The sequence below is a fragment of the Escherichia sp. SCLE84 genome, from assembly GCF_012584495.1.
In the GTDB taxonomy this organism is placed as follows: Bacteria; Pseudomonadota; Gammaproteobacteria; order Enterobacterales; family Enterobacteriaceae; genus ECMA0423.
This window is the reverse complement of record NZ_CP051430.1, coordinates 3,974,074-4,030,408: the sequence shown is the minus strand read 5'-3', so window position 1 is coordinate 4,030,408 and position 56,335 is coordinate 3,974,074. Positions and strand designations below refer to the sequence as shown.

The following is a 56,335-nucleotide window of genomic DNA, read 5'->3' as shown; positions in this document are numbered from 1 at the left end:
AGGATTTGGCAAAGCGTACTGAAACGATGAACTGGCTGTTCTGGTTACAGGGCGCGGCACCGTTCCTCGGCGGTGGTTTTGGTCACTTTTACCATTACGCGCCGATGAAAATTGAGTACGCCATCAACCGCTTTACCATGGAAGCCAAACGTCTGCTCGACGTGCTGGATAAGCAACTGGCGCAGCATAAGTTTATTGCGGGCGATGAGTACACCATTGCGGATATGGCGATTTGGCCGTGGTTTGGCAATGTGGTGTTAGGCGGCGTGTATGATGCCGCAGAGTTTCTTGATGCGGGCAGTTATAAGCATGTACAACGCTGGGCGAAAGAAGTAGGCGAACGTCCGGCGGTGAAACGTGGGCGTATTGTTAACCGCACCAACGGACCGCTGAATGAGCAGTTGCATGAGCGCCATGACGCCAGTGATTTCGAGACGAATACGGAAGATAAGCGTCAGGGGTAAGGGTTGGTGTTCGTCGCAGCAAGCCATCCAGGCCGGATAAGGCGTTCACGCCGCATCCGGCAATCGTGCACAATGCCTGATGCGACGCTGCCGCGTCTTATCAGGCCTTGTATTATCCCTCCAGTGCAGAGAAAATCGGCCAGTTTTCTCTGCCTGCAGTCCGCATGCCGTATCGGGCCTTGGGTTCTAACCTGTTGCGTAGATTTATGCAGCGGACTGCCTTTCTCCCAAAGTGATAAACCGGACAGTATCATGGACCGGTTTTCCCGGTAATCCGTATTTGCAAGGTTGGTTTCACTATGGAACATGAACTTCATTATATCGGTATCGACACCGCTAAAGAGAAACTGGATGTCGATGTGTTGCGTCCTGATGGTCGTCATCGCACCAAAAAATTCGCTAACACCACTAAAGGGCACGATGAGCTGGTGAGCTGGCTGAAAGGTCACAAGATTGACCATGCGCATATCTGCATCGAAGCGACCGGCACCTATATGGAACCTGTCGCTGAGTGCCTTTACGATGCTGGCTACATAGTGTCAGTCATTAATCCTGCGCTGGGTAAAGCTTTCGCTCAGAGTGAAGGACTGCGTAACAAGACTGATACCGTGGATGCGCGCATGCTGGCAGAGTTCTGTCGTCAGAAGCGCCCTGCAGCCTGGGAAGCGCCTCACCCGCTTGAACGCGCGTTGCGTGCCCTGGTAGTCCGCCACCAGGCGCTGACAGATATGCACACGCAGGAACTGAATCGCACTGAAACGGCGCGGGAAGTCCAGAGACCGAGCATTGATGCTCACCTTCTGTGGCTTGAAGCAGAGCTGAAGCGTCTTGAGAAGCAGATAAAAGACCTGACAGACGATGATCCGGATATGAAACACCGCAGGAAACTGCTGGAAAGCATCCCGGGTATCGGAGAGAAAACATCTGCGGTATTGCTGGCTTATATCGGTCTGAAGGACCGCTTCGCCCATGCCAGACAGTTCGCCGCTTTTGCGGGTCTGACACCACGGCGTTATGAATCAGGTAGCAGTGTGAGAGGGGCGAGCCGGATGAGTAAGGCCGGACATGTGTCGCTTCGCAGGGCGTTGTATATGCCCGCAATGGTAGCCACCAGTAAGACTGAGTGGGGACGGGCGTTCCGCGACCGTCTGGCGGCTAATGGCAAGAAAGGAAAGGTGATTCTCGGCGCGATGATGCGCAAGCTGGCACAGGTGGCGTATGGAGTGCTGAAGTCAGGCGTGCCGTTCGATGCGTCACGGCATAATCCGGTAGCGGCGTAAAAATCGCGGAAGGGATGAAAAAAACAGCGCCTGACGGCGCTGTGTCTGGCATGCCTGCAATCCGGGAAACCGGACCAGGAAAAAACTTGCAGGCCATAACAGTATCTACGAAAGCTAATCATCACGCGCTGGTAATGTCGTAATCCATTTGGCGCAGTGCGTCTAATGTGGCTTTGGCTTCATCTTCGTCGATGATGCTCATGGCAAATCCGACGTGTACCAGCACCCACTGGCCCAGTAGATCGGCAGGGTTACCTTCACAAATCAGGGCGATATTCACGTCGCGCTTGATACCACATACTTCAACCTGCGCAAGCTGGTGAATATCTTCACCGACAGCCAGCACCTGGCCTGGAACGCCAATACACATTATTAACTCCGGTTATTCAACTTCAATACTTTTGACGATCAGCGAATCGCCGGTATCGACACGCAACCGCTCGCCATGACAGATCGGACACTGCGCATCGTGCTGATGAATCTCCACCACCTGGCTGCAATCCCAGCACCAGGCCTGGGCGGGTTTATAGACGATATGTAAATCGCACCCTTGCGCCACCGTTCCGTGGCAGACAATTTCAAAACTAAAACGGACGGCGCTCTCCTCAACGCAGGAGAGCGCGCCAATTTCCAGCCACACGGCGGTGACGCGCTTAACATCGTGCTGCTCCGCCTGCCGTTGGATAATTTCAACGGCGCTCTGGCAAAGAGACAACTCATGCATTTTCGCTACTCCTGCGACCAAACAGCAGGGCGCGACGCCCTGCGTGTGGTACATCCGGATTCGTGACTGGCAGCGAAAGGATCATTCGTGCGCAGTCATCCGTCAGGCGTTGGCCCTCTTCAATCGACATGCTGTGCGAAAGCGGCGACATCAGCGAACAGGAGAGATATTGAGAAACACCGTCCAGTTCGCCAACGGTAAAGGTCATAGTGCCATACGGCAGTTGCAGACCGATTTTTTCACTCACTTTGCGCAGCGGCCAGAGTTGATCCGGGCCGGGGAAGATAACTGCACTCAGCATCCACGGGGTGATCACACACCCCGTCCACTGACCTTCGAACAGCGTAAAGTCAGAAACATACACCGGCATTGAAGGATGCAGAAAAGAGAGATCGTGCATCGAACGCCGGGCAATTTCTTCAAAAGCTGCCTGTACTTGCGCCTTCGGGGAGGTCTGGAAACCTGCTATCTCTTCAGTCATGAGTCGCCTCCCGTGGGATGGCTTCCACGCCAGATTCACGCAGCGCAGCCAGAACCTGCTCAAGCGCAGGTTCAATCATCGCTTCGACCGTCGGCGTCAAGCCGATGTGCGGCTCCAGTGATTCCGGAATTACGCCGACCAGGGTCAGCTTTTTCGGAAACTCGCCGGTGAAGCGCAGGGCCGACAAGACGTCGGCCAGGCCAAGCTGATGCGGAGAGATTTTGTTGGTAAACAACGCCGGAACTTCTTCATCCCGCAGGATCATCATCGTTCCCGGCGCGCTCTTCTTCGACACAATGGCATCCGCAATAATCAGATGATCGCGATTTGCCATGTCGCCAAGCAGCTCCATTCCCGCCGTGCCGCCATCGAGGATCTCAACATAATCCGGCAGAATGTATCGTTGCTCTAACGCTTCGACAATCCGCACACCGATGGCTTCATCGGTCAGCAAAATATTGCCGACCCCTAAGACTAAAATACGCATTACAGAACCTTCACTGAAACCACTTCGTTGCCGTCGGCATCCACTACGTGTACCGCACAGGCCATGCACGGGTCGAAGGAGTGAATGGTACGCACCACTTCCAGCGGTTTATTCGGATCGGCAACCGGTGTACCCACCAGCGACTGCTCGTAAGGACCGACGTCATCATTGAAGTTACGCGGGCCAGAGTTCCAGGTTGATGGAACAACTGCCTGGTAGTTGCTGATGATACCGTCTTTGATCACCATCCAGTGAGAGAGCATACCGCGCGGCGCTTCGAGGAAGCCAACACCTTTGAACTCACCCGTTGCCGGAATGTTCGGTTTCACAAAGGTGGTGTGATCGCCTTTGCCGATATTGGTGATCAGTGCACTGTATTGGTTTTGCAGGATATCCTGCAATTCACAGCAGTGAACGGTACGACCAATAATACGGCCCAGCGTGGAGTGCAGCTGTGCCACTTCCAGCGTGTTGCCAGTCAGTTTCTGATAAATCGCAACGATTTCATTCAGTTTGTTCTGGGTAGATTCTCTACCTGCCGCCAGTTTCACCAGCATATTAGCCAGCGGACCCACTTCTACCGTTTTGCCGTAGAAAGTCGGTGATTTCACCCAGGAATATTTCCCGTCGTCAGACCAACCATCATAAGCCGGAATGGTGGTACCTTCCCACGGCGCCTGTGGCGCTTCGTCTTTATACCAGGAGTGCTTCGCGCTTTCCTGAATGCCTTTGATCAGGTATTCATCGGAATGAGAAGTGATCGGACGATACGAGGACAGATCCGCATTCTCAATGTAGCCGCCCGGGAACAGGAAGCTGCCGTTTTTGCTGTCGGTCGGGAATTCCGGCACGCTCAGGTAGTTCACCGCACCTTTACCGCGCGTCAGCCATTCCGGGTAGAACGCGGCGATAACCGCGGTATCAACCTTATAAACCTGCTCAACAAAGTCGCTCAGTTTGTCGATGAAAGACTTGATGTACATCAGGCGCTCAAGGTTCAACACGCCCAACCCGTCGAGGTTGATTGGGTTCGCGACACCACCCACTGCCAGGTTCTGAATGTGCGGCGTTTTACCGCCCAGCAGCGCCACGACGCGGTTAGCGTCACGCTGGCACTCCAGCGCCTGCAGGTAGTGCGCTACCGCAATCAGGTTCACTTCCGGCGGCAGTTTCATCGCTGGGTGACCCCAGTAGCCATTAGCGAAAATACCCAACTGACCGCTGGCAACCAGATCTTTGATCTTGTTCTGAACTTTGGTGAACTCTTCCGGGCTGTTCAGATGCCAGGTCGAAACGCCTTTCAGCATTTCGGAGGCTTTGGTTGGGTCAGCTTGCAGTGCAGAAGTGATGTCCACCCAGTCCAGCGCCGAAAGCTGATAGAAATGAACGATATGGTCATGCGTGGTGTGCGCAGCCAGAATGATGTTACGGATGTATTGCGCGTTAACCGGAACGTCGATATTCAGCGCACTTTCTGCCGCACGAACGGAAGACAGCGCGTGAGTGGTAGTACATACGCCACAGATACGTTGCACAATCATCCATGCATCGCGCGGATCGCGGTTTTTCACGATCTCTTCCATGCCGCGCCACATGGTACCGGAAGCCCATGCTTTCGAAACGACGCCATTTTCGATTTCGCAATCGATGCGTAAATGCCCCTCAATACGGGTTACCGGATCAATAGTAATTCTCTGGCTCATGCTTTGCTCGCCTCATGACGATTATGATCGTTTTGTTTTAAAGGAGGAAGTATCGGCAGTAGACGAATGAGTACGATGTAAGCGCAAATCTCAATAGCCACAAAACCAATAGAAATCAACAGTTCTTCCCAGGTCGGGAAGTAGGCGTAACCGCCGCCCGGGTTGAATGCCACCAGCGAATAGGTCAGACGCCAGGTTGCACAACCTAACAGTGCGCTCAGTGCTGACAGGAACAGCATGCGGGAATCATTACGCAGCTTCGCCACACGCAGAACGACCAGCGGGAAGAGCATCAGCAGGACTTCAATCCAGAACATCACGGAGTAGAAGTCACCGGCAAACGCTAACGACAGCTTGTCGCGATAGATAAGCTCGCCAAAGCGCAGCACGATGAAAATCGCCAGCAACACACTGATGGTGTTGGTCAGCTTGACGAACAGACTCTTTTCATCCGGACCGTTGCCACGCAGACCCGCCTGCACCAGCGAACCTTCAAAGATGACAATCGAGAAGCCCATGATGAACGCCGTCAGCAGCGAGAACAGCGGCAACATTTCATAGCTCTGCCACAACGGATGCACCTTGTAGCCCGCCGAGATCATCAGTGACCCCATTGAAGACTGGTGCATGGTCGGCAACAGCGCGCCAAGTGCAATGATGAAGAACATCACCTTGTTCAGACGCTTGAGAGAAACCTTCCAGCCCAGACGTTCAAACAGTGCCGGAGCAAACTCCAGTGCCATCACGCCGATATAGATGGTCATACAGACCGCCGTCTCGAACAGTACCGAGTTCACGTTGAAGTGACCCGGAATGTAGAAGTACGGCAGGTTCCAGTAGCGACCCACGTCGATAGTGATCGACAAGCCCCCCAGTGAGTAACCAAACAGACTCGCCAACAGCGCCGGACGCACCAGCGGATGGTATTGCCCACGGTTAAAGACGTATACCGCCCACGCCAGCGCCCAGCCGCCACAGGCAAAGCCGGTGCCAATCAGCAGGTCAAACGCGATCCACACGCCCCACGGGAAGCCGCCGTTCAGGTCAGAGACAGAGCCCAGACCGAACACCAGACGCTTCACAATCAGGAGCATACAGATGACGATTAACGGTCCAAAAATCATGACCGGTTTACTGATGATTTTGCCGCCCAGCGGTTGTGGATCATGACTCATGATCGTCTCCTCCGTCGTGATGGTCGTTTTTGGTGTTGCGACGAACCAGCACGGTTAAGCCCGCCAGCACAGCCAGTGGTAGCATCATGCCTTTATACAGGGTGTGTTGAATATTTTCGGAACGCGCACCGGTAGAAAGATCGTCCAGTTTCGGCAGGTCGAGATTTTCATAAGGCACACCCGTCAGTACCAGAACCTGAGTACCGCCGCCCTCTTTCTCGCCGTACAGATGCGGATAATATTTCGGCACCGTATGCAGGTAAGTGTCGCCAGATTTCAGCGTCTGACGCGGATAGTGGTATTCGCTGCCAGGCTTCAGCGCCAGACGTTTTTTCGCCTCCGCCATCAGCTCTTCACGCGTACCAAAAATTACCGCGCCCGCCGGGCACACTTCTACGCAGCCAGGCAAACCGCCTTTATCGAGACGTTCCACACCTTTCTGGTTGCACAACTCGCACTTATGCAGCGCACCAAACGGGTTGTTGTAGTCGTACTTCGGCACGTTGTATGGGCAGGCGACCATGCAGTAACGGCAACCGGTGCACACATCTTTGTCGTAATGGACAATGCCGGTTTTCGGATCTTTTTTCAGCGCAGAGACCGGGCACACAGAGACACAGTTCGGATCGACGCAGTGCATACACTGTTTCTTAATGTACGCGTAGCCGTTCTCCTCCTGGTCTTTGTTGACCCCTGTGCCGCTGGTCCACACCTGAATGATGTTATTGGTATACGGCGACAGTTTGTCGTTGTTCGACCAGGTCTGTTCCCCTTGCGGGTTACGTTCAGGGAAGTTGATATCCTGACACTTGGTGACGCAAGCCTGGCAGCCTACGCACAAGGTCGAGTCGTACAACATCCCCAGCGATCCCGGAATTGGCGGGCGGTTTTCAGCAGCCGCATGACTGACAGACGGCAGCGCGCCCGTCAGCAATGCCCCGCAGGAGGCTGCTTTAATAAAATTACGTCTGTTCACGGTTATTCTCCCCGTGAGTCAGCGTTATCTTTCTTTTGCTGACGACCCAGTTCACGCACCGCCATCACGCTGACACCGGCAACCAGCCCAACCACACCGCCGAGCAAACCAATAGCGCCTGCAGAGACGTTGCCGCCCTCTTTAGCGTTAACATCCGGTTTCTGTGAACGCGGAGTCTGATTTTCGACGTTGGCAAGCTGATGGATGCCTTTATGGAAGCCGATACCTTCTTCGTTACAGCCATAGCACGGGTGACCAATCGCTACCGGCCACACGCCGCCAACATCGCAGAATTGCAGCGTTGAGCAGTTGCCGTAAGTTTCTGGCCCTTTACAGCCGAGGTGGTACAGGCACCAGCCTTCACGGTGGCCTTCATCACCGAACTCTTTGGCAAAACGACCAGCATCGAAGTGCGGGCGACGTTCGCAGTGTTCGTGAATCAGACGGCCATAGGCGAAGGTCGGACGATTTTTGTCATCCAGTTTCGGCGGTTTGCCGTAAGTGATGATGTGCGCAACGGTCGCGAGGAAGTTGTGCGGGTTCGGCGGGCAGCCCGGAATATTGATAACGGTTTTGCCTGGCAGAACTTCTTGCAGGCTGACTGCGCCAGTTGGGTTAACTCCAGCTGCGGCAACACCGCCCCACGCAGAGCAGGAACCGATAGCGATAATCGCTGCTGCGCCTTCTGCCGCTTTGCGGATGTGATCCACAATCGGCTCACCAGCAACCATGCAATAAATACCGTTATCTTTTAATGGGATGGAACCATCCACAACCAACACATACTGCCCTTTGTACTTCTCAAGTGCGTTATGTTTGTTCTCTTCGACCTGATGACCGAAGGCGGCGGAAAGCACTTCGTGATACTCCAGAGAGATAGTCTCCAGCACGAGGTTTTCTACCGTTGGATGCGTTGCACGAAGCAGAGATTCCGTACAACCGGTGCACTCCTGCGCGCCAATCCAGATAACTGGCGGACGCTGCGGGTTAGTAACCGATTCGGCCATCTCTGCAGCGGCTTTGCTACTTAACCCCATGGTGGCGGCTAATGCTGCACAAAGCTTCATGAAATCACGACGGTTAATGCCGTGAGAATGGATGAGGGTGTTATCTCCAGTCATTTATAGTTATTCCGTTGCGAAGACCTGGCATATATTTTGCCTCAATCGCAAAATCAATAATGCGATCGATGCGCCATTTACCACACATTTATTATGGTTATCGATATCATGATACTGCGGCGGGGCGCTAAAACGAAGGGAAGAAGCATTAGTGTAATTAATTAAAGCAAGATAATACGTATGTTTGATCAATTTTCGAGGCGATAACCGGCCATAAAAAAGCGCAACGTAGAACAGGAATTATTCTCACGAAAGAAATCCATTACCATCTCTTTATCCAGTCCATAGCGGCGCGTCAGAATACCCGCTTCCCAGGCGCTAAGCTGGCGATCTCCGGTCTTTTCGTACATCCGGTGTGAGTAGCCTAATACAAAACCGCGTTTATAATCGGCACAGAATTTTGTCACATTAACCGCACTGTCGGCATGCGTTGCTTTTAATCCCGCCATTAAGCCTTTACCAAAATGGTTATTCATCGTTCACCTCATTCGCTATATATATCCATATATAGCGATATTTTAGGCAAAGAACGACTTTTGCGCACGCTATTTTTTCATGCTTGTTTAAGACGTAATCCAGTAAGAGATAAACCTATCAGGAGAGATATTTATCGAACCATTTCAGTGTCCTTTGCCAGGCAAGATCGGCGGCAGATTTGTCATAACGGGGCGTGGAATCATTATGGAATCCGTGATTAACCCCCGGATAGATATACGCCTCATAAACCTTATTATTGGCTTTCAACGCCGCCTCGTAAGCAGGCCAGCCCTCGTTGATTCGGGTGTCCAGTTCCGCGAAGTGGAGTAGTAAAGGCGCTTCAATCTTCGCCACATCGGCAGTGGGTGCCTGACGACCATAAAACGGCACCGCGCAGGCCAGTTCCGGATACGCGACAGCCGCCGCGTTCGATACGCCACCGCCATAGCAAAATCCGGTAATACCCACTTTGCCTGCCGCTTGCGGATAGCGTTGCATAAACTCAATTGCGGCAAAGAAATCATTCATCAGTTTGGTTGGATCAACCTGCTGTTGCAGCTCACGACCTTTATCATCATTTCCCGGATAACCTCCAACGGAACTTAAGCCGTCAGGTGCCAGGGCGATATACCCCGCCTTCGCCACTCGCCGTGCCACATCTTCGATATACGGATTCAGTCCACGATTCTCATGCACCACCACCACGGCTGGCGTTTTGCCGCTCATTTTTGCGGGTTTCACCAGATAACCCCGTACCTCGCCGTGACCATTTGGCGAAGGATACGTGATGTACTCAGCAACAATCTCCGGGTCGGTAAACTCTACCTGAGTCGCCAGCGCATAATTTGGCTTGAGCAAATCAAACAACGCTAATGCCGTCATCCCGCCCACCGCATACTTCGCCGCAAGGTTGAGGAACTCACGTTTCGAAATTTTCCCGTGAGCGTAATAGTCGTAGTAATCCAACAACTCTTGTGGGAAATCTTTGGCGGTTAAACGCGGCATCGTTGCACTCCTCAGTTGGTGTTTTTTTTAAGCAAAACATAAGCACGTGTTTTTGCCCAGTTTTTCGTCACTCTGTGAGCCAGACTACGGGATACGCGCTGGCGAATCGCTAAACTAGAAACATTGTTTCGAAATTGAACGGTGGAAAGGAGAGGTCATGGTCTGGTTAGCGAATCCCGAACGTTACGGGCAGATGCAATACCGCTATTGCGGAAAAAGCGGTTTACGCCTGCCCGCGTTATCGCTCGGTTTATGGCACAATTTCGGTCACGTTAACGCGCTGGAATCACAGCGTGCGATCCTGCGTAAAGCGTTTGATTTGGGCATTACGCACTTTGATTTAGCCAACAATTACGGGCCGCCTCCAGGAAGCGCAGAAGAGAACTTTGGTCGCCTGCTGCGGGAGGATTTTGCCGCTTATCGCGATGAACTGATTATCTCTACCAAGGCTGGCTACGATATGTGGCCCGGCCCTTACGGCTCTGGCGGTTCACGTAAATATCTGCTCGCCAGCCTCGACCAAAGCCTGAAGCGTATGGGGCTTGAGTATGTCGATATCTTTTACTCTCATCGCGTCGATGAAAATACGCCGATGGAAGAAACCGCCTCTGCGCTGGCTCATGCGGTACAAAGCGGTAAGGCGCTATATGTCGGGATCTCCTCTTACTCGCCAGAGCGGACGCAAAAAATGGTCGAGTTGCTGCACGAGTGGAAAATTCCGCTTTTAATTCATCAACCTTCGTACAATTTACTGAACCGCTGGGTGGATAAAAGCGGCCTGCTGGATACCCTGCAAAATAACGGCGTGGGCTGTATTGCCTTTACTCCTCTGGCTCAGGGATTGCTGACCGGAAAATATCTCAACGGCATTCCGCAAGATTCACGGATGCATCGTGAAGGGAATAAAGTTCGTGGTCTGACGCCGAAAATGCTTACCGAAGCCAACCTCAACAGCCTGCGCTTATTGAATGAAATGGCACAGCAGCGTGGACAATCAATGGCGCAAATGGCGTTAAGCTGGTTGCTGAAAGATGATCGCGTGACGTCGGTATTGATTGGTGCCAGCCGCGCGGAGCAACTAGAGGAGAACGTGCAGGCGCTGAATAATCTGACATTTAGCACCGAGGAGCTGGCGCAGATTGATCAGCATATCGCCGATGGCGAGCTGAATCTGTGGCAGGCGTCGTCCGATAAATGACCTATTAATAACGGGCGCGCGAACCGCGCCCGAATCAGATCAGTGATTATGACGAGTCAGTCGGTCAAGATAGCCCATCACAAATGCAGAGAGCACAAACGTCAGATGGATAATGACGTACCACATCAGTTTGTTATCAGGGACATTTTTCGCATCCATAAAGACGCGCAGTAAGTGAATGGAAGAAATTGCCACAATCGACGCTGCTACTTTGTTTTTCAGCGACGTTGCGTCCATTTTCCCCAGCCAGTTCAGCTTCTCTTTGTTCTCAGAGATATCCAGCTGTGAGACGAAATTCTCATAACCGGAAAACATCACCATCACCAGCAAACCGCCAACCAGCGTCATATCCACCAGCGACAGCAACACGAGGATCAAATCTGATTCCGCCATCGAGAAGATATTCGGCAGTACGTGAATAATCTCCTGGAAGAACTTCAGCGCCAGGGCAACTAACGCCAGCGAAAGGCCAAAGTACACGGGGGCAAGCAGCCAGCGAGAAGCATACATTGCATTTTCAAGAAAACGTTCCATACATTCCTGTCGTGTAGTTAAAACGGGCAACAGTATATCGCAATTGAGTAAACAGCGTGCAACAGCAAATCAACATATCCGTTAAACCTTTGTCGCATAAATCCGAGGTTTAGGGATCTTCCTGGTTCCCTTATCAACGCATCGAGAGCGTCTACCCTTAAAGGACGTTGAACCTGAAGGGAGAAAAACGATGTCTCATTTAAAAGACCCGACCACGCAGTATTACACTGGTGAATATCCCAAACAGAAACAACCGACGCCAGGCATCCAGGCGAAGATGACACCGGTTCCGGATTGCGGCGAGAAAACCTATGTTGGTAGCGGTCGCCTGAAAGATCGTAAAGCACTGGTGACAGGGGGCGATTCCGGAATCGGTCGCGCTGCCGCCATCGCTTACGCGCGTGAAGGGGCTGACGTGGCGATCAGTTATCTTCCCGTGGAAGAAGAAGACGCCCAGGATGTGAAAAAGATCATTGAAGAATGCGGTCGCAAAGCCGTTCTGCTGCCAGGCGATTTAAGCGATGAGAAATTCGCCCGTTCGCTGGTTCACGAAGCGCATAAGGCGTTAGGCGGGCTGGATATTATGGCGCTGGTCGCCGGGAAACAGGTTGCCATTCCTGATATTGCAGACCTCACCAGCGAACAGTTTCAAAAGACCTTTGCCATTAACGTTTTCGCGCTGTTCTGGCTAACCCAGGAAGCGATCCCCCTGCTACCGAAAGGTGCAAGTATCATCACCACTTCGTCAATCCAGGCATACCAGCCAAGTCCGCATTTACTGGACTATGCGGCTACGAAGGCGGCGATTCTGAACTACAGTCGTGGCCTGGCAAAACAGGTCGCGGAGAAAGGTATTCGGGTGAATATTGTCGCGCCAGGCCCTATCTGGACGGCACTACAAATTTCCGGCGGACAAACGCAGGATAAGATCCCGCAGTTTGGTCAGAAAACGCCGATGAAGCGTGCGGGGCAACCGGCGGAACTGGCCCCAGTATATGTTTATCTGGCAAGTCAGGAGTCGAGCTACGTCACCGCAGAAGTGCACGGTGTGTGCGGCGGCGAGCATTTAGGTTAAAAAAATGCCCGGTTGTGAAAAGCAACCGGGCATCATTGTGAATTCACTCTTACCTGATGTGGCGAAAACGCCTTATCCGCCTACAAACGCATGAAGATTCAACATGTTGCAATAGATTTTGTAGGCCTGATAAGCGTAGCGCATCAGGCATTGAGCACCTAATGCCGGATGCGTCGTGAACGCCTTATCCGGCCTACAAACGCACGAAGATTCAACCTGTTGCAATAGATTTTGTAGGCCTGATGAGCGTAGCGCATCAGGCAATTCTACTTTACTTCGCTTTGGCGGTTTCTTCGCCGACCAGACCTATCTTCAGGTAACCCGCCTGATGCAGCGTATCCATTACCTTCATCAACGTCTCGTAATCGACGGTTTTGTCCGCTCGGAAGAAGATGGTGGTGTCTTTCTTGCCTTCGGTTAACGCATTCAACGCCGTAATCATTGTTTCATCGGTGACCGGATCGTTACCGATAAACATCGAGTTGTCTGCCTTCACCGACAGATAAACCGGTTTTTCCGGGCGCGGCTGCGGCGTGCTGGTAGAAGCAGGCAAGTTCACCTTCACATCTACCGTCGCTAACGGTGCCGCCACCATAAAGATAATCAGCAGAACCAACATCACGTCGATAAACGGCGTCACGTTGATATCATGCATTTCGCCGTTATCGTCGAGGTTTTCGTTAAGATGCATTGCCATCGGATATTATCCTGCGCGTAATTTTTGTGCGACACGAACCGGATGCGCAGCGGCGCTGGCTTCCAGATCCAGGTCACGGCTTTGCAGCAACAATACCTGCGCTGCAACATCACCCAGCATCGCTTTAAAGCCGCCAATCTGGCGTGCAAATACGTTATAGATAACGACCGCAGGAATCGCTGCCACGAGGCCGATTGCCGTTGCTAACAGAGCTTCTGCGATACCCGGCGCAACGACTGCCAGGTTAGTGGTCTGCGTTTGCGCGATACCAATAAAGCTGTTCATGATGCCCCAGACCGTACCAAACAGACCAACGAACGGAGAAATCGCGCCGATGGTTGCCAGATAGCCGTTACCGCGGCCCATTTGACGACCCACTGCGGCGACCCGACGCTCCAGACGGAAGCTGGTACGTTCTTTAATACCTTCGTTATCGTCGCTGCCTTCTGACAGTTCCAGCTCATTCTGCGCTTCATTGAGCAAATGCAGGCTTAAGCTTTTGCTACCAAAATCAGCGGCGATATCGTTGGCCTGGTTTAAGGAACGCGCTTCAGCCAGCAGTTGCTGCTCGCGCTTAAGGCGACGCTTCTGATTGAAGAACTCTACGCTCTTACTGAAGAAGATTGCCCAGGTGACTACGGAGGCCAAAATAAGCCCAATCATCACGCACTTAACGACAATATCGGCGTGCTGATACATACCCCAGACGGAAAGGTCCGTCTGCATTAAATTATTACCCACTGTGTATCTCCAGGACGCAAGTCACAAAATCTGCGCATAATAATATCAAAATGACGTCGAATTGATAGTCGTTCTCATTACTATTTGCATACTGCCGTACCTTTGCTTTCTTTTCCTTGCGTTTACGCAGTAAAAAAGTCACCAGCACGCCATTTGCGAAAATTTTCTGCTTTATGCCAATTCTTCAGGATGCGCCCGCGAATATTCATGCTAGTTTAGACATCCAGACGTATAAAAACAGGAATCCCGACATGGCGGACAAAAAGCTTGATACTCAACTGGTGAATGCAGGACGCAGCAAAAAATACACTCTCGGCGCGGTAAATAGCGTGATTCAGCGCGCTTCTTCGCTGGTCTTTGACAGTGTGGAAGCCAAAAAGCACGCGACGCGCAATCGCGCCAATGGCGAGTTGTTCTATGGACGGCGCGGAACGTTAACCCATTTCTCCTTACAACAAGCGATGTGTGAACTGGAAGGTGGCGCAGGCTGCGCGCTATTTCCCTGCGGGGCGGCAGCGGTTGCTAATTCCATTCTTGCTTTTGTCGAACAGGGCGATCATGTGTTGATGACCAACACCGCCTATGAACCGAGTCAGGATTTCTGTAGCAAAATCCTCAGCAAACTGGGCGTAACGACATCGTGGTTTGATCCGCTGATTGGTGCCGATATCGTTAAGCATCTGCAGCCAAACACTAAAATCGTGTTTCTGGAATCGCCAGGCTCCATCACCATGGAAGTCCACGACGTTCCGGCGATTGTTGCCGCCGTGCGCAGTGTGGTCCCGGATGCCATCATTATGATCGACAACACCTGGGCAGCCGGTGTGCTGTTTAAGGCGCTGGATTTTGGCATCGATGTTTCCATTCAGGCCGCTACCAAATATCTGGTTGGGCATTCAGATGCGATGATTGGCACTGCCGTGTGCAATGCCCGTTGCTGGGAGCAGCTGCGGGAGAATGCCTATCTGATGGGCCAGATGGTCGATGCCGATACCGCCTATATAACCAGCCGTGGCCTGCGCACATTAGGTGTGCGTTTGCGTCAACATCATGAAAGCAGTCTGAAAGTGGCTGAATGGCTGGCAGAACATCCGCAAGTTGCGCGAGTTAACCACCCTGCTCTGCCTGGCAGTAAAGGCCACGAATTCTGGAAACGAGACTTTACAGGCAGCAGCGGGCTATTTTCCTTTGTGCTTAAGAAAAAACTCAGTAATGAAGAGCTGGCGAACTATCTGGATAACTTCAGTTTATTCAGCATGGCCTACTCGTGGGGCGGGTATGAATCGTTGATCCTGGCGAATCAACCAGAACATATCGCCGCCATTCGCCCCCAAGGCGAGATCGATTTTAGCGGGACCTTGATTCGCCTGCATATTGGTCTGGAAGATGTCGACGATCTGATTGCCGATCTGGACGCCGGTTTTGCGCGAATTGTATAACATTGCCACTTTTGGACAATTTTGCAGACATTTAATTGTGAAAAGTCTTAAATTGTTGCGTCCGGGATCAAGGCGTCCCGGACGAATCAGGAGTACAATAGGCAGATAAAGGCTTAAACGCTGTTCCACAGGAAAGTCCATGGCTGTTATTCAAGATATCATCGCTGCGCTCTGGCAACACGACTTTGCCGCGCTGGCGGATCCTCATATTGTTAGCGTTGTTTACTTTGTCATGTTTGCCACGCTGTTTTTAGAAAACGGCCTGCTGCCCGCCTCATTTTTGCCAGGCGACAGCTTGTTGATACTGGCAGGCGCATTGATTGCCCAAGGGGTTATGGATTTTCTGCCTACGATTGCGATTCTGACCGCCGCAGCAAGTCTGGGCTGCTGGCTAAGTTATATTCAGGGGCGCTGGTTAGGGAATACCAAAACGGTGAAAGGCTGGCTGGCACAGCTTCCTGCTAAATATCACCAGCGCGCCACCTGCATGTTTGACCGCCACGGTCTGCTGGCGCTGCTGGCTGGACGTTTTCTTGCATTTGTCCGTACGCTGCTGCCAACCATGGCGGGAATTTCCGGTCTGCCAAACCGCCGCTTCCAGTTTTTCAACTGGTTAAGTGGATTGCTGTGGGTCAGCGTGGTAACCAGTTTTGGCTATGCCTTAAGTATGATTCCGTTCGTTAAACGCCATGAAGATCAGGTAATGACGTTCCTGATGATCCTGCCAATTGCCTTGTTAACCGCTGGCTTGTTAGGCACGCTGTTTGTGGTGATTAAAAAAAAATACTGTAACGCCTGACGATTTTCCCCGTTCCCGGCTGCTGTACCGGGAACGTATTTAATTCCCCTGCATCGCCCGCATTCTTGCCGCATCTTCCCCCGGCGTCACACCGAAGTAACGTTTAAACTCACGGCTAAATTGCGATGCGCTTTCATAGCCGACGCGCATCGCTGCTGCGCTAGCCTTCATGCCGTCATGGATGATCATCATCCGCGCCTTATGCAGACGGTAATTCTTCAAATACTGCAACGGCGAGGTGCTGGTGACAGACTTAAAATTATGGTGGAACGCCGATACGCTCATGTTGGCTTCTGCCGCCAGTTGCTCGACGCTCAGGTTTTCGGTGTATTTATTCTCAATCCGTTTCAGCACGCGGCTAATCAGACTGAAGTGAGTCTGGCGACTGACCAGCGCCAGTAACGCGCCGCCGCAAGGTCCGGTCAGCACGTAGTACAGAATTTCGCGGATGATCTGTTTGCCGAGAATACGCGCATCCAGTGGTCGCTCCATCACGTCGAGTAACCGCTCCGCCGCGCATAAAATCTCTTCTGATAACGTGGCGGAGTTAATCCCGCTGGCTGCCATCGACGGCTGGAAATGCTCATCTTCGCCAATGTCCATCAACAGTTCCTGTAACTGCAAAATATCGACATTGAGACGCAACCCTGCCAGCGGCACCTCTGACGTGGCATAGGTTTCGCACTCAAACGGCAACGGCACCGTCAGCAGCAGGTATTCATTGGCATCATAACGAAACACGCGTTCATTGATATAACCGATTTTATGCCCGGAAAAGAGAATTATGATGCCAGGCTCGTACATCACCGGTGTACGTGCGAAAGGCGTCTCGCCATACAACAAACGCACATCGGGCAACAGTTCTGACAAACTATTTTCTTTATTTTTCAGTTTATTAACTTTATCCGCCAGCAAGCGGCAAATCTCTTCACGTTTCATATCGCGTAATTTCTTAGGAATAATGCGGCAATTTGATTGTGCGCAATTTTGTAGCATTTCTCCAGCACTCTGGAGAAATAGGCAAGACATTGGCAGAAATGAGCATTGAGAGCCAGGGCGCTGGCGATCACAATGAAAAACATCAGGCAGATCGTTCTCTGCCCTCATATTGGCCCAGCAAAGGGAGCAAGTAATGAACAACTTTAATCTGCACACCCCAACCCGCATTCTGTTTGGTAAAGGCGCAATCGCTGGTTTACGCGAACAAATTCCTCACGATGCTCGCGTATTGATTACCTACGGTGGCGGCAGCGTGAAAAAAACCGGCGTTCTCGATCAAGTTCTGGATGCCCTGAAAGGCATGGACGTGCTGGAATTTGGCGGTATTGAGCCAAACCCGGCTTATGAAACGCTGATGAACGCCGTGAAACTGGTTCGCGAACAGAAAGTGACTTTCCTGCTGGCGGTTGGCGGCGGTTCTGTACTGGACGGCACCAAATTTATCGCCGCAGCGGCTAACTATCCGGAAAATATCGATCCGTGGCACATTCTGCAAACGGGCGGTAAAGAGATTAAAAGCGCCATCCCGATGGGCTGTGTGCTGACGCTGCCAGCAACCGGTTCAGAATCCAACGCAGGCGCGGTGATCTCCCGTAAAACCACAGGCGACAAGCAGGCGTTCCATTCTGCCCATGTTCAGCCGGTATTTGCCGTGCTCGATCCGGTTTATACCTACACCCTGCCGCCGCGTCAGGTGGCTAACGGCGTAGTGGACGCCTTTGTACACACCGTGGAACAGTATGTTACCAAACCGGTTGATGCCAAAATTCAGGACCGTTTCGCAGAAGGCATTTTGCTGACGCTAATCGAAGATGGTCCGAAAGCCCTGAAAGAGCCAGAAAACTACGATGTGCGCGCCAACGTCATGTGGGCGGCGACTCAGGCGCTGAACGGTTTGATTGGCGCTGGCGTACCGCAGGACTGGGCAACGCATATGCTGGGCCACGAACTGACTGCGATGCACGGTCTGGATCACGCGCAAACACTGGCTATCGTCCTGCCTGCACTGTGGAATGAAAAACGCGAGACCAAGCGCGCTAAGCTGCTGCAATATGCTGAACGCGTCTGGAACATCACTGAAGGTTCCGATGATGAGCGTATTGACGCCGCGATTGCCGCAACCCGCAATTTCTTTGAGCAATTAGGCGTGCCGACCCACCTCTCCGACTACGGTCTGGACGGCAGCTCCATCCCGGCTTTGCTGAAAAAACTGGAAGAGCACGGCATGACCCAACTGGGCGAAAATCATGACATTACGTTGGATGTCAGCCGCCGTATATACGAAGCCGCCCGCTAAGCTTTTTACGCCTCAAACTTTCGTTTTCGGGCATTTCGTCCAGACTTAAGTTCACAACACCTCACCGGAGCCTGCTCCGGTGAGTTCATATAAAGGAGGAACGTATGGCTAATCCAACCGTTATTAAGCTACAGGATGGCAATGTCATGCCCCAGCTGGGACTGGGCGTCTGGCAAGCAAGTAATGAGGAAGTAATCACCGCTATTCAAAAAGCGTTAGAAGTGGGTTATCGCTCGATTGATACCGCCGCGGCCTACAAGAACGAAGAAGGTGTCGGCAAAGCCCTGAAAAATGCCTCAGTCAACAGAGAAGAACTGTTCATCACCACTAAGCTGTGGAACGACGACCACAAGCGCCCCCGCGAAGCCCTGCTCGACAGCCTGAAAAAACTCCAGCTTGATTATATCGACCTCTACTTAATGCACTGGCCCGTTCCCGCTATCGACCATTATGTCGAAGCATGGAAAGGCATGATCGAATTGCAAAAAGAGGGATTAATCAAAAGCATCGGCGTGTGCAACTTCCAGATCCATCACCTGCAACGCCTGATTGATGAAACTGGCGTGACGCCTGTGATAAACCAGATCGAACTTCACCCGCTGATGCAACAACGCCAGCTACATGCCTGGAACGCGACACACAAAATCCAGACCGAATCCTGGAGCCCATTAGCGCAAGGAGGGAAAGGCGTTTTCGATCAGAAAGTCATTCGCGATCTGGCAGATAAATACGGCAAAACTCCGGCGCAGATTGTTATCCGCTGGCATCTGGATAGCGGCCTGGTGGTGATCCCGAAATCGGTCACACCTTCACGCATTGTCGAAAACTTTGATGTCTGGGATTTCCGTCTCGACAAAGACGAACTCGGCGAAATTGCAAAACTCGATCAGGGCAAGCGTCTCGGTCCCGATCCTGACCAGTTCGGCGGCTAACATGCAAATTCTCCCGGTGGCGGTAATGTTCCGCTACCGGACTTTTCAGAAATCATTTATTCCCCTCGCGTCCCGCCCGTTGTTACTCTTCCTTGTTCAGGAATGCCAAATATAAGGACATCATCATGCAGAGCCGGAAGCTCTTAAAAGAACAACTCATCTATATCCGGGATAAACGCAACGGAGAGGTGAAAAACAGATGAAAATAATACTTCTGTTTTTAGCAGCCCTGGCAAGTTTTACCGTACACGCACAGCCCCCCTCACTGACCGTAGAACAAACAGTCCGGCATATTTATCAGAACTATAAATCAGATGCCACTGCCCCTTATTTTGGTGAAACCGGAGAGCGGGCGATAACTTCTGCGCGTATTCAACAGGCGCTTACCCTGAACGACAATCTTACGCTGCCGGGCAATATTGGCTGGCTGGATTATGATCCGGTTTGTGATTGTCAGGATTTTGGCGATCTGGTGCTAGAAAGCGTTGCGATAACCCAAACTGACGCCGATCATGCCGATGCCGTTGTGCGCTTTCGTATCTTTAAAGATGATAAAGAAAAGACCACGCAGACACTGAAAATGGTGGCGGAAAATGGTCGTTGGGTCATTGACGATATTGTCAGCAATCATGGCAGCGTCTTACAAGCAGTTAATAGCGAGAATGAAAAAACGCTGGCCGCTTTAGCTTCGTTGCAAAAAGAACAGCCGGAAGCCTTTGTTGCCGAACTCTTTGAACATATTGCTGATTATAGCTGGCCGTGGACGTGGGTGGTTTCCGACTCTTACCGCCAGGCGGTTAATGCCTTCTATAAAACCACCTTCAAGACGGCCAATAATCCCGATGAAGATATGCAAATAGAACGGCAATTTATTTACGACAATCCGATCTGTTTTGGCGAAGAGTCGCTATTTTCACGCGTTGATGAAATTCGAGTCCTGGAGAAAACCGCCGATTCCGCCCGCATTCATGTTCGTTTTACGCTGACCAATGGCAACAACGAAGAGCAAGAACTGGTTTTACAGCGGCGCGAAGGCAAGTGGGAAATCGCTGATTTTATCCGCCCGAACAGCGGCAGCCTACTTAAGCAGATTGAGGCAAAAACCGCCGCCAGATTAAAGCAATGAGCTGAATTAAATAACAATTAGCCGGAACAATAAATAAAAGGGAACACTATATGAAAACGATTTTCACCGTGGGAGCTGTTGTTCTGGCAACCTGCTTGCTCAGTGGCTGCGTCAATGAGCAAAAGGTCAATCAGCTGGCGAGCAATGTGCAAACATTAAATGCCAAAATCGCCCGGCTTGAGCAGGATATGAAAGCACTACGCCCACAAATCTATGCTGCCAAATCCGAAGCTAACAGAGCCAATACGCGTCTTGATGCTCAGGACTATTTTGATTGCCTGCGCTGCTTGCGTATGTACGCAGAATGATAAAAAAATCCCCGGCAGCATGTCAGTTGCCGGGGATTTTTTTTAACGTCCAACCGCCGCTTTAGGGCGTTTCTTCGCACCAGCATTCACCGGACGAGATTGCGTAGACGACGCTTTTTTTGCCGTAGCAGGCGTCTGACGCTGGGTCGCCATCGGCGTATGTTTCGTCAACGCCGGACGGGTATTGCGGTTCTGGCGACGAGCTTCACGCATCTCTTCAATGGTTGGCGCAGGCACTAAGCAATCGCGACGGCTGCCAATCAGATGCTTTTTGCCCATCGCTTCCAGCGCCTGGCGGATTAACGGCCAGTTTGCCGGATCGTGGTAACGCAACAACGCTTTATGCAAACGACGCTGCTTGTCGCCCTTCGGTACGAAGACGTCTTCACTCTTATAACCAATCTTCGCCAGCGGGTTTTTCCCGGTGTAATACATGGTGGTTGAGTTCGCCAGCGGCGATGGGTAGAAGTTCTGTACCTGGTCGAGACGGAAACGATGCTTTTTCAGCCACAGCGCCAGATTCACCATATCTTCATCACGCGTACCGGGGTGCGCGGAGATGAAATAGGGGATCAGATACTGCTCTTTACCTGCCTGTTTTGAGTAAGTATCGAACAGCTCTTTAAAGCGGTCATAGCTGCCCATGCCCGGCTTCATCATCTTCGATAACGGCCCTTCTTCGGTATGTTCCGGGGCAATCTTCAGATAACCGCCGACGTGATGGGTCGCCAACTCTTTGATATAGCGCGGATCTTCCACGGCGATGTCATAACGTACGCCTGAGGCGATGAGGATTTTTTTAATGCCTTTCAGATCACGCGCACGGCGATAGAGGTTGATCGTCGGTTCGTGGTTAGTGTCCATGTGCGGACAAATATCCGGATAAACGCACGACAAACGGCGACAAGTTTGTTCAGCGCGTGGCGATTTGCAGCGCAACATATACATGTTGGCAGTTGGCCCACCGAGATCGGAAATCACGCCCGTAAAACCTGGAACGGTGTCGCGGATCGCTTCGATCTCATTAATGATCGAATCTTCCGAACGGCTCTGAATAATGCGCCCTTCGTGCTCGGTAATAGAACAGAAAGAACAGCCGCCAAAGCAGCCGCGCATAATGTTGACCGAAAAACGGATCATTTCGTAAGCCGGAATACGGGCATTGCCATAGGCCGGATGTGGCACGCGCTTGTACGGCAGCGCAAAAACGCTGTCCATCTCTTCGGTAGAAAGCGGGATAGCAGGCGGGTTGATCCACACATAGCGGTCACCGTGTTTTTGCATCAATGCGCGGGCGCAGCCTGGGTTGGTTTCGTGGTGCAGAATGCGCGAAGCATGGGCGTACAGCACTTTATCGCCCTTCACTTTCTCGAAAGAAGGCAGCAACACGTAGGTTTTTTCCCACGGTTTCGGGCGCGGTGGCTGCACGGTTACGGCTTTGGCTTCCTGCTTTTTCGGTGCCACCGGTTTGTTATCCGCGCACGGCAAATCTTCACCATACGGATGCGGGATTGGGTCGATTTTTCCAGGGGTATCAAGACGGGTGGAATCCACGCCGCTCCAGCCAGGCAGCGCCTCTTTCACGATAATCGCGGTATTACGCACATCGCGGATTTCACTAATCGGCTCGCCCATCGCCAGACGGTGCGCCACCTCCACCAGCGGACGCTCACCGTTACCAAACATCAGCATGTCGGCTTTCGAATCCACCAGCACGGAACGGCGCACGGTATCGGACCAGTAATCATAATGTGCGGTACGGCGCAGACTAGCCTCAATACCGCCGAGGATCACCGGTACATCTTTCCACGCCTCTTTACAACGCTGGGTATAAACCAGTGTGGCGCGATCCGGGCGCTTACCCGCGACGTTATCCGGCGTGTAGGCATCGTCATGACGTAAACGGCGATCGGCGGTATAACGGTTGATCATCGAATCCATGTTGCCAGCAGTAACACCGAAAAACAGATTCGGTTTACCCAGACGCATGAAATCGTCTTTGCTGCTCCAGTCTGGCTGGGCGATGATCCCGACGCGAAAGCCCTGTGCTTCCAGCATACGACCGCAAATCGCCATCCCGAAGCTTGGGTGATCGACATACGCGTCGCCAGTAACCAAAATGATGTCGCAGCTATCCCAGCCAAGTTGATCCATCTCTTCACGAGACATCGGCAAAAACGGTGCCGGTCCAAAACAGGCGGCCCAGTACTGCGGCCAGGAGAACAGGTCGCGATCCGGTTGGATCAGGGAGATAGAGCTCATTTTGCTTCCAGAAATGATAAAAAAATAATCAAAGGCCGGGGATTATAAGCCGGAACGAAAGAGAAATCGAAAGGTATTCCATACTCGCCCTCCTCGGGCGAGTATGAAGATTACGGTACCGGATTGACCAAAAGTTGCCCTATCGAGCCACGGTCCGCCATTTCCAGCGTCTGACTGTTGAAGTAGAACGGGAAGTGCGCCCAGGAAGGCTGACCGAAATAAACAAGCAGCTCCACTTGTCCGTCAACCCAAACGGTATCTTTCCAGCCTCTGTCTTCCGGGAACGGCATCGCGCCATTCACGTTACGGATCTGGAACATTACGCCTTCAATATGGAACGCTTGCGGCTCGTCCGCGCGTACCGTCCAGCGTTCCCACGTTCCTTGCTGCGCGGTGACATCAATACGGTTGACGTCCCACAGCTGTCCATTAATACCCGGGTCATCACCCAGACTGATATCGCGACTGCGAATTGGCGAACCAGCCATGATTTCAGTTGGCAGCAAGCGCATCGGAAGACTGTCTGTGACCAGCGGCAGAAGGCCGGTTGGGCGCAGCGTTAGCACCAGGGTAGAAACCAGAATACTGGATGGCTCAAAGAAGCCGCGAATACGATCAACAATGCTCGCCGCTTCGCCACAGGTGATCGACACTTCATCGCCGTTGCTCATATCCACCAGAATCTCGCGGCGCTCGCCCGGTGCCAGCGAAAGTTGCTTCACCGATACAGGAGCAGGCAGGAATCCCTGATCGCCAGAAATCACATGTAACGGGCGACCATCGCTCATCTGTAGTTGATAGCGACGAGAGTTCGACGCGTTCAGCAGTCGCAAGCGCACCCAGCCACGCGAGACTTCAACGTACGGGCTTTGTACACCGTTAACCAGCAGCGTATCACCAACAAAGCCGCCGCTTCCCGGTTCGTTGTATTCTGGCGTACCAAAGTTATCCAGCCGTTTATCCTGGATAATGACCGGAAAATCATCCACACCATAATGGTTGGGGATAGGCAGCGACTTGCTGACTTCATCTTCCACCAGCCACATTCCGGCAAGGCCGTTATAGACCTGCTGAGCCGTGCGGTTGGGAGTATTGGCGTGATACCACAGAGTAGCTGCGTTCTGGCGAATGGGCAGTACGGGTGCCCAGTCAGCGTTTGGCGACATCATCCGTGCCGGACCGCCCATCAGCGGGCCTGGTACCTGTAGCCCGGCCACCGTCATTGAGACATTTTCTGTCAGGCGGTTGCTGTAAATAAGCTTAACATCGTCGCCCTTCCAGACGCGGATAGTCGGCCCCAGGTAACGACCATTGATTCCCCAGACCGACGCGCGTGTCCCTGGCGTAAATGACCAGTGCGCACGTTGTACAGTCATAAACAGCGGTTGCCCACGGCGAGATTCAAGTAGCGGCGGAACGGGTAGCGGTTGCTGTTGCCCGGCTGCGCTGGCCTTCAGGGGAACAGCGCCTGCACAAAGTGCAATCCCCGATGCCTGAATGAACTGACGCCGACTGAGTGACATATTTGCTCCATGTAAAACTGGCTAAAGTAATACCGTGCAGGAAAGTGTTCCCCGCAAAAATACAGATTGCCGACTTAAACTTTTCCGGCGGCTTCGCGTTCTGCGACTTCTTTATCGAGCTCGGCGATTTTTTGTTCCATTATCGAACGACAATGGGCAGCCAGCTCACGAACCTGATCTTTGCCATACTGACTGACGTCAATTGGCGGCAGCATTTCGACAATCACCAGACCGTTGTGCAGTCGATTAAGATTAATCTTATTCGAAGTTGTAGAGACGCACACGGGAATAATCGGGACGCCCGCCGCAATTGCCGCGTGAAATGCTCCAGTCTTGAACGGTAGCAGGCCGCGACCACGGCTGCGGGTTCCTTCCGGGAACATCCAGATGGAAATACGGCGTTTTTTGAAATGATTCACGACTTCCGCAATGGTGCCGTGAGCTTTAGTGCGATTGTTTCTGTCGATCAATAAGTTGCCGGTTAACCAGTACAACTGCCCGAAGAAGGGGATCCACAGCAAGCTCTTTTTACCTACCGTCACCGTCGGCGGTTGCACAATGTTCGATGCTGTCACCATGTCATAGTTGTTCTGGTGGTTAGCGATATAGATAGCATTGCCGTAGCTTTCAGCATCTGCAGGTTTGCGGCACTCAACTTTCAGGCCGAACAGCGGCGCAAGACGGCCAAACATATGCCCAAAGGTGGCCACATGTTTCGGGTTACGCGGGCTGAAAAGGCAGTAAATGGAGCCGAATACACAGACTAAGATGCTGTAAATCAAGGTAATAATAAGACGAAAGATATATAGCATAACACCCTCTGAAGGTCTGAGAGACTGGCATTGTACGTCACCTGAAATCAGGTTAGGGCATTGTTAAAAGCCGCTCTCTGGAAAAGCGTATTGTTAATCGCAACGCATGAATAAACAACGGTTTCAAGGGAATTTTTATCGTTTCCGGGGGTTGAATACGCTGCCGGATGACGACTTAACGTTTCATCCGGCGTTCCTTGCAAGCGGGAGGAAACAGGCCCTCCCCGGCATATTACTCTTCGCTATCACCGCTGCTGGCACGGCGAGGAGAGTCGATCTCAACACGATCGATACGCTGCAAACCGCGCATCAACGTACCGCGGCGTCCACGTTCGCCAGTGACTTTCTGTAACTCTTCCGGGCGCAGTTTAATTTTGCGTTTCCCAACATGAATGGTCAGCGTGCTTTGCGGCGGCAGAACGTACAATTGCGCCAGACCATCTTCTCCACGCGCGGCTTCTGCCGATGGAATGTTGATAATCTTGTTGCCTTTGCCCTTCGACAGCTGCGGCAGATCGCTTACCGGGAACATCAACATACGGCCTGCCTGAGTGATTGCCAGCAGCATATCGGAAGCATCTTCAATCACCACCGGCGGCATAACATGGGCATTTTCCGGTAAGGTGATCAAAGCCTTACCTGCACGGTTACGCGCCACCAGATCGTTAAAGGTGCAGACGAAACCGTAACCCGCATCGGAAGCCATCAGCAGTTTCTGATCGTCGCTTTCCATCAGCATATGGTCAACGGTCGCCCCAGGCGGCAACGTTAATTTGCCGGTGAGTGGTTCGCCCTGACCACGCGCCGACGGCAGCGTAATCGGGTCGATGGCATAGCTACGACCGGTGGAATCAACAAACACTACCGGTTGGTTGCTCTTACCTTTCACCGCCGCTTTGAAGCTATCACCCGCTTTATAATTCAGGCCCGGCGCGTCGATATCATGGCCTTTAGCGCTGCGTACCCAGCCCATCTGCGACAGCACAATGGTGACAGGTTCAGACGGCAGCATGTCGTGCTCGCTCATCGCTTTCGCTTCTTCGCGTTCCTGCAACGGCGAACGACGATCGTCACCGTAGGCTTGCGCGTCTGCCTGCAGTTCTTTCTTCAGCAGGTTATTCATTTTACGCTCGGAAGCCAAAATGCCCTGCAACTGGTCGCGCTCTTTTTCCAGCTCACTCTGCTCACCGCGAATCTTCATCTCTTCCAGTTTGGCAAGATGACGCAGTTTCAGTTCGAGGATCGCTTCCGCCTGGGTTTCCGTAAGGCCAAACCGCGACATCAGCGCCGGTTTCGGTTCATCTTCGTTACGAATGATCTCAATCACTTCGTCGATGTTGAGAAACGCCACCAGCAAACCTTCCAGGATATGCAGGCGCTTGAGGACTTTCTCCAGACGATAGTTCAGTCGGCGGCGCACGGTATCGCGACGGAACACCAGCCATTCGGAGAGGGTTTCCAGCAGGTTTTTCACCGCCGGACGACCATCCAGACCGATCATATTGAGGTTAATGCGATAGCTCTTTTCCAGATCGGTGGTAGCGAAGAGGTGGTTCATCACCTGATCCATATCCACGCGGTTGGAACGCGGCACAATCACCAGACGGGTCGGGTTCTCGTGGTCAGATTCATCGCGCAGATCGTCAACCATCGGCAGCTTTTTGTTGCGCATTTGCGCAGCAATTTGCTCCAGTACGCGCGCACCTGAAACCTGATGCGGTAATGCGCTGATAACCACCGCGCCATCTTCTTTCTTCCACACCGCGCGCATACGCACTGAACCACGTCCGTTCTCGTAGATTTTACGGATCTCGGCGCGCGAAGTGATAATTTCCGCTTCAGTCGGATAATCCGGCCCCTGCACGATATCCAGCAGCTGATCGAGCGTGGTTTTCGGCTGGTCGATTAATGCGATTGCCGCCTGAGCTACTTCACGCAGGTTATGCGGTGGAATATCGGTCGCCATGCCGACGGCAATACCGGTGGTGCCGTTAAGCAAAATGTTTGGCAGACGAGCAGGCAGCATTTTCGGCTCCTGCAAAGTGCCGTCGAAGTTTGGCACCCAGTCAGCCGTCCCCTGCCCCAGCTCGCTCAATAGCAGCTCGGAATATTTCGACAACCGGGATTCGGTGTAACGCATTGCCGCGAACGATTTCGGATCGTCCGGAGCGCCCCAGTTCCCCTGACCATCAACCAGCGGATAACGGTAAGAGAACGGCTGCGCCATCAGGACCATCGCTTCATAACAGGCGCTATCGCCGTGCGGATGGTATTTACCCAGTACGTCACCGACGGTACGGGCCGATTTTTTAAATTTGGCGCTGGCATTCAGGCCCAGTTCAGACATCGCATACACAATGCGGCGCTGAACAGGTTTAAGACCATCGCCAATAAACGGCAACGCACGGTCCATGATCACGTACATGGAGTAGTTTAAGTAGGCGTTTTCCGTAAATTCATGTAGCGCAAGGCGCTCTGCCATATCGCTCATTAATTCTGATTCCTCAACTTATTCGCCAGCCTTCAAAGGGGCAATATTGCCGGAGATACTACATTATCTGCCGCGTCGAGTCACAGGAGATCAGCGTGAATAGCGCCGCCGGACGTGCTCCGACGGCGATAAAGGCATCAATGTGCCTTGATATACAACTCTTTGCTGTAGACTTGATCGGCATAGAGGGCAGCACAAGGTTGCGCCCATGCCACACCACTCGGCATGGGGGTCCGCTCCGGGCGATTCGAGAAGTTGAGGTTATGCGAGTCCAGGGAAGCCTAAAGCATCAAAGTAGTCGACTGTAAGTATACGGTTCAGCCCAGTTTAGCTGTGTCTCCACCAGTGCCCCGCGCCTCCTGCCATAAGTGCGGCTTGCTCATGGATACCCCCGAGACGGCTTACGGCGCACCGGATAATAAATTTCGCGTATACATGGTATTCCTTACCGGAGAAATTATAAGCCCAACAACAATACGCCTGTGGCATTGTTCGCTCAAACTTATCGCGAGTGATTTGGCTCACACTCCGGTAAAGATTCCCCATCACGCCAACGGCACATAAACATCCGTTTCCAGTCGCTGCTCTGTCACCCCTTCGGCAAGATTGGTGTAGTGAAACAGAATCGGTGCTTTACGCATTTTCTCGCCGCTTGCAGGCAGCCAGTGGCGAATAATGCCCCATATCGTGTGTGAAATATCGTCCAGCTCGCCAACGTGGCGGGCCACGGCATAACGTCCACCGGTAAGTTCACCATTGCTCACACCATAACGATTATCGGGAATCGGTTCGCTAACGCTGCCGCAGATATCAAAGCGAAACGCTTCCGGTGCGGTGGTGGCAGGGTCGTCCCAGGCGACGCCAAAAGTCTGGCTTTGGTTAACAGGAGAAAGCCCCGTCTCTTTACGCCACATGATAAATTTCGCCACACTGTAGTTGAGCAACTCAGGGCTACAGCGGTGCGGCAACATCGCCACAGGGATTGATGGGAAATCGATAATGTTTACATCCAGTGTCAGGTTTGTCATTTTGCCTCCCTGCGAAATTATTCCCGGGAACGCGTCCCGGGAGCGGTAACAATTACGGATTTACTTTGCGGATCTGTTTGACGTCAATTTCAACAGAATTCCAGTCTTTATCGACTTCACCCTGAATCTCAACCGTATCTTTCGGCGTCACCGTCACACCGTTCCAGCGTTTGTGGTCGATATCAACATTGATAGTACCGCTGGCATCTTTAAACACGTAGAGATCGTCAGAGATGCGTTCAACGATATTGCCGCGCAGGGTTACCCAGGTGTCGTCACGCAGGGATTTTGCGCTTTCTACGGTCGTTACGCTGCCGTTCGGCCCCTGGAATCCTCCGGCCTGACTTTGCGTTGCCGATGGGCCAGAAAAACCGCCCTGCTCTGCTGCCATCACCGGTGCGCTGCACAGGGCCATTACTGCGATTACTGCTGCGAATTTTTTCATGTTTATTACTCCCTTTAATGTCTGTTTCCGAGCATTTAACAAGATAGTCCTTAACAACTTCTTAAGGGAAAAAAATAAAATTTAGTGCTGTACAGAGCGCGTTACAACACGGTTTACTGGCAGCAAATACGGTTATCGCAGGGATGAAAAAATGCGAATTTTACTGATAGAAGATGACATGCTGATTGGCGACGGCATCAAAACGGGCCTTAGTAAAATGGGTTTTAGCGTCGACTGGTTTACACAAGGTCGTCAGGGAAAAGAGGCGCTTTATAGCGCGCCTTATGATGCGGTGATCCTGGATTTAACCTTACCAGGCATGGATGGTCGCGATATTTTGCGCGAATGGCGAGAAAAAGGTCAGCGTGAGCCGGTACTGATCCTGACCGCGCGCGATGCGCTGGAGGAACGTGTAGAAGGGCTGCGTCTGGGAGCTGACGATTATCTGTGTAAACCTTTTGCGTTGATAGAAGTCGCCGCCAGGCTGGAAGCTCTGATGCGCCGAACCAACGGCCAGGCCAGCAACGAGCTGCGCCACGGTAACGTCATGCTCGACCCCGGCAAACGTATCGCCACGCTGGCTGGCGAACCCTTAACACTGAAACCAAAAGAATTTGCCCTGCTGGAATTACTGATGCGTAACGCTGGTCGGGTACTGCCGCGCAAACTGATTGAAGAGAAACTGTATACCTGGGACGAAGAGGTCACCAGTAATGCCGTTGAAGTGCATGTGCATCATCTGCGACGCAAACTCGGTAGTGATTTTATTCGTACCGTGCATGGTATTGGCTACACATTAGGTGAGAAATGAAATTTACCCAACGTCTTAGTCTGCGCGTCAGGCTGACGCTAATCTTTTTAATTCTGGCCTCGGTGACCTGGCTGCTTTCCAGCTTTGTCGCCTGGAAACAAACAACGGATAACGTCGATGAATTGTTCGACACCCAACTGATGCTGTTTGCCAAGCGGTTAAGTACGCTCGATCTCAACGAAATCAACGCGGCGGATCGCATGGCACAGACGCCAAATAAATTAAAACACGGTCATGTTGATGACGATGCGCTGACCTTTGCCATCTTTACCCACGACGGCAGAATGGTCCTTAACGATGGCGATAACGGAGAAGATATTCCTTATAGCTATCAACGGGAAGGTTTTGCTGACGGGCAACTGGTGGGCGATAAAGATCAATGGCGTTTTGTCTGGATGACCTCACCTGATGGCAAATATCGCATCGTTGTTGGTCAGGAATGGGAATACCGTGAAGACATGGCGCTGGCGATTGTTGCCGGGCAATTGATCCCGCGGCTGGTCGCACTGCCGATTATGTTAATCATCATGATGGTACTATTGGGTCGTGAACTCGCGCCGCTGAACAAACTGGCGCTGGCGCTGCGTATGCGTGACCCTGACTCGGAAAAACCACTAAACGCGACTGGCGTACCCAGCGAAGTGCGTCCGTTGGTTGAGTCGCTAAATCAACTGTTCGCCCGCACACATGCGATGATGGTTCGTGAACGACGCTTTACCTCCGACGCAGCTCACGAACTACGTAGCCCGTTAACGGCGCTGAAAGTGCAAACCGAAGTTGCGCAGCTTTCTGACGATGATCCGCAAGCGCGGAAAAAAGCGCTGCTTCAATTACATTACGGGATCGATCGCGCTACTCGTCTGGTTGATCAACTGCTCACTCTATCGCGGCTGGACTCACTGGATAACCTTCAGGACGTCGCGGAGATCCCGCTTGAAGATCTCCTCCAATCGTCGGTGATGGATATTTACCACACGGCGCAGCAGGCGAAAATTGACGTGCGACTGACACTCAATGCCCACGGCATCAAACGCACCGGACAACCGCTATTGCTAAGTTTGTTGGTGCGAAATTTGCTGGATAACGCCGTGCGCTACAGTCCACAGGGCAGCGTGATAGACGTCACGCTGAATGCTGATAATTTCATCGTGAGGGATAACGGCCCCGGTGTGACGCCAGAGGCTCTGGCGCGAATTGGCGAACGCTTCTATCGCCCCCCCGGACAAACCGCTACCGGCAGTGGACTTGGGCTATCGATTGTCCAGCGAATCGCCAAATTGCATGGCATGAATGTTGAGTTTGGGAATGCGGAACAAGGTGGATTTGAGGCGAAGGTAAGCTGGTAACTTCTCTGTCTATGAGAGCCGTTAAAACGACTCTCATAGATTTTACTAATAGCAAAATATAAACCGTCCCCAAAAAAGCCACCAACCACAAACCAGACAAATACCGAGCGAAAATACATATACCCAAAACTCGAACATTTCCCGCATAAAGAGTTTTCTTAAGATAAGAATAATAAGTGGCGTAAGAAGAAAAAATGCTGCAATCATTGCTTGCAATATACGATCTTCGCCTGAAACGGAAGGTATACTGCAAATATTGTCTCCCGACTCAAGCATCCAGTCATACTTATTGAAAGCAAAAAAAGCATCTATTAACCAATAAGTAAGCATTATGTATAACAGAGCTTCAAATATTGTTTGAATTTTATGCTTTAACATATATCAGTACGCTCATAAAAATCCATTTATAATTATCAACATGACACGTTGATATTTTCATCTTTTACTTATTCAAAGCCATATTTTCAATCCCAAAAAAAACCGAACCAAACGTGTAAATTATTCCGGTGCGAGTAAGAATTATGAGGAATGGCTATCAGTATTGTCATTTTCAGAAAATATTTATCCTGCATCGGTGAGTCAGAGCAAGATCAGACTTTTGCTAAATTCGCAAAAGACTTTGCACATTTTGCTAATTTCACCGTACCGCTCTGTGACGTACTATAGTCGGCAAACGTCTCACCTTGAGGTTAAAAAATGAGCAACATCCTGATTATCAACGGCGCGAAAAAATTCGCCCACTCCAATGGTCAACTGAACGACACCCTGACCGAAGTCGCGGATGGCACACTGCGCGACCTCGGGCATGATGTCCGCATCGTTCGCGCCGACAGCGACTACGATGTCAAAGCGGAAGTACAAAACTTTCTCTGGGCTGATGTGGTGATCTGGCAGATGCCAGGCTGGTGGATGGGCGCGCCGTGGACAGTGAAAAAATATATTGATGATGTATTCACCGAAGGTCATGGAACGCTGTATGCCAGCGATGGCCGTACCCGCAAAGATCCGTCAAAAAAATACGGTTCCGGCGGCCTGGTACAGGGCAAAAAATATATGCTTTCTCTGACCTGGAACGCACCAATGGAAGCCTTCACCGAAAAAGATCAATTCTTCCACGGCGTTGGCGTCGACGGTGTGTATCTGCCGTTCCATAAAGCAAACCAATTCCTTGGCATGGAACCGCTGCCGACATTTATCGCTAATGACGTGATAAAAATGCCTGATGTTCCCCGCTATACTGAAGAATATCGCAAGCATCTTGTGGAAATTTTTGGTTAACTAGAGCTCAGGCTTTAGAAGGAGTTAACCATGCTTACCGTAATCGCAGAAATCCGTACTCGTCCTGGTCAACATCACCGTCAGGCGGTATTGGATCAGTTTGCTAAAATCGTTCCAACCGTACTGAAAGAAGAAGGTTGCCACGGCTATGCGCCAATGGTGGATTGCGCTGCTGGCGTGAGTTTCCAGTCTATGGCACCGGATTCTATCGTGATGATTGAGCAGTGGGAAAGCATCGCGCATCTTGAAGCGCATCTGCAAACCCCGCACATGAAGGCGTACAGCGAAGCCGTAAAAGGCGACGTGCTGGAGATGAATATCCGCATCCTGCAACCTGGGATTTAAACCTGCCTTGTTTGCCCGGCCATCCTGACCGGGCAATGTTCTTTCCTTTAAACCTCAATCTCCGCCATGTCGCCTTTCTCTTGCAACCAGTTGCGGCGATCTTCCGAGCGTTTCTTCGCCAGCAGCATATCCATCATCGCGTCAGTACGCTGATCGTCTTCATCATCGATAGTCAACTGCACCAGACGGCGAGTGTTCGGATCAAGCGTGGTTTCACGCAATTGCATCGGGTTCATTTCCCCCAGACCTTTAAAACGCTGGACGTTCGGCTTGCCTTTCTTGCGTTTTAATTGCTCAAGTACGCCCTCTTTCTCTTCTTCCGTCAGCGCGTAATAAACCTCTTTCCCGAGATCAATACGGTAGAGCGGTGGCAGTGCGACGTAAACGTGACCGTGTTTCACCAACGCGCGGAAGTGTTTTACGAACAAAGCGCAGAGCAGCGTGGCAATGTGCAGACCATCAGAGTCCGCATCCGCGAGGATACAGATTTTGCCATAACGAAGCTGGCTCAGATCGTCGCTGTCAGGATCGATACCGATCGCTACCGAAATATCATGCACTTCCTGCGAGGCCAGCACTTCGTCGGAAGAAACTTCCCAGGTGTTAAGGATCTTACCTTTCAGTGGCATGATCGCCTGATATTCGCGATCGCGCGCCTGCTTGGCAGATCCGCCTGCGGAGTCACCTTCCACAAGGAACAGTTCGGTACGGTTAAGATCCTGCGCGGTACAGTCAGCCAGTTTGCCAGGCAGTGCTGGGCCGCTGGTCAGCTTTTTGCGCACCACTTTTTTAGCCGCACGCATACGGCGCTGGGCGCTGGAAATCGCCATCTCCGCCAGCAGCTCCGCCGCCTGAACGTTCTGGTTCAGCCACAGGATAAAGGCATCTTTCACCACGCCTGAAACGAATGCCGCGCATTGACGCGAAGAGAGACGCTCTTTGGTCTGCCCGGCAAACTGCGGATCCTGCATTTTCACCGACAGAACATAGGCGCAGCGATCCCAGATATCTTCCGCCGACAGCTTCACGCCGCGCGGCAGAATGTTGCGGTATTCACAGAACTCACGCATCGCGTCCAACAGGCCCTGACGCAGACCATTAACATGGGTACCGCCCTGCATCGTTGGGATAAGGTTGACGTAGCTTTCGGTCAGCAGTTCACCGCCTTCCGGCAGCCACAGTAGCGCCCAGTCCACAGCTTCAGTATCGCCAGCGAAATTACCGATAAACGGTTTTTCTGGCAGCGTCGGTAAACCGTTTACCGCTTCCGCCAGGTAATCATTCAGACCGTCCTGATAGCACCAGCGCTGTTCGGTGTTGTTGATCTCATCTTTAAAGGTAATCTCAACGCCGGGGCACAGTACTGCTTTGGCCTTCAGCACATGCGTCAGGCGTGAAACAGAAAAACGCGGGCTGTCAAAGAAGGTTTCATCCGGCCAGAAGTGCACGCTGGTACCGGTATTGCGTTTACCGCAAGTGCCGACAACCTGTAAATCCTGCACCTTTTCGCCATTTTCAAAGGCGATGTTATAAACCTGACCATCGCGGCGCACGTTAACTTCTACGCGCTTCGACAGGGCGTTAACCACCGAAATCCCCACGCCATGCAGGCCGCCAGAGAACTGGTAATTTTTGTTAGAGAATTTACCGCCTGCATGCAGACGGCAAAGAATCAGTTCAACCGCCGGTACACCCTCTTCCGGGTGAATATCCACCGGCATCCCGCGCCCATCGTCAATAACTTCTAACGACTGGTCAGCATGTAAGATTACATCCACGCGTTTTGCGTGACCCGCCAGTGCTTCATCGACACTGTTATCAATAACTTCTTGCCCCAAATGGTTAGGGCGAGTGGTATCGGTATACATCCCCGGACGGCGGCGAACCGGCTCAAGCCCGGTGAGTACCTCAATGGCATCAGCGTTATAAGTTTGCGTCATGGTTTAAGTTAGCAATTCGAGTTGATCGTCAGAGATGGTGCAGACCAAGAAAATCGACGATCGGGTTGAAATAATCTTCGAAGCCCGTGAATGCGTGGTTGCCGCCTTCTATGACAGTCTGGCGGCAGGAAGCGTAGTACGCCACCGCCTGGCGGTAATCCAGCACTTCATCTCCCGTCTGTTGCAGCAGCCAGATCAAATCCGGCGCTTCCAGCGGGTCAATCTGCATGACTTTGAGATCGTAAATATGGCGTGACTCTAGCACATATTGCTGCCCGGTGTAGGGGTTCTCGTTCTGACCGAGATAGTCCGTCAGCAGTTCAAACGGGCGCACCGCCGGGTTTACCACCACTGCGGGCAGCATAAAACATTGTGACAACCAGGTGGCGTAATATCCCCCCAGTGACGAACCGACAATACCCAGCGAATCGCCGCCATGTTCCAGGACAATGGATTCCAGCAGCTCTGCCGCGTCGGAAGGATACGGCGGCAACTGCGGAATGATCATCTCAACGTCAGGGTGATGTTCCGCCAGCCAGTTTTTTAACAAGCTCGCTTTTGCAGAGCGCGGCGAGCTGTTGAAACCGTGTAAATAAAGAAGCGTAGACATCAGTAGCCTTCTGAAGCGGTATCAGGTTGGAAACGTGTGTCCGCCAGGCGATGCACCTCGGTGGTCAGCGTGCCATCAGCATGTAACTCGAGAGTACGCCAGCCGGGCGCGATAGTATCCAGCGTAAAGTTGGAACAGTGCGGCTTAAACTGCACACAGGTCGACGGCGTTGCCAGCAGGCGGCGACCGTTCCAGTCGAGATCCAGCTCCTGATGAATATGACCGCACAGCAAGTATTTGACGTGCGGAAACTTCGCCAGCACGGTATCCAGTTCGCCCGCGTTACGCAGACTGTGTTGATCGAGCCAACTACAACCCGCAGGTAGCGGATGATGATGCAGCAGCAGCAACGTATGGCGTTCTGGCGCATCGGCCAGTTTACGTTCCAGCCACTCAAGCTGAAACTCGCTCAGCTCACCGTGCGGCACGCCAAACACCTGGCTATCCAGCAACAGGATTTGCCATTGCTCACCAATAAACACGCGCTTCGCCGGGGAGATACCCGCATCCTGTAACGCGCTGTACATCGCGGGCTGGAAATCGTGGTTGCCCGGCAGCCAGACGCAGGGCGCACGAAAACTTGCGATGCCTTCAGCGAAATGCTGATAGGCCGCAGAGGATTGATCCTGCGCTAAATCACCTGTCGCGACAATCAGGTCGAATTCGTGCTGATGTGGACGAATCGCCTCCAGCACCGCCTGGTAGCTTTCCCAGGTGTTTACCCCTAACAGGGCTTCGTGCTTTTGTGCAAACAGGTGAGTATCGGTAATTTGTAAAATCCTGACTCTGGCCTCACCAGCCAGAGGAAGGGTTAACAGGCTTTCCAAATGGTGTCCTTAGGTTTCACGACGCTAGTAAACCGGAATCGCCATCGCTCCATGTGCTAAACAGTATCGCAACCAGTCCGCTAAAAACTGGTTAATTTGATGCTTTTCGTCGCGTTGATGCAACTTTTTATTAGGATAATCATACCGCGCTTTGAAGCGAAAAATCTGCTGGCTTGAACACACTTCAGCCACCATCGCGTCATGATACAGACGCACCGTCATTGACGGAAGGCTCCAGTAACTGATCGCGGGCGCAGTCTGTTCTATTGTCACCAGGGTAGTGTATCGGGTCGATTCCACAATCGTCAGCCGATATTGTGCGTTTGCCACCTGATAGCTTACAGTTTCGCCGGGTGCGTCATTGCGCGGTAACAAACGGCGCAATTGTGAAAAGTTCATCTCGCACAGGCGCATCATTTCAGGAAAGTCAGGTGTGTAACGCTTCATTTATGCCCACTCATTTTTTAACGCTTGATGATGCAGCTGCAGCCATTGCAAAGCGATGACCGACGCTGCGTTGTCGATTTTCCCCTCTTCTACCCACTGGTATGCCTGTTCCCGGCTTACCACATGAACGCGAATATCTTCGTTTTCATCAGCCAGACCATGAATACCGCTTGCGGTCGTGGCGTCCACTTCGCCCACCATAATTGACGAACGCTCACTGGTGCCCCCCGGGCTTGCCAGGAAACTTAACACCGGTTTGGTCCGTTTGACTATCAGTCCCGCCTCTTCAATCGCTTCGCGACGGGCAACATCTTCCACACTTTCACCCTCTTCTATCATCCCGGCAACCATCTCCAGTAGCCAGGGGGTTTCACTGGTGTCGTATGCGGCAATCCGAATCTGCTCAATCAGCACAACTTCATCACGCACTGGGTCAAAGGGTAGCAAGACTGCGGCGTGACCGCGCTCAAAAATTTCCCTCCGTACCTCATGACTCATTTGCCCGTTGAATAAACGATGACGAAATCTATAAAGATCTAATGAAAAAAAGCCGCGATAAAGTGTTTCTCGTGCAATAATTTCTACATCGTTTTTGCCAAATGTAACGGGCAGGTTGTCTGGCTTAAGCATTGTTAATGTCCTGGCACTAATAGTGAATTAAATGTGAATTTCAGCGACGTTTGACTGCCGTTTGAGCAGTCATGTGTTAAATTGAGGCACATTAACGCCCTATGGCACGTAACGCCAACCTTTTGCGGTAGCGGCTTCTGCTAGAATCCGCAATAATTTTACAGTTTGATCGCGCTAAATACTGCTTCACCACAAGGAATGCAAATGAAGAAATTGCTCCCCATTCTTATCGGCCTGAGCCTTTCTGGGTTCAGTTCGTTGAGCCAGGCCGAGAACCTGATGCAAGTTTATCAGCAAGCACGCCTTAGTAACCCGGAATTGCGTAAGTCTGCCGCCGATCGTGATGCTGCCTTTGAAAAAATTAATGAAGCGCGCAGTCCATTACTGCCACAGCTAGGTTTAGGTGCAGATTACACCTATAGCAACGGCTACCGCGACGCGAACGGCATCAACTCGAACGCGACCAGTGCGTCCCTGCAGTTAACTCAATCCATTTTTGATATGTCGAAATGGCGTGCGTTAACGCTGCAGGAAAAAGCTGCAGGGATTCAGGACGTCACATATCAGACCGATCAGCAAACCTTGATCCTCAACACCGCGACCGCTTATTTCAACGTGTTGAATGCTATTGACGTTCTTTCCTATACACAGGCACAAAAAGAAGCGATCTACCGTCAATTAGATCAAACCACCCAACGTTTTAACGTGGGCCTGGTAGCGATCACCGACGTGCAGAACGCCCGCGCGCAGTACGATACCGTGCTGGCGAACGAAGTGACCGCACGTAATAACCTTGATAACGCGGTAGAGCAGCTGCGCCAGATCACCGGTAACTACTATCCAGAACTGGCAGCGCTGAATGTCGAAAACTTTAAAACCGACAAACCACAGCCGGTTAACGCGCTGCTGAAAGAAGCCGAAAAACGCAACCTGTCGCTGTTACAGGCACGCTTGAGCCAGGACCTGGCGCGCGAGCAAATTCGCCAGGCGCAGGATGGTCACTTACCGACGCTGGATTTAACGGCTTCTACCGGGATTTCTGACACCTCTTATAGCGGTTCGAAAACTCGTGGTGCCGCTGGTACCCAGTATGACGACAGCAATATGGGCCAGAACAAAGTGGGCCTGAGCTTCTCGCTGCCGATTTATCAGGGCGGAATGGTTAACTCGCAGGTGAAACAGGCCCAGTACAACTTTGTTGGTGCCAGCGAGCAACTGGAAAGCGCGCATCGTAGCGTCGTGCAAACCGTACGTTCCTCCTTCAACAACATTAATGCATCTATCAGTAGCATTAACGCCTACAAACAAGCCGTAGTTTCCGCTCAAAGCTCATTAGACGCGATGGAAGCGGGCTACTCGGTCGGTACGCGTACCATTGTTGATGTGTTGGATGCAACCACCACGCTGTACAACGCTAAGCAAGAGCTGGCAAATGCGCGTTATAACTACCTGATTAATCAGCTGAATATTAAGTCAGCCCTGGGTACGTTGAACGAGCAGGATCTGCTGGCACTGAACAATGCGCTGAGCAAACCGGTTTCCACTAATCCGGAAAACGTTGCCCCGCAAACGCCGGAACAGAATGCTATTGCTGATGGTTATGCGCCTGATAGCCCGGCACCCGTCGTTCAGCAAACATCCGCACGCACTACCACCAGTAACGGTCATAACCCTTTCCGTAACTGATGACGACGACGGGGCTTCGGCCCCGTCTGAACGTAAGGCAACGTAAAGATACGGGTTATCTGCCGCATTCTTCCCCCTTCTCGCTTCAATTTCGACCAGCCATCCTCTATTCTGATGGGTATTTACCACTGGTCCCGGAAGACAAAAATGAAACGGACAAAATCCATACGCCACGCATCGTTCCGCAAAAACTGGAGCGCGCGCCATCTGACACCAGTCGCTCTCGCGGTTGCCACTGTTTTTATGCTGGCTGGCTGTGAAAAGAGTGATGAAACAGTGTCTCTCTATCAAAATGCTGACGACTGTTCAGCTGCAAACCCAGGCAAAAGCGCCGAATGTACCACCGCGTACAACAATGCGCTGAAAGAAGCCGAACGTACTGCGCCGAAATACGCCACCCGTGAAGACTGTGTTGCTGAATTTGGTGAAGGTCAGTGCCAGCAGGCACCAGCCCAGGCTGGCATGGCACCAGAAAACCAGGCGCAGGCCCAGCAATCCAGCGGGAGTTTCTGGATGCCGCTGATGGCCGGTTACATGATGGGGCGTCTGATGGGCGGCGGCGCGGGATTTGCACAGCAGCCGCTGTTCTCCTCGAAAAACCCAGCCAGCCCGGCTTACGGTAAATATACCGACGCGACGGGTAAAAACTATGGCGCAGCCCAGCCAGGCCGCACCATGACCGTACCGAAGACAGCCATGGCACCAAAACCGGCGACCACCACTACCGTTACCCGTGGCGGTTTTGGTGAATCTGTTGCCAAACAAAGCACTATGCAGCGTAGCGCAACTGGCACCTCTTCTCGTTCAATGGGTGGCTGATACCGATGGAAAGAGTCAGTATTACCGAGCGCCCGGACTGGCGTGAGAAAGCCCACGAATACGGTTTCAATTTTCACACCATGTACGGCGAGCCGTACTGGTGTGAAGATGCTTACTACAAGTTGACCCTCGCCCAGGTTGAAAAGCTGGAAGAAGTCACCGCCGAACTGCACCAGATGTGCCTGAAAGTGGTGGAAAAAGTGATCGCCAGCGATGAGCTGATGACCAAATTCCGCATTCCAAAACACACCTGGAGTTTTGTGCGCCAGTCATGGCTGACGCACCAGCCATCGCTTTATTCGCGTCTTGATCTGGCGTGGGATGGCACTGGCGAACCTAAACTTCTGGAAAATAACGCCGATACGCCAACGTCACTATACGAGGCGGCGTTCTTTCAGTGGATCTGGCTGGAAGATCAGCTTAACGCCGGTAACTTGCCGGAGGGCAGCGACCAGTTTAACAGTCTGCAAGAAAAACTGATCGATCGCTTCGTTGAGCTGCGTGAACAGTATGGCTTCCAGTTGCTGCATCTCACCTGCTGTCGCGACACGGTGGAAGATCGCGGAACCATTCAGTATTTGCAGGACTGCGCAACGGAAGCTGAAATTGCTACTGAGTTCCTCTACATCGATGATATCGGGTTAGGTGAAAAAGGTCAGTTCACGGATTTACAGGATCAGGTAATTTCCAACCTGTTCAAGCTGTATCCGTGGGAATTTATGTTGCGTGAGATGTTTTCCACCAAGCTGGAGGATGCAGGCGTACGCTGGCTGGAACCGGCGTGGAAGAGCATTATCTCCAACAAGGCACTTCTACCGCTACTGTGGGAGATGTTCCCGAATCACCCGAACCTGCTGCCCGCTTATTTTGCGGAAGATGATCATCCGCAAATGGAAAAATATGTGGTTAAACCGATCTTCTCCCGTGAAGGCGCAAACGTGTCGATCATTGAAAACGGCAAAACCATTGAAGCAGCGGAAGGTCCGTATGGCGAAGAAGGGATGATTGTTCAGCAATTCCACCCGTTACCGAAATTCGGCGACAGCTATATGCTGATTGGTAGCTGGCTGGTGAACGATCAACCCGCCGGAATTGGCATTCGTGAAGACCGTGCATTGATCACCCAGGATATGTCTCGGTTTTATCCACATATTTTTGTTGAGTAATCAATGATGCCGGATGGCATTCGCCATCCGGTAATTGTTAACCTATCTGCACCGACAGCATACTCAGGCTGCCCATTTCTATACCATCGACCGGAATGGTAATTGGCTCCTGCCCATCCCACGCACCTAAGACATACAACAACGGCAGATAGTGCTCCGGCGTTGGGGTCGATAACGCGCCACCTTCATGGTCGAGGTAATTCACCAGAGGATGCTGCTCTACCGCCCCTTGCCACGTCAGATTCGCTTTCACATACTCATTAAACGACATCGCCCAAGGATATGGTGAACTATCACCGTGCCACTTCACTGTACGCAGGTTATGCACCACGTTGCCACTGGCGACCAACATTATTCCTTCATCTCGCAGCGCTGCCAGTTTGCGCCCCATTTCGAAATGCCAGGCGGCAGGTTTGCTACTGTCGATACTCAACTGCACCATCGGGATATCGGCGTCAGGATACATCTTAATCAGCACGCCCCAGGAACCGTGGTCAAAGCCCCAGGCTTCTTTATCCAGCGTCACCGGGACCGGCGCTAACAGCTCAACCAGATGCTGTGCCAGCACAGGCGAACCCGGAGCAGGATAATGCGTATCGTACAGCGCCTGCGGGAAGCCACCAAAGTCATGAATCGTGGGCGGCGTCTCCATCGCGGTCACTCCTGTTCCACGGGTAAACCAGTGAGCCGAAACCACCACAATCGCTTGCGGGCGTGGCAATGTCATCCCCAACTTCTGCCAGCTGCGGGTATACAAATTATCTTCCAGCACGTTCATCGGACTACCGTGACCTAAAAACAATGCTGGCATACGTGTTGAAGACATGATGATATCCTTAACTAAAGGTGTCATTTTGATATCCTCACAATACGCTTGTTCGGCGGAGTAAGAACCCGGATAACAATGATGATGATCATCAGTTATTTTGACGATCTGCCTGAAGGTGAAGATTTATAAGGAGTTGTCGATGTCAGTACCTCTCATTCTGACCATACTGGCGGGGGCAGCCACGTTTATTGGCGCGTTTCTCGGCGTTCTCGGGCAAAAACCCTCGAACCGCTTACTGGCGTTTTCGCTAGGATTTGCGGCGGGGATCATGTTGCTCATCTCATTAATGGAAATGCTTCCTGCCGCACTAGCAGCTGAAGGAATGTCGCCTGTGTTGGGTTATGGAATGTTTATCTTCGGTCTGCTTGGCTATTTTGGCCTGGACCGCATGTTGCCACATGCGCATCCGCAGGATTTAATGCAAAAATCGGTGCAGCCGTTGCCAAAATCGATCAAGCGCACAGCCATTCTGCTCACTCTCGGCATCAGTCTGCATAACTTCCCGGAAGGGATTGCCACCTTTGTCACGGCGAGCAGCAACCTGGAGCTGGGATTTGGCATCGCACTGGCCGTCGCTTTGCACAATATCCCTGAAGGTCTGGCAGTGGCAGGCCCGGTTTATGCGGCAACGGGGTCTAAACGCACCGCGATTCTGTGGGCGGGGATTTCTGGACTAGCAGAAATTCTTGGTGGTGTGCTGGCGTGGTTAATCCTCGGTAGCATGATTTCCCCGGTGGTCATGGCGGCAATCATGGCGGCGGTTGCAGGAATTATGGTGGCGCTCTCGGTTGATGAATTAATGCCGCTCGCCAAAGAGATTGACCCTAATAATAACCCCAGCTATGGCGTACTATGTGGAATGTCAGTGATGGGATTCAGTTTAGTGCTGCTACAAACGGCGGGAATTGGTTAAAAACAACATCAGAAGTTGTCCAGCACATGGACAACTTCTGCCAGCTTCACGAAAGCCTTATTCTACCTTTTCGGCTGTCTCTTCTCTCGTACTGTTTAAGTATTTGTTCCGCGCTTCAAGCAGTGCGTCTCTGTCCTGGCGAAACGCCCGACAATAACGTTTCAAATGCAGGAAATAACCCACCACAACCAGAGCAATCAATACAATCCAGTACCAGGCGATAAACATCCTTTTACCCTTAATATTTAACAATACTAAACATTTAGCGCATAAATTTCACATATCCTTTTTCGGATATATTCATATGGTCGCATAATAACGGAACAATTATATGATTTTGATCATAATGAAAAGAATGCCTGATATTAATGAAATTTTCTCATAGAAAGAGAAGCGGAATTAACATCTTGCATAGCGGGGCAAAATAAAAACCGAAGCCAGCTACAACTTCGGTTTCTTGATTAAGGCAGTAATTAAGCAGCGGTTTTCAGCTGGCTTTACGCTCATGTGCCTGACGGTATGCCACCAGGTCTTCAATAGTCACGAGCGCCATATTGTGTTTATTGGCAAACTCAATGCACTCTGGTGCACGCGCCATCGTGCCATCGTCATTAGTCAGCTCACACAGCACACCAGCCGGTTTAAAGCCTGCCAGCGTCATCAAATCAATAGTCGCTTCAGTATGACCGCCACGCGTCAGTACACCACCTGCCTGCGCGCGAAGTGGGAAAACGTGGCCCGGGCGATTCAGATCAGAAGGTTTTGCGCCATCGGCAATCGCTGCGCGAACGGTCGTAATACGATCAGCGGCAGAAACACCGGTAGTCACACCTTCAGCCGCTTCAATGGTCACGGTAAAACCGGTGCCATAGGCGCTGGTGTTATTTTCTACCATCATTGGCAGATCAAGTTGTTTACGGCGATCTTCAGTGATGCACAGGCAAACAATACCGCTACCGTGGCGAATGGTCAGCGCCATCTGCTCAACGGTCATGGTTTCTGCCGGGAAGATCATATCGCCTTCGTTTTCACGGTCTTCATCATCAAGCACCATTACACCGCGTCCTTCACGCAGCGCAGCCAGTGCATTTTCAACACGTTCGAAAGGCGTACCAAAAGAGGAAAGTAGCGTCTGATTCATGGTAAAAAAACCTCACTAAAATTATGGTTACCAGAATCAGGGCAGTCTTAGGAGTGGCGGCATATAGCCAAAATAACGTGAGCGGGTCCATGCCCGACAGAATCGTTACTCTCTCCCATCCGGACTCTAACCGTCGGCCCCGGAATTACACCGGATCTGCTGTCCTTTGAGTTCGCACCCAAAGCGCTCGCGGGCTTTCAACTGAGTTGATTTACCGCCGGTGGGGAATTTCGCCCCGCCCTGAGAATAAGCGGATTCACTATAACGCTAATGATTAGCGGCAGCAACGCATAGCTTCACATAATTCTGGTTTATGACTTACCCTTATCGCACTACAATGGTACTCAACACCTATCAGTACAGGGAAACTACAATGATTGACCCGAAAAAAATTGAGCAAATCGCTCGCCAGGTTCACGAATCAATGCCTAAAGGAATCAGGGAGTTCGGGGAAGATGTGGAGAAAAAAATCCGCCAAACCCTACAAGCTCAGCTGACGCGCCTCGACCTTGTAAGCCGTGAAGAGTTCGACGTCCAAACGCAAGTCCTGTTACGGACTCGTGAGAAACTGGCGCTGCTTGAACAAAGAATGAGCGAACTGGAAAATCGCAGTACTGAGATTAAAAAGCAGCCAGATCCAGAGACTCTCCCCCCAACGCTGTAAACATTTGTCTTTAATGCACTGTAAATTATGAATTAATCCTCTAATTTACAGTGCTTTCTATTACCTTATCGCTTAATTCCATTCAGAATATCATCACAAAAATGAATGAGTGCAATTGAAAATATAATTGTTATGTATTTTTTAAGTTTTACTTAATCCATATTTAGATAAACTAATTTCATAAAACCCGAAAAGTAAAATATAATATTTGAATGATTAGCAATCCTTAAATAACAGTTACTAATCATTCATTTTCTACTTATATTTATATAAAGGAATATTATGTCTGCTTTTAAAAAGTCACTTCTTGTTGCTGGCGTAGCAATGATTCTTTCCAATAACGTATTTGCTGACGAAGGTCACGGCATTGTTAAATTTAAAGGTGAAGTTATCTCTGCTCCATGTTCAATTAAACCAGGTGACGAAGACTTAACTGTAAATCTGGGTGAAGTAGCAGATACCGTTCTGAAAAGCGACCAGAAATCTTTGGCTGAGCCTTTCACTATTCACCTGCAAGACTGCATGTTGAGCCAGGGTGGAACCACTTATTCAAAAGCGAAGGTTACTTTCACCACAGCGAATACTATGACGGGTCAGACTGACCTGCTGAAAAACACCAAAGAAACTGAAATCGGTGGTGCCACAGGCGTTGGCGTACGTATTCTGGATAGCCAGAGCGGCGAAGTGACTTTAGGTACTCCGGTAGTAATTACATTCAACAATACTAACAGCTATCAGGAACTGAACTTCAAAGCTCGTATGGAATCCCCAAGCAAAGATGCTACCCCGGGCAACGTTTACGCTCAGGCTGACTATAAGATTGCTTACGAGTAATCACATTAGGCCGGGTTCGCCCGGCCACATCATTAACGGATTAATGATAAGTGGAACAGATGTATAAAAAATTAAAATTAACCACAATAAGCGAATTGATTAAAAATATTTATTGTTCATTATCCGTTCTCATCATTGGTTGTGCGTCAGCTTATGCCGTTGAATTCAACAAAGATTTAATTGAAGCCGAAGATCGTGAAAACGTTAACCTTTCCCAATTTGAAACTGATGGCCAATTACCCGTAGGTAAATACTCATTAAACGCTCTTATTAATAATAAAAGGACGCCAATCCATCTGGACCTGCAATGGGTATTAATTGATAACCAAACTGCAGTTTGTCTGACTCCAGAGCAATTAACATTATTAGGCTTTACTGATGAGATTATTGAAGTGGCTCAGCAAAACCTGATCGATGGTTGTTACCCTATCGAAAAAGAAAAACAAATTACAACTTATCTCGATAAAGGGAAAATGCAATTATCCATATCTGCACCTCAGGCATGGTTAAAATACAAAGATGCAAACTGGACGCCTCCTGAACTTTGGGATCATGGTATTGCTGGGGCATTTCTTGACTACAATTTATATGCCTCTCATTATGCACCACATCAGGGCGATAATTCACAAAATATAAGTTCCTATGGGCAGGCTGGGGTTAATCTTGGGGCCTGGCGCCTGCGTACTGATTACCAGTACGATCAGTCATTTAACAATGGCAAAAGCCAGGCGAACAACCTGGATTTTCCGCGTATTTATTTGTTTCGCCCAATCCCAGCAATTAATGCAAAACTAACTATAGGTCAATACGATACTGAATCCTCTATTTTCGACTCTTTCCATTTTTCTGGCGTTTCGTTGAAAAGCGATGAGAATATGTTGCCGCCTGATCTACGTGGTTACGCACCGCAAATCACGGGTGTTGCACAAACGAATGCAAAGGTCACTGTCTCACAGAACAACCGTATTATTTATCAAGAAAATGTTCCTCCTGGCCCATTTGCTATTACTAATTTATTCAATACATTACAGGGGCAACTGGACGTCAAGGTTGAAGAAGAGGACGGGCAAGTCACGCAATGGCAAGTTGCATCTAATAGTATTCCTTATCTGACGCGTAAAGGGCAGATTCGCTACACCACTGCTATGGGTAAACCGACCAGCGTTGGTGGTGATTCCTTACAACAACCCTTCTTCTGGACTGGTGAATTCTCATGGGGTTGGCTGAACAATGTATCCCTGTATGGTGGTTCAGTTTTAACAAACCGTGATTATCAATCTCTGGCTGCCGGCGTTGGCTTTAACCTTAACTCATTGGGTTCATTATCTTTTGATGTCACACGATCTGATGCTCAGTTGCATAATCAGGATAAAGAAACGGGTTATAGCTACCGCGCTAACTATTCAAAACGTTTTGAATCTACCGGTAGCCAGCTCACTTTCGCTGGTTACCGTTTCTCTGATAAAAACTTTGTGACAATGAATGAATATATCAATGACACTAACCATTACACGAATTATCAGAATGAAAAAGAGAGTTATATTGTCACGTTTAACCAGTATCTTGAATCATTAAGGTTAAATACATACGTAAGTTTGGCTCGTAATACTTACTGGGACGCCAGCAGTAATGTGAATTATTCATTATCACTTAGCCGCGATTTTGATATCGGGCCATTAAAAAACGTCTCCACTTCTCTAACATTTAGCCGAATAAACTGGGAAGAAGACAACCAGGATCAACTGTACCTAAATATTTCGATTCCCTGGGGAACCAGTAGAACATTGAGCTATGGTATGCAACGAAATCAGGATAACAAGATTTCGCATACTGCTTCGTGGTATGACTCTTCCGATCGAAATAATTCCTGGAGCGTTTCTGCTTCAGGCGACAATGATGAATTCAAAGATATGAAAGCGTCACTACGCGCCAGTTATCAGCATAATACCGAGAACGGTCGTCTCTATCTCTCCGGGACATCACAGCGAGACAGTTATTATTCTCTGAATGCCAGTTGGAATGGTTCATTCACGGCGACTCGTCACGGAGCCGCTTTCCATGACTATAGTGGTAGTGCTGACTCGCGTTTTATGATCGACGCAGATGGTGCAGAAGATATTCCGTTGAACAATAAACGCGCGGTAACTAATCGGTATGGCATCGGAGTTATTCCATCAGTCAGCAGTTACATAACAACATCATTAAGCGTTGATACCCGAAATCTTCCAGAAAATGTGGATATCGAAAACTCGGTTATCACCACCACCTTAACCGAAGGTGCTATTGGCTACGCCAAACTTGATACCCGCAAGGGCTATCAAATCATGGGGGTTATTCGCCTGGCAGATGGTAGTCACCCACCACTGGGGATTAGCGTAAAAGATAAAACCAGCCATAAAGAATTAGGACTGGTTGCTGATGGCGGCTTTGTATACCTCAACGGCATTCAGGATGACAGCAAACTTACTTTACGCTGGGGTGATAAATCCTGTTTTATTCAACCACCCAATAGCAGCAACTTAACCACCGGAACGGTTATTTTACCGTGTATTAGCCAAAATTAATTCAGGATGAAACTAATGCGCTACTTAAACACAAAGAATCTCATTGCAGCAGGAGTATTACTCGCCTGCATGAGCAGCATTGCCTGGGGTGCCATCATCCCGGACCGTACCCGTATCATAATGAATGAGTCAGATAAAGGGGAAGCATTAAAACTTACTAATCAAAGCAAAAATCTACCCTATCTGGCGCAAACATGGATAGAAGATACGAAAGGCAATAAATCACGTGACTTTATTGTCACGGTTCCCCCTATGGTACGTTTAAATCCCAGTGAGCAAATTCAAATAAGAATGATAAGTCAGGAAAAAATTGCTCAACTGCCTAATGACAGAGAAACGCTCTTCTATTTTAACGTGCGAGAAATACCGCCAAAAACAGATAAAAAAAATGTGATGCAAGTCACTATGCAGCACGCATTGAAACTATTCTGGCGACCAAAAGCTATTGAATTAGAAGATGATGGGGTAATGTCTTACGAAAAAGTTGAAATCATCCGTAGAAATGATGGTTCGATCCGCTTTAACAATAAGATGCCTTATCACGTTACGCTGGGTTATATCGGAACAAACGGAATCACAATGTTGCCACAAACGCAAAGTTTAATGGTAACCCCTTATAGCCATGCAGATACGCAGTTTAAAAATGTTCCGTCAGCTTTTCAGGTTGGTTATATCAATGATTTTGGTGGATTAAGTTTTTATGAAATAAACTGCCCGACGGTTAATAACTCTTGTAATGTTTCCGTAGCCAAACGAGATAAATAATATGCGCTACTTATTAATTGTAATTATATTTATTATAGGTTTTAGTGCATTACCTGTATGGGCAATGGACTGCTATGCTGAACATGAAGGGGGAAATACCGTAGTCATTGGTTACGTACCAAGAATTTCTATCCCCAGTAATGGTAAAAAAGGTGATAAGATCTGGCAAAGCAGTGAGTATTTTATGAATGTCTTCTGTAATAATGCATTACCTGCCCCATCACCTGGAGAAGAATACCCATCAGCCTGGACTAATATAATGATGTTTTTACCAGGCGGTCAGGACTTTTATAATCAGAACTCCTATATTTTTGGCGTAACATACAATGGAGTTGATTATGATTCGACTGCCCCTAATGCTATCGCAGCACCAGAATGCATTGATATAAAAGGAGCGGGTACCTTTAATAATCACTATAAAAACCCCGCTGTCTGTAGTGGAGGTCCTGAGCCTCAATTATCAGTAACCTTTCCAGCTCGCGTACAACTCTATATTAAATTAGCAAAAAATGCCAATAGAGTTAATAAAAACCTGGTGTTACCTGATGAATATATCGCTCTAGAGTTTAAAGGTATGAGTGGCGCAGGAGCTATAGAAGTAGACAAAAATTTGACCTTCAGGATTCGTGGATTAAATAATATTCATGTCCTTGACTGCTTTGTTAATGTCGCACTGGAACCAGCTGATGGCGTTGTTGACTTTGGTAAAATAAATTCCCGAACAATTAAAAATACCAGCGTTAGTGAGACGTTTAGTGTAGTCATGACAAAAGATCCTGGTGCGGCCTGTACTGAGCAATTCAATATTTTAGGGAGCTTTTTCACTACGGATATTTTGAGTGATTATAGCCATCTGGATATGGGTAATGGACTGCTATTGAAGATATTTCATAAAGATGGAACAGCAACGGAATTTAACCGCTTCTCACAATTTGCTTCTTTTTCATCGTCTAGTGCACCTTCGGTCACCGCACCATTCAGGGCAGAACTTAGTGCGAATCCGGCAGAGACTGTTGTTGAGGGACCGTTTAGTAAAGACGTCATCCTCAAAATCACCTATAACTAGCATCTAATACAAACACTAAAACGGGCCATCAGGCCCGTTATATCAGTGCTCTAACTCCAGCTCTCTTGCCTGCATCATCTGTTGACAATACCAGGCATAACGTGCGCAAAACCAGGTTCTATGTTCTTCATCCATGTTACCAGTAACGGCAAGAATATCGACCGGGCGACCTTCTGCGTGCATTCTGGCAAAACTACGCGCCAGGAAATCGAAATTATTTAAAGAATTAAGACTATGATCCATAAGCACATCCTCCGGTTATCGCATACCTTTTAAGGCCATATGCTTTTTCTGATTTCAGTATTCCCCAATCAGTGTAGTGCCTTTAAACATAACGTGCGTAAATATATTGTCCCCGATCACACTTTTTAGTGAAAAATAAAAAACCATATTAAAAAACTTTCTCTTCCAGAACTTCTCTAACATGTGTTATTATTAACAAAGATAAATGTAAGCAAGGAAACTATCCCAAAGTAAATATTGCGTCACTAAATGGACATTGGAGTGACATATGATTTTATTCGCCGACTATAATACCCCTTATCTTTTCGCTATTTCCTTTGTACTGTTGATCGGCCTTTTAGAAATTTTAGCGCTTATCTGCGGTCACATGCTCTCCGGTGCTCTTGATGCACGTCTTGACCATTATGATTCCATAACCACAGGTCATATTAGCCAGGCACTTCATTATCTCAATATCGGAAGATTGCCAGCTCTCGTCGTTCTCTGCTTGCTGGCTGGTTTTTTTGGTCTTATTGGCATCCTGTTGCAGCATGCCTGCATCATGGTCTGGCAATCACCACTGTCGAACCTGTTCGTGGTTCCTGTCAGTTTACTGTTTACGATTATTGCGGTGCATTATACCGGTAAAATAGTTGCGCCCTGGATTCCACGCGACCATAGTTCAGCTATTACAGAAGAAGAATATATTGGTAGCATGGCATTAATTACCGGTCATCAAGCCACTTCAGGTAATCCCTGCGAAGGAAAACTCACCGATCAATTTGGCCAAATACATTATTTACTACTGGAGCCTGAAGAAGGAAAATTTTTCACTAAAGGAGACAAAGTGTTAATTATTTGCCGACTTTCTGCAACGCGATATTTGGCGGAAAACAATCCCTGGCCACAAATATTGTAATTTATTAATCAAAAGGAAATTTAATAATGGATGATATTGTTAATTCTGTGCCCTCCTGGATGTTTACCGCGATTATTGCCGTATGCATTCTGTTTATTATTGGAATTATTTTCGCCAGGCTCTATCGTCGCGCTTCGGCAGAGCAAGCTTTTGTTCGTACTGGTTTAGGTGGGCAAAAAGTGGTGATGAGCGGTGGCGCAATCGTGATGCCGATCTTTCATGAAATAATCCCCATCAATATGAATACTCTGAAGCTGGAAGTCAGCCGCTCAACCATTGATAGCCTGATTACGAAAGATCGTATGCGTGTCGATGTAGTAGTCGCTTTCTTTGTACGGGTAAAACCGTCTGTAGAAGGCATCGCCACTGCGGCGCAGACGTTGGGGCAACGCACGCTATCACCAGAAGACTTACGTATGTTGGTTGAAGATAAATTTGTCGATGCCCTCCGTGCAACAGCTGCACAAATGACCATGCATGAGTTACAGGATACCCGCGAGAACTTCGTGCAGGGAGTACAAAATACTGTCGCAGAAGACCTGTCGAAAAACGGTCTTGAGCTGGAAAGCGTTTCACTTACCAACTTTAACCAGACCTCGAAAGAACATTTCAATCCGAACAATGCCTTTGACGCCGAAGGTTTAACCAAACTGACTCAGGAGACGGAGCGCCGTCGTCGCGAACGTAACGAAGTTGAACAGGATGTAGAAGTTGCGGTGCGTGAGAAAAACCGTGATGCACTTTCGCGCAAGTTGGAGATTGAACAACAAGAAGCGTTTATGACGCTTGAGCAGGAGCAGCAGGTTAAAACCCGTACTGCCGAACAGAATGCACGTATTGCGGCTTTTGAAGCTGAACGTCGTCGTGAAGCAGAGCAGACGCGAATTCTGGCTGAACGACAAATTCAGGAAACGGAGATCGAGCGCGAGCAGGCCGTCCGCTCAAGAAAGGTTGAGGCTGAACGTGAAGTTCGTATTAAAGAGATCGAACAACAGCAGGTCACCGAAATCGCCAACCAGACGAAATCGATCGCTATTGCCGCCAAATCGGAACAACAGTCCCAGGCAGAAGCGCGTGCTAACCTTGCACTCGCAGAAGCAGTAAGTGCGCAACAAAACGTAGAAACCACTCGCCAGACCGCAGAAGCCGATCGTGCTAAACAAGTTGCCCTAATCGCTGCCGCGCAGGATGCAGAAACCAAAGCGGTTGAACTGACCGTGCGGGCGAAAGCAGAAAAAGAAGCCGCAGAGATGCAGGCGGCGGCTATCGTTGAGTTAGCCGAAGCTACACGTAAAAAGGGTCTGGCGGAAGCAGAAGCACAACGTGCGCTGAACGATGCTATCAACGTACTTTCTGATGAACAAACCAGCCTTAAATTCAAACTGGCCTTGTTGCAGGCGCTACCTGCGGTAATAGAAAAATCCGTTGAGCCGATGAAATCTATTGACGGTATCAAGATTATTCAGGTCGATGGTCTGAATCGTGGCAGCGCTGCGGGTGATGCAAACACGGGTAATGTGGGGGGCGGAAACCTGGCGGAACAAGCATTATCAGCCGCTCTCTCTTACCGCACACAGGCACCGCTGATTGACTCCTTGCTCAATGAAATTGGCGTTTCAGGCGGCTCACTGGCGGCATTGACTTCACCCTTAACCTCAACAACTCCCGTCGCCGAAAACGTAGAATAAATTTTCAGCTATGAACGTCCCTGGCACAAAAAGCCGGGGATTTTTTATATCTGCGTTCCGCTAAAAACTGCAAATGATCAGGTCGTTGCAACGTTTTGCGTGACCGCTCGGGGAAGGCAAAACTGCCTCTGGGAAAGCGTTGCGCGAGGTCCGGCGCTCATCAACAATCGGGGAGTCAGCAAAGGGCTGAAACGGGAAAGCCCCTCCCGAGGAAGGGGCCTTACAGAAGGAAAGGGTTATGATGAAGCTCGTCATCATACTGATTGTGTTGTTACTCGTAAGTTTCGCAGCTTATTAACAGCCAATCAGAGGGGGGAGAAATCCTCCCTCACCCTTGTTCCTTTACTTTAGGTTGAAAAAAAATCAGCGTCAAGAAGGTTTCATTAACACATATCCCTGGCCCAAAAAGCCGGGGATTTTTTATATCTGCGTTCCGCTAAAAGGTGCAAATGCTCAGGACGTTGCAGCGTTTTGCGTGACCGCTCGGGGAAGGCAAAACTGCTTCAGGGAAAGCGTTGCGCGGGGTCCGGCGCTCATCAACAATCGGGGAGTCAGCAAGGGGCTGAAACGGGAAAGCCCCTCCCGAGGAAGGGGCCTTATAGAAGGAAAGGGTTATGATGAAGTTCGTCATCATACTGGTTGTGTTGTTACTGTTAAGTTTCCCGACTTACTAACAACTGATCAGAGGGGGGAGAAATCCTCCCTTACCCTTGTTCCTTTACTTTAGGTTGAAAAAACAACAGCGTCAATAGGCCTGCCTGCTACGAAGCGAGATCTGTGAACCGCTTTCCGGTTAGCCTTTTTTATCCTGTTGGATCTTCTTGATGATGTTAGTGGTCGAGCAACCGTCTTCGAAGTTGAGCACCAGCACTTCGCCGCCGTTGGCCCAGACTTCTTTACTCCCGGCAATTTCTTCTGGTTTATAGTCGCCGCCTTTCACCAGCAGATCTGGCAGGATCCCGGCGATCAGACGCTGCGGCGTGTCTTCTTCAAACGACACTACCCAGTCGACCGCTTCCAGTGCGCCCAGCACAATCATACGCTGCTCGAGTGGGTTTACCGGGCGGGAATCCCCTTTCAGCCGTTTGGTGGAGGCATCGCTGTTCACAGCGACAATCAGACGGTCACCCAGTTTGCGAGCATTTGCCAGATAGGAGACGTGCCCGGCGTGCAGGATGTCAAAGACACCGTTGGTCATTACCACCTTTTCGCCGCGTTTACGCGCTGCCGCTACAGCAAGCTTCAGTTCCTCTTCGGTCATCACACCAAAGCCGGTATCTGCGCGCCCACGCACTGCATTTTCCAGCTCGATCGGCGAAACCGTGGAGGTTCCCAGTTTGCCGACCACCACGCCAGCCGCCGCATTGGCAAAGAAGCAGGCTTCTTCCAGCGAATTACCCGCTGCCAGCGTTGCCGCCAGGACGCCAATCACCGTGTCGCCCGCACCGGTAACGTCATACACTTCCTGCGCCTGGGTTGGCATATGCAGCGGCGCTTTACCCGGTTGCAGCAGCGACATACCCTGTTCGGAACGGGTCACTAACAGAGCCGAGAGTTCGTAATCGGCAATCAGTTTCATGCCGCGCTCAACAATCTCTTCTTCGGTCTTACATTTACCGACAACAGCTTCAAATTCCGAGAGATTCGGCGTTAACAGCGTAGCGCCGCGGTAGCGCTCAAAATCGGTACCTTTTGGATCAATCAGCACCGGAACGCCCGCTTTACGCGCCAGTTGGATCATCTGCTGTACGCTTGCCAGCGCACCTTTGGCGTAGTCAGAAAGCACCAGCGCGCCAATCGAACTCAGCGCCTGATTAATCCGCTCGTGCAGCGGCTGCGGATCAACACCTTCGAAACCTTCTTCAAAATCCAGGCGGATCAGCTGTTGGTTGCGGGAAAGTACCCGTAATTTGGTGATAGTCGGATGCGTCGGTACAGAAACGAAGTCGCATTTGACGTTGACGTCGGCCAGAGATTTACTCAGCGCACGCGCCGCATCGTCAATGCCCGTCAGCCCGACCAGGCGAGCATTGGCACCGAGAGAAGCGATGTTCATTGCCACGTTAGCCGCGCCGCCCGGACGTTCTTCGATGGTATTGACTTTAACCACGGGCACCGGCGCTTCCGGCGAGATACGGCTGGTGGGACCGTACCAGTAACGATCCAGCATCACATCACCAACCACCATCACTCCTGCACGTTCAAACTCTGGCAGCGTTACTTTCATTCCTGTCTCCTGAGAGATTCAAAATTTGCGCGCGATAATACCATACTTCATTCTTCCACCAGCCACTTCTGCCAGCTTGCCCGCACCAGTTCACGCTCTGCGGTGAAGCAATCCTCCGGCACATGGCCCGGCAATTCCTGTAATGCCAGATGATGAAGTTCATCGCGCAGCGTAGTATACGCACGGGTCAGCGCCATCGCTTCCTGCTCTTCCATAATGTCGTTTTGCGCCAGTAGTTCCAGAATGCGCACGTTGTCTGACCAGCGCGTTAACTTCGGTTTTTCATGAGCGTAGCGCAACACCAGATATTGGGTAATAAATTCGATATCGGTAATTCCGCCTTCATCAGCTTTGATATCAAAGCGATCGCGATGTTTATTGCCGAGATGAGCGCGCATTTTCTCGCGCATTTCCCGCACTTCCGTTTGCAGAGTTTTACCTTCACGCGGCAGCGTCATAATCTCGCGACGCACCGCGTCAAAGTGCGCGGTGAGCTGCGGATCGCCGTACACTACCCGCGCACGCACCAGCGCCTGATGTTCCCACGTCCAGGCCTCGTTTTTCTGATAATCGGCAAATGCTTCTGCGGATGTCACCAGCATTCCCGCGGCCCCGGACGGGCGTAGCCGTGCATCCACTTCATACAAAATGCCGGAAGAGGTTCGCGTACTGAACAGATGCATAATGCGTTGCGCCAGACGCAGATAAAACTGTCGCCCGTCGATTTCCCGCTCGCCGTCAGTCATCGCATCCATTGGGCAATCATGGAGGAAGATCAGGTCAAGATCGGAACTGTAGCCTAACTCCCAGCCGCCCAGCTTGCCGTAGCCGACCACCGCAAAACCACGGCCTTCGCGATCGTTGAGGTGATTTGGCTTACCGTAGCGGGCCACCATTTGAACCCACGCCTGCTGAACGACGGCATCTATCATAGCCTCTGCCAGCCAGGTTAAGTGATCGCTCACTTTCATCACCGGTAGCGTACCAGCGATATCCGCT

Annotated in this window: 59 protein-coding genes and 1 riboswitch (2 of these 60 running past the window's edge); of the genes, 27 read left to right on the top strand and 32 right to left on the bottom strand. The window is 50.6% G+C overall.

Annotation, left to right across the window (positions count from 1 at the left end):
• Both yghU and HGD79_RS19555 read left to right on the top strand, forming a co-directional pair.
• Nucleotides 1-464 carry the 3' portion of a glutathione-dependent disulfide-bond oxidoreductase gene (yghU, locus tag HGD79_RS19560; RefSeq protein ID WP_001298746.1) on the top strand. Its footprint begins 403 nt before the window's first position, so the window shows 464 of its 867 coding nt (coding positions 404-867); its start codon lies off the left edge, out of view; the stop codon is at nt 462-464.
• A 299-nt stretch (nt 465-763) separates the two neighbouring features.
• Complete coding sequence (locus HGD79_RS19555; protein ID WP_000399648.1) at nt 764-1,744, top strand: IS110-like element IS621 family transposase; 981 nt, start codon at nt 764-766, stop codon at nt 1,742-1,744.
• Between the two features lie 121 nt (nt 1,745-1,865).
• Here HGD79_RS19555 and hybG read toward each other — a convergent pair whose 3' ends face one another.
• From hybG to yghX, 10 genes are all read right to left on the bottom strand, one after another.
• The gene (gene hybG, locus HGD79_RS19550; protein ID WP_000334896.1) at nt 1,866-2,114 is read right to left on the bottom strand and encodes a hydrogenase maturation factor HybG; all 249 of its coding nucleotides are present in this window, start codon (nt 2,112-2,114) and stop codon (nt 1,866-1,868) included.
• Nucleotides 2,115-2,126: 12 nt separating this feature from the next.
• On the bottom strand, nt 2,127-2,468 hold the full coding sequence (gene hypA, locus HGD79_RS19545) for a hydrogenase maturation nickel metallochaperone HypA (RefSeq protein WP_000544952.1): 342 nt from the start codon (nt 2,466-2,468) through the stop codon (nt 2,127-2,129).
• The gene (hybE, locus tag HGD79_RS19540) at nt 2,461-2,949 is read right to left on the bottom strand and encodes a hydrogenase-2 assembly chaperone (protein WP_000134015.1); all 489 of its coding nucleotides are present in this window, start codon (nt 2,947-2,949) and stop codon (nt 2,461-2,463) included. Before hybE ends, hypA begins: the two co-directional genes overlap by 8 nt.
• Entirely contained in the window at nt 2,942-3,436 is a 495-nt protein-coding gene (locus HGD79_RS19535) for a HyaD/HybD family hydrogenase maturation endopeptidase (RefSeq protein ID WP_001221954.1), read from the bottom strand. Before HGD79_RS19535 ends, hybE begins: the two co-directional genes overlap by 8 nt.
• The gene (gene hybC / locus HGD79_RS19530) at nt 3,436-5,139 is read right to left on the bottom strand and encodes a hydrogenase 2 large subunit (RefSeq protein ID WP_000083065.1); all 1,704 of its coding nucleotides are present in this window, start codon (nt 5,137-5,139) and stop codon (nt 3,436-3,438) included. The genes HGD79_RS19535 and hybC overlap by 1 nt, the downstream gene beginning before the upstream one ends.
• Nucleotides 5,136-6,314 carry a Ni/Fe-hydrogenase cytochrome b subunit gene (gene hybB / locus HGD79_RS19525; protein WP_000017694.1) on the bottom strand — a complete coding sequence of 393 codons (1,179 nt, stop codon included), beginning with the start codon at nt 6,312-6,314 and terminating at the stop codon, nt 5,136-5,138. Before hybB ends, hybC begins: the two co-directional genes overlap by 4 nt.
• Nucleotides 6,304-7,290 carry a hydrogenase 2 operon protein HybA gene (gene hybA, locus HGD79_RS19520; protein WP_001081870.1) on the bottom strand — a complete coding sequence of 329 codons (987 nt, stop codon included), beginning with the start codon at nt 7,288-7,290 and terminating at the stop codon, nt 6,304-6,306. The genes hybB and hybA overlap by 11 nt, the downstream gene beginning before the upstream one ends.
• A 2-nt stretch (nt 7,291-7,292) precedes the next feature.
• Nucleotides 7,293-8,411: a hydrogenase 2 small subunit gene (hybO, locus tag HGD79_RS19515; RefSeq protein ID WP_000145410.1), complete on the bottom strand. Its 1,119-nt coding sequence runs from the start codon at nt 8,409-8,411 to the stop codon at nt 7,293-7,295.
• A gap of 188 nt (nt 8,412-8,599) precedes the next feature.
• Nucleotides 8,600-8,887, bottom strand: a complete 288-nt coding sequence (gene yghW / locus HGD79_RS19510; protein ID WP_001059136.1) for a DUF2623 family protein YghW — start codon at nt 8,885-8,887, stop codon at nt 8,600-8,602.
• Between the two features lie 118 nt (nt 8,888-9,005).
• On the bottom strand, nt 9,006-9,893 hold the full coding sequence (gene yghX, locus HGD79_RS19505) for a YghX family hydrolase (RefSeq protein ID WP_001297303.1): 888 nt from the start codon (nt 9,891-9,893) through the stop codon (nt 9,006-9,008).
• 157 nt (nt 9,894-10,050) lie between these two features.
• Here yghX and gpr point away from each other — a divergent pair, with 157 nt between their 5' ends.
• The gene (gpr, locus tag HGD79_RS19500) at nt 10,051-11,091 is read left to right on the top strand and encodes an L-glyceraldehyde 3-phosphate reductase (RefSeq protein WP_000262150.1); all 1,041 of its coding nucleotides are present in this window, start codon (nt 10,051-10,053) and stop codon (nt 11,089-11,091) included.
• Nucleotides 11,092-11,130: 39 nt separating this feature from the next.
• Here gpr and HGD79_RS19495 read toward each other — a convergent pair whose 3' ends face one another.
• On the bottom strand, nt 11,131-11,625 hold the full coding sequence (locus tag HGD79_RS19495) for a TIGR00645 family protein (protein ID WP_000439331.1): 495 nt from the start codon (nt 11,623-11,625) through the stop codon (nt 11,131-11,133).
• 190 nt (nt 11,626-11,815) lie between these two features.
• Between HGD79_RS19495 and yghA the strand changes: the two genes are divergently transcribed.
• Nucleotides 11,816-12,700, top strand: coding sequence for an NADP(+)-dependent aldehyde reductase (yghA, locus tag HGD79_RS19490; protein ID WP_000018758.1), 885 nt, complete (start codon nt 11,816-11,818; stop codon nt 12,698-12,700).
• A gap of 271 nt (nt 12,701-12,971) precedes the next feature.
• Here yghA and exbD read toward each other — a convergent pair whose 3' ends face one another.
• Together exbD and exbB are read right to left on the bottom strand one after the other, a co-directional pair.
• On the bottom strand, nt 12,972-13,397 hold the full coding sequence (gene exbD / locus HGD79_RS19485; RefSeq protein ID WP_001240712.1) for a TonB system transport protein ExbD: 426 nt from the start codon (nt 13,395-13,397) through the stop codon (nt 12,972-12,974).
• Between the two features lie 6 nt (nt 13,398-13,403).
• Complete coding sequence (gene exbB / locus HGD79_RS19480; RefSeq protein WP_000527844.1) at nt 13,404-14,138, bottom strand: tol-pal system-associated acyl-CoA thioesterase; 735 nt, start codon at nt 14,136-14,138, stop codon at nt 13,404-13,406.
• A gap of 251 nt (nt 14,139-14,389) precedes the next feature.
• Between exbB and metC the strand changes: the two genes are divergently transcribed.
• Nucleotides 14,390-15,577 (top strand): cystathionine beta-lyase, encoded by a 1,188-nt coding sequence (gene metC, locus HGD79_RS19475; RefSeq protein ID WP_000763931.1) that lies wholly within the window; start codon nt 14,390-14,392, stop codon nt 15,575-15,577.
• A 139-nt stretch (nt 15,578-15,716) separates the two neighbouring features.
• Nucleotides 15,717-16,376: a DedA family general envelope maintenance protein YghB gene (yghB, locus tag HGD79_RS19470; RefSeq protein ID WP_000268419.1), complete on the top strand. Its 660-nt coding sequence runs from the start codon at nt 15,717-15,719 to the stop codon at nt 16,374-16,376.
• Between the two features lie 39 nt (nt 16,377-16,415).
• Here yghB and yqhC read toward each other — a convergent pair whose 3' ends face one another.
• On the bottom strand, nt 16,416-17,315 hold the full coding sequence (yqhC, locus tag HGD79_RS19465; protein ID WP_001298382.1) for a DNA-binding transcriptional regulator YqhC: 900 nt from the start codon (nt 17,313-17,315) through the stop codon (nt 16,416-16,418).
• Nucleotides 17,316-17,508: 193 nt separating this feature from the next.
• Between yqhC and yqhD the strand changes: the two genes are divergently transcribed.
• The 4 genes from yqhD (at nt 17,509) to yqhH (ending at nt 21,038) form a co-directional block, all read left to right on the top strand.
• Nucleotides 17,509-18,672 (top strand): alcohol dehydrogenase, encoded by a 1,164-nt coding sequence (gene yqhD, locus HGD79_RS19460; protein ID WP_001058807.1) that lies wholly within the window; start codon nt 17,509-17,511, stop codon nt 18,670-18,672.
• 104 nt (nt 18,673-18,776) lie between these two features.
• Nucleotides 18,777-19,604: a 2,5-didehydrogluconate reductase DkgA gene (gene dkgA, locus HGD79_RS19455; protein WP_000013152.1), complete on the top strand. Its 828-nt coding sequence runs from the start codon at nt 18,777-18,779 to the stop codon at nt 19,602-19,604.
• Between the two features lie 199 nt (nt 19,605-19,803).
• Nucleotides 19,804-20,730 (top strand): YbjP/YqhG family protein, encoded by a 927-nt coding sequence (locus HGD79_RS19450; RefSeq protein ID WP_000691598.1) that lies wholly within the window; start codon nt 19,804-19,806, stop codon nt 20,728-20,730.
• A 50-nt stretch (nt 20,731-20,780) separates the two neighbouring features.
• Entirely contained in the window at nt 20,781-21,038 is a 258-nt protein-coding gene (gene yqhH / locus HGD79_RS19445; RefSeq protein ID WP_000848528.1) for a lipoprotein YqhH, read from the top strand.
• A gap of 42 nt (nt 21,039-21,080) precedes the next feature.
• Here the strand turns inward: yqhH and HGD79_RS19440 are convergent, their stop codons facing one another.
• The 6 genes from HGD79_RS19440 to ygiW form a co-directional block, all read right to left on the bottom strand.
• The gene (locus HGD79_RS19440; protein WP_000095187.1) at nt 21,081-23,300 is read right to left on the bottom strand and encodes a YgiQ family radical SAM protein; all 2,220 of its coding nucleotides are present in this window, start codon (nt 23,298-23,300) and stop codon (nt 21,081-21,083) included.
• 110 nt (nt 23,301-23,410) lie between these two features.
• Nucleotides 23,411-24,823 carry a cell division protein FtsP gene (gene ftsP, locus HGD79_RS19435; protein ID WP_000059395.1) on the bottom strand — a complete coding sequence of 471 codons (1,413 nt, stop codon included), beginning with the start codon at nt 24,821-24,823 and terminating at the stop codon, nt 23,411-23,413.
• 74 nt (nt 24,824-24,897) lie between these two features.
• Complete coding sequence (gene plsC, locus HGD79_RS19430; RefSeq protein WP_000965703.1) at nt 24,898-25,635, bottom strand: 1-acylglycerol-3-phosphate O-acyltransferase; 738 nt, start codon at nt 25,633-25,635, stop codon at nt 24,898-24,900.
• A gap of 232 nt (nt 25,636-25,867) precedes the next feature.
• A complete protein-coding gene (gene parC / locus HGD79_RS19425; protein WP_096147518.1) occupies nt 25,868-28,126 on the bottom strand; it encodes a DNA topoisomerase IV subunit A in 2,259 nt (752 codons plus the stop codon).
• Between the two features lie 545 nt (nt 28,127-28,671).
• The gene (locus tag HGD79_RS19420) at nt 28,672-29,154 is read right to left on the bottom strand and encodes a GyrI-like domain-containing protein (RefSeq protein ID WP_000183494.1); all 483 of its coding nucleotides are present in this window, start codon (nt 29,152-29,154) and stop codon (nt 28,672-28,674) included.
• A 52-nt stretch (nt 29,155-29,206) separates the two neighbouring features.
• Nucleotides 29,207-29,599 (bottom strand): OB fold stress tolerance protein YgiW, encoded by a 393-nt coding sequence (gene ygiW, locus HGD79_RS19415; protein ID WP_000712658.1) that lies wholly within the window; start codon nt 29,597-29,599, stop codon nt 29,207-29,209.
• Between the two features lie 151 nt (nt 29,600-29,750).
• On the opposite strand from ygiW, the gene qseB reads away from it, so the two are divergent.
• Nucleotides 29,751-30,410 (top strand): quorum sensing response regulator transcription factor QseB, encoded by a 660-nt coding sequence (gene qseB / locus HGD79_RS19410; protein WP_001221502.1) that lies wholly within the window; start codon nt 29,751-29,753, stop codon nt 30,408-30,410.
• On the top strand, nt 30,407-31,756 hold the full coding sequence (gene qseC / locus HGD79_RS19405; protein WP_168848477.1) for a quorum sensing histidine kinase QseC: 1,350 nt from the start codon (nt 30,407-30,409) through the stop codon (nt 31,754-31,756). The genes qseB and qseC overlap by 4 nt, the downstream gene beginning before the upstream one ends.
• 45 nt (nt 31,757-31,801) lie before the next feature.
• Here qseC and HGD79_RS19400 read toward each other — a convergent pair whose 3' ends face one another.
• A complete protein-coding gene (locus tag HGD79_RS19400) occupies nt 31,802-32,134 on the bottom strand; it encodes a DUF2645 family protein (protein ID WP_000912120.1) in 333 nt (110 codons plus the stop codon).
• Nucleotides 32,135-32,452: 318 nt separating this feature from the next.
• Between HGD79_RS19400 and mdaB the strand changes: the two genes are divergently transcribed.
• On the top strand, nt 32,453-33,034 hold the full coding sequence (mdaB, locus tag HGD79_RS19395) for an NADPH:quinone oxidoreductase MdaB (protein WP_000065430.1): 582 nt from the start codon (nt 32,453-32,455) through the stop codon (nt 33,032-33,034).
• A 30-nt stretch (nt 33,035-33,064) separates the two neighbouring features.
• Nucleotides 33,065-33,379, top strand: coding sequence for a putative quinol monooxygenase (locus HGD79_RS19390; RefSeq protein ID WP_000958598.1), 315 nt, complete (start codon nt 33,065-33,067; stop codon nt 33,377-33,379).
• A 47-nt stretch (nt 33,380-33,426) separates the two neighbouring features.
• Here the strand turns inward: HGD79_RS19390 and parE are convergent, their stop codons facing one another.
• The 5 genes from parE to nudF are packed head-to-tail and all read right to left on the bottom strand — an operon-like array spanning nt 33,427 to nt 37,833.
• Nucleotides 33,427-35,319, bottom strand: a complete 1,893-nt coding sequence (gene parE / locus HGD79_RS19385; RefSeq protein ID WP_000195296.1) for a DNA topoisomerase IV subunit B — start codon at nt 35,317-35,319, stop codon at nt 33,427-33,429.
• A 28-nt stretch (nt 35,320-35,347) separates the two neighbouring features.
• On the bottom strand, nt 35,348-35,929 hold the full coding sequence (yqiA, locus tag HGD79_RS19380; RefSeq protein WP_000105733.1) for an esterase YqiA: 582 nt from the start codon (nt 35,927-35,929) through the stop codon (nt 35,348-35,350).
• Nucleotides 35,929-36,756 (bottom strand): 3',5'-cyclic-AMP phosphodiesterase, encoded by an 828-nt coding sequence (cpdA, locus tag HGD79_RS19375; protein WP_000444747.1) that lies wholly within the window; start codon nt 36,754-36,756, stop codon nt 35,929-35,931. The genes yqiA and cpdA overlap by 1 nt, the downstream gene beginning before the upstream one ends.
• Before the next feature lie 24 nt (nt 36,757-36,780).
• Nucleotides 36,781-37,203 (bottom strand): DUF1249 family protein, encoded by a 423-nt coding sequence (locus HGD79_RS19370; protein WP_000833393.1) that lies wholly within the window; start codon nt 37,201-37,203, stop codon nt 36,781-36,783.
• Nucleotides 37,204-37,833, bottom strand: coding sequence for an ADP-ribose diphosphatase (nudF, locus tag HGD79_RS19365; RefSeq protein WP_000917117.1), 630 nt, complete (start codon nt 37,831-37,833; stop codon nt 37,204-37,206).
• Between the two features lie 204 nt (nt 37,834-38,037).
• Here nudF and tolC point away from each other — a divergent pair, with 204 nt between their 5' ends.
• From tolC to HGD79_RS19350, 3 genes are all read left to right on the top strand, one after another.
• Nucleotides 38,038-39,519 carry an outer membrane channel protein TolC gene (tolC, locus tag HGD79_RS19360; protein WP_000735278.1) on the top strand — a complete coding sequence of 494 codons (1,482 nt, stop codon included), beginning with the start codon at nt 38,038-38,040 and terminating at the stop codon, nt 39,517-39,519.
• A 147-nt stretch (nt 39,520-39,666) separates the two neighbouring features.
• On the top strand, nt 39,667-40,338 hold the full coding sequence (locus HGD79_RS19355) for a DUF1190 family protein (RefSeq protein WP_000831543.1): 672 nt from the start codon (nt 39,667-39,669) through the stop codon (nt 40,336-40,338).
• 5 nt (nt 40,339-40,343) lie between these two features.
• On the top strand, nt 40,344-41,504 hold the full coding sequence (locus HGD79_RS19350) for a glutathionylspermidine synthase family protein (protein WP_000442860.1): 1,161 nt from the start codon (nt 40,344-40,346) through the stop codon (nt 41,502-41,504).
• Between the two features lie 37 nt (nt 41,505-41,541).
• Here the strand turns inward: HGD79_RS19350 and ygiD are convergent, their stop codons facing one another.
• Nucleotides 41,542-42,330 carry a 4,5-DOPA dioxygenase extradiol gene (gene ygiD, locus HGD79_RS19345; RefSeq protein WP_096147520.1) on the bottom strand — a complete coding sequence of 263 codons (789 nt, stop codon included), beginning with the start codon at nt 42,328-42,330 and terminating at the stop codon, nt 41,542-41,544.
• A 142-nt stretch (nt 42,331-42,472) separates the two neighbouring features.
• Here ygiD and zupT point away from each other — a divergent pair, with 142 nt between their 5' ends.
• The gene (gene zupT / locus HGD79_RS19340) at nt 42,473-43,246 is read left to right on the top strand and encodes a zinc transporter ZupT (protein ID WP_001295627.1); all 774 of its coding nucleotides are present in this window, start codon (nt 42,473-42,475) and stop codon (nt 43,244-43,246) included.
• Nucleotides 43,247-43,303: 57 nt separating this feature from the next.
• On the opposite strand, the gene yqiD is transcribed toward zupT, so the two are convergent.
• Together yqiD and ribB are read right to left on the bottom strand one after the other, a co-directional pair.
• Nucleotides 43,304-43,474 (bottom strand): protein YqiD, encoded by a 171-nt coding sequence (yqiD, locus tag HGD79_RS19335; protein ID WP_000469266.1) that lies wholly within the window; start codon nt 43,472-43,474, stop codon nt 43,304-43,306.
• Between the two features lie 259 nt (nt 43,475-43,733).
• Entirely contained in the window at nt 43,734-44,387 is a 654-nt protein-coding gene (gene ribB, locus HGD79_RS19330; RefSeq protein WP_001076997.1) for a 3,4-dihydroxy-2-butanone-4-phosphate synthase, read from the bottom strand.
• A gap of 103 nt (nt 44,388-44,490) precedes the next feature.
• Nucleotides 44,491-44,639: riboswitch (FMN riboswitch) on the bottom strand.
• A 121-nt stretch (nt 44,640-44,760) separates the two neighbouring features.
• Here ribB and ubiK point away from each other — a divergent pair.
• The 5 genes from ubiK (at nt 44,761) to HGD79_RS19305 (ending at nt 50,280) form a co-directional block, all read left to right on the top strand.
• On the top strand, nt 44,761-45,051 hold the full coding sequence (gene ubiK / locus HGD79_RS19325; RefSeq protein ID WP_001297598.1) for a ubiquinone biosynthesis accessory factor UbiK: 291 nt from the start codon (nt 44,761-44,763) through the stop codon (nt 45,049-45,051).
• A 282-nt stretch (nt 45,052-45,333) separates the two neighbouring features.
• Nucleotides 45,334-45,885: a fimbrial-like protein gene (locus HGD79_RS19320; RefSeq protein ID WP_001272149.1), complete on the top strand. Its 552-nt coding sequence runs from the start codon at nt 45,334-45,336 to the stop codon at nt 45,883-45,885.
• A 59-nt stretch (nt 45,886-45,944) separates the two neighbouring features.
• Nucleotides 45,945-48,449 (top strand): fimbria/pilus outer membrane usher protein, encoded by a 2,505-nt coding sequence (locus tag HGD79_RS19315; RefSeq protein ID WP_000277135.1) that lies wholly within the window; start codon nt 45,945-45,947, stop codon nt 48,447-48,449.
• A 15-nt stretch (nt 48,450-48,464) separates the two neighbouring features.
• The gene (locus HGD79_RS19310) at nt 48,465-49,214 is read left to right on the top strand and encodes a molecular chaperone (protein ID WP_001269825.1); all 750 of its coding nucleotides are present in this window, start codon (nt 48,465-48,467) and stop codon (nt 49,212-49,214) included.
• 1 nt (nt 49,215) lies between these two features.
• Complete coding sequence (locus HGD79_RS19305; protein ID WP_001269793.1) at nt 49,216-50,280, top strand: fimbrial protein; 1,065 nt, start codon at nt 49,216-49,218, stop codon at nt 50,278-50,280.
• Nucleotides 50,281-50,322: 42 nt separating this feature from the next.
• Here HGD79_RS19305 and glgS read toward each other — a convergent pair whose 3' ends face one another.
• A complete protein-coding gene (gene glgS / locus HGD79_RS19300; RefSeq protein ID WP_000350095.1) occupies nt 50,323-50,523 on the bottom strand; it encodes a cell surface composition regulator GlgS in 201 nt (66 codons plus the stop codon).
• Nucleotides 50,524-50,791: 268 nt separating this feature from the next.
• On the opposite strand from glgS, the gene HGD79_RS19295 reads away from it, so the two are divergent.
• The 4 genes from HGD79_RS19295 (at nt 50,792) to ibsE (ending at nt 53,783) form a co-directional block, all read left to right on the top strand.
• Nucleotides 50,792-51,421: an OB-fold-containig protein gene (locus HGD79_RS19295; protein ID WP_139496488.1), complete on the top strand. Its 630-nt coding sequence runs from the start codon at nt 50,792-50,794 to the stop codon at nt 51,419-51,421.
• Nucleotides 51,422-51,447: 26 nt separating this feature from the next.
• Complete coding sequence (locus tag HGD79_RS19290; protein WP_000341046.1) at nt 51,448-53,109, top strand: flotillin family protein; 1,662 nt, start codon at nt 51,448-51,450, stop codon at nt 53,107-53,109.
• Between the two features lie 238 nt (nt 53,110-53,347).
• Nucleotides 53,348-53,407: a type I toxin-antitoxin system Ibs family toxin gene (locus HGD79_RS19285; protein ID WP_001387081.1), complete on the top strand. Its 60-nt coding sequence runs from the start codon at nt 53,348-53,350 to the stop codon at nt 53,405-53,407.
• Between the two features lie 316 nt (nt 53,408-53,723).
• Nucleotides 53,724-53,783 carry a type I toxin-antitoxin system Ibs family toxin gene (gene ibsE, locus HGD79_RS19280; protein WP_001387082.1) on the top strand — a complete coding sequence of 20 codons (60 nt, stop codon included), beginning with the start codon at nt 53,724-53,726 and terminating at the stop codon, nt 53,781-53,783.
• Nucleotides 53,784-53,902: 119 nt separating this feature from the next.
• Here the strand turns inward: ibsE and hldE are convergent, their stop codons facing one another.
• Together hldE and glnE are read right to left on the bottom strand one after the other, a co-directional pair.
• On the bottom strand, nt 53,903-55,336 hold the full coding sequence (gene hldE / locus HGD79_RS19275) for a bifunctional D-glycero-beta-D-manno-heptose-7-phosphate kinase/D-glycero-beta-D-manno-heptose 1-phosphate adenylyltransferase HldE (protein ID WP_000869178.1): 1,434 nt from the start codon (nt 55,334-55,336) through the stop codon (nt 53,903-53,905).
• Between the two features lie 47 nt (nt 55,337-55,383).
• Nucleotides 55,384-56,335 carry the 3' end of a bifunctional [glutamate--ammonia ligase]-adenylyl-L-tyrosine phosphorylase/[glutamate--ammonia-ligase] adenylyltransferase gene (gene glnE, locus HGD79_RS19270; protein ID WP_139496489.1) on the bottom strand. 1,889 nt of this gene lie beyond the right edge of the window, so 952 of the gene's 2,841 nt are visible here — the last part of the coding sequence; its start codon lies off the right edge, out of view — the gene reads right to left on this strand; its stop codon occupies nt 55,384-55,386.

Excerpts from the sequence above, each read along its gene's own strand:
- HGD79_RS19555 (WP_000399648.1), top strand. The coding sequence starts at position 764 with ATGGAACATGAACTTCATTATATCGGTATCGACACCGCTAAAGAGAAA.
- hybG (WP_000334896.1), bottom strand. The coding sequence starts at position 2,114 with ATGTGTATTGGCGTTCCAGGCCAGGTGCTGGCTGTCGGTGAAGATATT.
- hypA (WP_000544952.1), bottom strand. The coding sequence starts at position 2,468 with ATGCATGAGTTGTCTCTTTGCCAGAGCGCCGTTGAAATTATCCAACGG.
- hybE (WP_000134015.1), bottom strand. The coding sequence starts at position 2,949 with ATGACTGAAGAGATAGCAGGTTTCCAGACCTCCCCGAAGGCGCAAGTA.
- HGD79_RS19535 (WP_001221954.1), bottom strand. The coding sequence starts at position 3,436 with ATGCGTATTTTAGTCTTAGGGGTCGGCAATATTTTGCTGACCGATGAA.
- hybC (WP_000083065.1), bottom strand. The coding sequence starts at position 5,139 with ATGAGCCAGAGAATTACTATTGATCCGGTAACCCGTATTGAGGGGCAT.
- hybB (WP_000017694.1), bottom strand. The coding sequence starts at position 6,314 with ATGAGTCATGATCCACAACCGCTGGGCGGCAAAATCATCAGTAAACCG.
- hybO (WP_000145410.1), bottom strand. The coding sequence starts at position 8,411 with ATGACTGGAGATAACACCCTCATCCATTCTCACGGCATTAACCGTCGT.
- yghW (WP_001059136.1), bottom strand. The coding sequence starts at position 8,887 with ATGAATAACCATTTTGGTAAAGGCTTAATGGCGGGATTAAAAGCAACG.
- yghX (WP_001297303.1), bottom strand. The coding sequence starts at position 9,893 with ATGCCGCGTTTAACCGCCAAAGATTTCCCACAAGAGTTGTTGGATTAC.
- gpr (WP_000262150.1), top strand. The coding sequence starts at position 10,051 with ATGGTCTGGTTAGCGAATCCCGAACGTTACGGGCAGATGCAATACCGC.
- HGD79_RS19495 (WP_000439331.1), bottom strand. The coding sequence starts at position 11,625 with ATGGAACGTTTTCTTGAAAATGCAATGTATGCTTCTCGCTGGCTGCTT.
- yghA (WP_000018758.1), top strand. The coding sequence starts at position 11,816 with ATGTCTCATTTAAAAGACCCGACCACGCAGTATTACACTGGTGAATAT.
- exbD (WP_001240712.1), bottom strand. The coding sequence starts at position 13,397 with ATGGCAATGCATCTTAACGAAAACCTCGACGATAACGGCGAAATGCAT.
- metC (WP_000763931.1), top strand. The coding sequence starts at position 14,390 with ATGGCGGACAAAAAGCTTGATACTCAACTGGTGAATGCAGGACGCAGC.
- yghB (WP_000268419.1), top strand. The coding sequence starts at position 15,717 with ATGGCTGTTATTCAAGATATCATCGCTGCGCTCTGGCAACACGACTTT.
- yqhC (WP_001298382.1), bottom strand. The coding sequence starts at position 17,315 with ATGAAACGTGAAGAGATTTGCCGCTTGCTGGCGGATAAAGTTAATAAA.
- yqhD (WP_001058807.1), top strand. The coding sequence starts at position 17,509 with ATGAACAACTTTAATCTGCACACCCCAACCCGCATTCTGTTTGGTAAA.
- dkgA (WP_000013152.1), top strand. The coding sequence starts at position 18,777 with ATGGCTAATCCAACCGTTATTAAGCTACAGGATGGCAATGTCATGCCC.
- HGD79_RS19450 (WP_000691598.1), top strand. The coding sequence starts at position 19,804 with ATGAAAATAATACTTCTGTTTTTAGCAGCCCTGGCAAGTTTTACCGTA.
- yqhH (WP_000848528.1), top strand. The coding sequence starts at position 20,781 with ATGAAAACGATTTTCACCGTGGGAGCTGTTGTTCTGGCAACCTGCTTG.
- HGD79_RS19440 (WP_000095187.1), bottom strand. The coding sequence starts at position 23,300 with ATGAGCTCTATCTCCCTGATCCAACCGGATCGCGACCTGTTCTCCTGG.
- ftsP (WP_000059395.1), bottom strand. The coding sequence starts at position 24,823 with ATGTCACTCAGTCGGCGTCAGTTCATTCAGGCATCGGGGATTGCACTT.
- plsC (WP_000965703.1), bottom strand. The coding sequence starts at position 25,635 with ATGCTATATATCTTTCGTCTTATTATTACCTTGATTTACAGCATCTTA.
- parC (WP_096147518.1), bottom strand. The coding sequence starts at position 28,126 with ATGAGCGATATGGCAGAGCGCCTTGCGCTACATGAATTTACGGAAAAC.
- HGD79_RS19420 (WP_000183494.1), bottom strand. The coding sequence starts at position 29,154 with ATGACAAACCTGACACTGGATGTAAACATTATCGATTTCCCATCAATC.
- ygiW (WP_000712658.1), bottom strand. The coding sequence starts at position 29,599 with ATGAAAAAATTCGCAGCAGTAATCGCAGTAATGGCCCTGTGCAGCGCA.
- qseB (WP_001221502.1), top strand. The coding sequence starts at position 29,751 with ATGCGAATTTTACTGATAGAAGATGACATGCTGATTGGCGACGGCATC.
- qseC (WP_168848477.1), top strand. The coding sequence starts at position 30,407 with ATGAAATTTACCCAACGTCTTAGTCTGCGCGTCAGGCTGACGCTAATC.
- HGD79_RS19400 (WP_000912120.1), bottom strand. The coding sequence starts at position 32,134 with ATGTTAAAGCATAAAATTCAAACAATATTTGAAGCTCTGTTATACATA.
- mdaB (WP_000065430.1), top strand. The coding sequence starts at position 32,453 with ATGAGCAACATCCTGATTATCAACGGCGCGAAAAAATTCGCCCACTCC.
- HGD79_RS19390 (WP_000958598.1), top strand. The coding sequence starts at position 33,065 with ATGCTTACCGTAATCGCAGAAATCCGTACTCGTCCTGGTCAACATCAC.
- parE (WP_000195296.1), bottom strand. The coding sequence starts at position 35,319 with ATGACGCAAACTTATAACGCTGATGCCATTGAGGTACTCACCGGGCTT.
- yqiA (WP_000105733.1), bottom strand. The coding sequence starts at position 35,929 with ATGTCTACGCTTCTTTATTTACACGGTTTCAACAGCTCGCCGCGCTCT.
- HGD79_RS19370 (WP_000833393.1), bottom strand. The coding sequence starts at position 37,203 with ATGAAGCGTTACACACCTGACTTTCCTGAAATGATGCGCCTGTGCGAG.
- nudF (WP_000917117.1), bottom strand. The coding sequence starts at position 37,833 with ATGCTTAAGCCAGACAACCTGCCCGTTACATTTGGCAAAAACGATGTA.
- tolC (WP_000735278.1), top strand. The coding sequence starts at position 38,038 with ATGAAGAAATTGCTCCCCATTCTTATCGGCCTGAGCCTTTCTGGGTTC.
- HGD79_RS19355 (WP_000831543.1), top strand. The coding sequence starts at position 39,667 with ATGAAACGGACAAAATCCATACGCCACGCATCGTTCCGCAAAAACTGG.
- HGD79_RS19350 (WP_000442860.1), top strand. The coding sequence starts at position 40,344 with ATGGAAAGAGTCAGTATTACCGAGCGCCCGGACTGGCGTGAGAAAGCC.
- ygiD (WP_096147520.1), bottom strand. The coding sequence starts at position 42,330 with ATGTCTTCAACACGTATGCCAGCATTGTTTTTAGGTCACGGTAGTCCG.
- zupT (WP_001295627.1), top strand. The coding sequence starts at position 42,473 with ATGTCAGTACCTCTCATTCTGACCATACTGGCGGGGGCAGCCACGTTT.
- yqiD (WP_000469266.1), bottom strand. The coding sequence starts at position 43,474 with ATGTTTATCGCCTGGTACTGGATTGTATTGATTGCTCTGGTTGTGGTG.
- ribB (WP_001076997.1), bottom strand. The coding sequence starts at position 44,387 with ATGAATCAGACGCTACTTTCCTCTTTTGGTACGCCTTTCGAACGTGTT.
- ubiK (WP_001297598.1), top strand. The coding sequence starts at position 44,761 with ATGATTGACCCGAAAAAAATTGAGCAAATCGCTCGCCAGGTTCACGAA.
- HGD79_RS19320 (WP_001272149.1), top strand. The coding sequence starts at position 45,334 with ATGTCTGCTTTTAAAAAGTCACTTCTTGTTGCTGGCGTAGCAATGATT.
- HGD79_RS19315 (WP_000277135.1), top strand. The coding sequence starts at position 45,945 with ATGTATAAAAAATTAAAATTAACCACAATAAGCGAATTGATTAAAAAT.
- HGD79_RS19310 (WP_001269825.1), top strand. The coding sequence starts at position 48,465 with ATGCGCTACTTAAACACAAAGAATCTCATTGCAGCAGGAGTATTACTC.
- HGD79_RS19305 (WP_001269793.1), top strand. The coding sequence starts at position 49,216 with ATGCGCTACTTATTAATTGTAATTATATTTATTATAGGTTTTAGTGCA.
- glgS (WP_000350095.1), bottom strand. The coding sequence starts at position 50,523 with ATGGATCATAGTCTTAATTCTTTAAATAATTTCGATTTCCTGGCGCGT.
- HGD79_RS19295 (WP_139496488.1), top strand. The coding sequence starts at position 50,792 with ATGATTTTATTCGCCGACTATAATACCCCTTATCTTTTCGCTATTTCC.
- HGD79_RS19290 (WP_000341046.1), top strand. The coding sequence starts at position 51,448 with ATGGATGATATTGTTAATTCTGTGCCCTCCTGGATGTTTACCGCGATT.
- hldE (WP_000869178.1), bottom strand. The coding sequence starts at position 55,336 with ATGAAAGTAACGCTGCCAGAGTTTGAACGTGCAGGAGTGATGGTGGTT.